Source organism: Lysobacter sp. K5869 (assembly GCF_018847975.1).
Taxonomy (GTDB): domain Bacteria; phylum Pseudomonadota; class Gammaproteobacteria; order Xanthomonadales; family Xanthomonadaceae; genus Lysobacter.
On sequence record NZ_CP072597.1, the window covers coordinates 5,856,720 to 5,914,390 of the forward strand.

Sequence of the window (57,671 nt, forward strand, 5' to 3'; positions counted from 1 at the left end):
CGCGCCGAGGCCGACGCGGCCAAGGCCGTACCGATGCACGCGACGCCGCACGAGCGTCCGGTCGAGGTCTACGCGCCGTACGTGGCCGAAATGGTGCGCCAGGAAATGGTCGCTCGTTACGGCGCCGAGGCGCTGACCAAGGGCTACCACGTCACCACCACCATCGATCCTGAGCTGCAGATCGCGGCCGACAAGGCGATCCGCGACGGCCTGTCGGTGTACGACCGCCGCCACGGCTGGCACGGCGTGGAGCAGCACTTCGAGCTGGCGCCGAGCGAAGACGCCACCGCCGCGCGCGTGCGCCTGCGCGGCATCCCGGCGCAGGCCAATCTGCTGCCGTCGGTGGTGTTGTCGGTGGCCGGCTCGCAGGCCAACGTGGTCCTCGCCGACGGCACCGAGCTGAGCCTGGGCGACAAGCAAGGCTTCCTCGGCCGCAGCCCCGGCAGCCTGCTCAAGCGCGGCGACCTCGCCCGCATCGCCAAGACCGAAACCCTCGCCGCCGAGCCCAAGCCCGGCGAAACGCCGGCGCCGCCGACGGTGAGCTATCGCCTGGATCAGCTGCCGCAAGCGCAGGCCGCGCTGGTCTCGCTGGAACCGAGCAACGGCGCGCTGCGCGCGTTGTCCGGCGGCTACAGCTTCGCCGGCGCCAAGTTCAACCGCGCCACCCAGGCGCGGCGCCAGCCGGGTTCGAGCTTCAAGCCGTTCGTGTACGCGGCCGCGTTCGAACGCGGCTACAACCCGGCCTCGATCGTGCTCGACGCGCCGGTGGTGTTCAAGGACCGCCGCGGCCACATCTGGCGCCCGCAGAACGACAGCGGCAACTTCGCCGGCCCGATGCGCGTGCGCGAGGCGATGGTGCAGTCGCGCAATCTGGTCTCGGTGCGTTTGCTCGACGCGATCGGCGTCGACTTCGCGCGCAAGTACATCAGCCACTTCGGTTTCGACATCGAGCAACTGCCGCCGAACCTGTCGATGTCGCTGGGCACCGCCTCGCTGACGCCGCTGTCGGTCGCGCGCGGCTACGCCACCTTCGCCAACGGCGGTTTCCGCGTCGATCCGTGGTTCATCGACGAGGTCAAGGACCGCGCCGGCGCCGTGGTGTTCAAGGAAAAACCCGCCACCGCCTGCGCGCAGTGCGTCGGCCGCGGCGGCACCGCGAGCGCGGCGCTGCCGGCCAACAACATCGTCGACGGTTTCAATCTCGGCCCCGCGCCGGGCGCGGTCGCCGACGCCAAGAAGCCCGACCCGAAGGCGGCCAAGGACAAGGACAAGAAGAAGGACAAGCCCGAAGAGCCGGCGAAGAAGCTCACGCCGGAAGAGATCGCGCAGATCAAGGTCGCGCCGCGCGCGATCGACGACCGCATCGCTTACCAGATCGTTTCGATGCTGCGCGACGTGGTCAAGCGCGGCACCGGCACCGCGGCCAAGGTGCTCGGCCGCGACGACGTCGGCGGCAAGACCGGTTCGACCAACGATCACCGCGACGCGTGGTTCTCCGGCTTCGGCGGCCCCTACGTCACCACGGTCTGGGTCGGCCGCGACAACTACAAGTCGCTGGGCTACCGCGAGTACGGCGGCAAGGCCGCGCTGCCGATCTGGATCGACTACATGCGCGTCGCGCTCAAGGATCAGCCGATCCACGACAACGAGCCGCCGGAAGGCATGGTCAAGGTGTCGGTCGGCGCCAACGGCTCGCTGATTCCCGACGGCGCCGGCGGCATCGTCGAGTGGGTCAAGGCCGAGGATCTGGAGCGCATGCAGACCTACACCGACTACGGCACCGAGGAGAAGGCGCCGTCGGAAGAGTCGTTCGACATCTTCTGATCGCGCGCCGCGATCGTCGCGAACCCGAAAGCCGCACGCCTCGCGCGTGCGGCTTTTTTCTTGCGCGGCCGCTGCGCGCAGGCGCTTCGCCGTGGGATCGCCGACCGCCCGGACCAAGAGCCACACGGCCTTCGCGCCGCGCTAACGCCCGCCTGAACGCCGCCCGCGTGCCCGTTCTGGCGTCTCGCCGCGCACACCGGTTCAGACATTGCCGGGCCGCACGGACGTGCTAGCTTTGGGCTGCCGGCGCGACCCGGCCGCGGCGAGCGCCCTCGCCGTGACGTGCCCGCCCGGAGGTCGAGATGCACCAGGCCCGACAGCACGCGCACCAGCATGCCCAGACCCGCACCCGCGAACGCCGCCGCAGCGTGGCCCACGAAGCGGCCAGGCTCATGGCCGAAAGCGGATTCCGCGATTACCACCAAGCCAAGCTCAAGGCCGCCGAACGGCTCGGCATCTTCGACGATGCCTCGCTGCCGGCCAACCGAGAAATCGAAGACGCGCTGCGCGAGTACCAGCGCCTGTTCCAGCGCGAGCACGCCGACGGCCTGCGCCAGCGCCGCGAAGCCGCGCTGCGCGCGATGGAGTTCTTCGCCGCGTTCGAGCCGCGTCTGGTCGGCCCGGTGCTCGACGGCACCGCCGACGCGCGCAGCCCGGTCGCGCTGCATTTGTACTGCGACGATTTCGAGGCGGTGCCGCGCTTTCTCGAACAACACCACATCCCCGCCGAAACCCGCGAACGCCGCCTGCGCCTGGATCGCGAGCGCAGCGAGGAGTTTCCGGTGTGGGTGTTCAGCGCCGAGGATCTCGGCTTCGACCTGACCGTGCTGCCGCTGGACGTGCTGCGTCAGGCGCCGCTGTCCAACGTCGACGAGAAGCCGATGAAGCGCGCTTCGGCCGCGCAGCTGCGGCAGTTGCTGACCGAAGAGGACATCGCGCTGTTCGAGCGAGGGTAAGCGCGGAAGGTCAATTTCCCCGTGGTTTTTAGCGATTTCGGCGATGCGCGCAAGGCGCGTCGCCGGATGCGGCGACGGCGTCGAAAGGAATCGAAGCGATCATGCAGGGAGCGCGCGCAGACAGAACTTCCGTGGCGACGTCGATGCGAACCGCGCGGCTCGCCGCTGGTTTCGTTCTCGCCGTGTGCCTGACCGGCGCATCGACGCTCGCGCCCGCCACCACGCGCGCGGCCGCGACGCCGCCGTCCCGCTCCATCGCCGAACCCACCGTCGCCGAGCTGATCGCGCGCTTGCGCCAACGCGCCGCCGCCTCGCAACGCAGCCCCGCGGTGCGCGCCGATTACCTCGCCCTGCTGCGCGCACAGAACCTCGACGAACGGCAAGCGCCCTACGCCGATTTCGCCTGGCTGCGGCTGCTGTTCGAGGCCACCCGCGACGGCGGCTACTGGAATATGCGCTGGGCGATCACCGACCGCGAACCCAACTCCGACGCGATCTGGCGCCAATGGCAGGCCCAGCGCGCGCCCGCGCCCGACCGCGCCAGCGCGGTGGCCGAATGCGACGAGTTGTCGGCGTTCTACGCCGCGCTCGCGCGCCTGGGCGGCGTCGGCGACGTCGGGCTGCTGTGGCCCACCGCCAACCACACCGTCGCGGTCTGGCGCCTGCCCGGGCCGCCGCGCGAGGCGCGCATCGTGGTGCCGACCACGCTGATCTTCCTGAGCCGCTACGACAGCTTCGGCACCCGCGGCTTCGATCCCTGGAAGCAGAAACGCATCTACCCCTACGCCCGTAACGACATCGCGCCTACGCAGCGCCTGCCGCCCGCGCTGACCGCGTTCCTGCTCGCCCAGGCCGACCGCTACGCCGACGCCTCCGCGCTGAGCCTGCAGCGCCTGCGCGAGTTGCGCGAAGGCGTGCTCAAAGGTTCGCTGGGCGCGGCCGAGGCGGCGAGCCGCGCGCGCCAGCAACGCGAGGCGCTGCCGGCCGGCGCGACCGCCGATCTCGCCGCCTACGCGCATTTCATCGAGGCCATGCGCGGGCACGGGCCCGCACTGGATTGACCCGCCGGATCGATGCGCGCGATCCGCGCACCGGGCCGGCGCGCGCAAACCCAAGCGCGCGGCGCGTGGAATACTGCGCCGACACCGCAAAGGACCGCACCATGCCCGCCCGCCCCGGACCGCAGCGCCATCCATCGAACGCGCTGCTTGCGCTGCTCGTCCTGCTCGCTCCCGCCCTGCTCGCCCCCGCCGGCGCCGCCGAGCCCGCCGCGGCGCAGACGCGCTACCTGCAACTCGACCCGCACTGGACCGACGAGCCCTACCAATGGCAGCTCGACGACGGCACCGTGCTCAGCCGCGGCGTGACCGACGCGCAGGCGCGCGCCGCGGTCGCCGCGCGCCCGGGCCACGATCGCTACGCGCTGGAAACCGTGGTGATGCGCTATCCGATGCGGATCGCGGCCGCGTGCTGGAAACGGCCGCAGGCCGAGTTCGCGCACTGCGTCGAGCCGGGCCCGGCCGGCCCCTCGCGCGGCCGCGCGCGGGCCGAGGCCGAGGCCGAACGCGCGCTCGACGAAGCCCAGCAGCGCCGACGCGAACGCGCCGCCTGGACCGGGCTGGACGCGCAAGCCGTGGCCCAGCGCCTGCGCGGCGCGCTCGCCGCGCAGGCGCAATGGGAGAAAACGCTGCCCGCGCGGCGGACGCCGGCGCAGTTCGACTGCGCCCAGTCCAGCGCCCCGCCGCCGCTGGCGCCCGCCGGCCAAGGCCGCTTCCGCGCCGCGCTCGAAGCCGGCGCGCGCACGCCGGCCGGCGAAGCCGAGCTGATCGCCGCCGCGCGCACCGGCCATTGGCGCGCGGCCGCGGCGCTGGCCAATCTGGCGCTGTACGACGACGACTGGGAGTCCGCTCAGACCATCGCCGCCTGGCTGCTCGAACGCGACCTGCCGGCCGGCTACAACGCGCTGGCGCGCAGCCTCGGCGCGGCCGACGCCTACGAACACGGCCGCGCCGCGCCGGCCGAGCGCGAACAGTCCGCAAGACTGCGTTGGCGCGCGGTGCAGGCCGGCGATCCCGGCGCGCAGATGGACCTGGCCGACCAACTCGCCGACAGCGATCCCGACGCCGCCGAGCGCCTGCGCGCCTGCGCCCGCGGCCGCTTTCCCGACATCGACGACTGAGCCGGCGGCGCAAACGAAAACGCCCCGCCGAAGCGGGGCGTTTTCTTCAGCGAAGTCCGCGAGGCGCCGATCCGCCTGCGCGGACCGGCGCTGCGCGCATCAGCGCTTGTCCGGCGACACGTAATCGCGCACGCCGTGGCCGGTGTAGATCTGGCGCGGACGGCCGATCTTGTTTTCCGGATCGTTCTGCTGCTCCAGCCAATGCGACACCCAGCCGGCGGTGCGGGCGATGGCGAACATGACGGTGAACATCTCCACCGGAATGCCGAGCGCCTTGTAAATGATGCCCGAGTAGAAGTCGACGTTCGGGTAGAGCTTGCGCTGGACGAAGTAATCGTCCTTCAGCGCGGCTTCTTCCAGCTTCATCGCCACGTCCAGCAGCGGGTCGTTGATGCCCAGCTCGCCGAGCACGTCGTGGGTCATCTTGCGCACCAGCGCGGCGCGCGGGTCGTAGTTCTTGTAGACGCGGTGGCCGAAGCCCATCAGGCGGAAGCCCGATTCCTTGTCCTTGGCCTTTTCGACCGCCGACTTGACGTTCTCCGGACGGCCGATCTCGTTGAGCATCTTGAGCACGGCTTCGTTGGCGCCGCCGTGCGCCGGCCCCCACAGCGCGGCGACGCCGGAGGCGACGCTCACGTACGGGTTGGCGCCGGTCGAGCCGACCAGACGCACGGTCGAGGTCGAGGCGTTCTGCTCGTGATCGGCGTGCAGGATGAACAACAGGTCCATCGCCTTGGCGGCGACCGGGCTCAGCTCCAGCGGCTCGCTCGGCACTTCGAACAGCATGTGCAGGAAGCGCGTGGTGTAGTCGAGGCTGTTCTTCGGGTAACGGATCGGCCAGCCGATGGAATAGCGGTGGCAGGCGGCGGCGATCGTCGGCACCTTGGCGATCAGACGGATCGCGGCCAGGCGGCGCTGCTCCGGATCTTCCAGGTCGAGTTCGTTGTGGTAGAAGCTCGCCATCGAGCCGAGCATGCCGACCAGCATCGCCATCGGATGCGCGTCGTGGCGGAAGCCGTAGAGGAAGGTGCGGAAGGCCTCGTGCATCATCGTGTGATGCGTGACCTCATGCTCGAACTTGGAGAACTCGCCCGCGGTCGGCAGTTCGCCGTTCATCAGCAGGTAGGCGACTTCCAGGAAGTTCGACTTCTCGGCCAGCTGCTCGATCGGGTAACCGCGGTACAGCAGCACGCCGGCGTCGCCGTCGATGTAGGTGATGGCCGACTTGCAGCTCGCCGTCGCGGTGAAGCCCGGGTCGTAGGTGAACATCCCGGTTTCCTTCGGCAGCTTGCCGATGTCGACGCAGGACGCGCCGAGGGTGGGATGCTGCACCGGCAGGGCAAAGTTCTTATCGCCGGCGGTGACGCTCACCTGGTCCAGGCGTTTGTTGGAATCTTCGGACACGAAACACTCCTCAGTCTGCTGCCGCAGGGATGGCCGCGGCAGGAGGGCAACGGGGGGTCGCAAGCACGTTGCGATAGTGAATTATCGCACAACGCTTTCCGAGCCCAAGCTCGGACTTTGGTCGGCACGGCCGCCCCGGCGCGACGGATCGTTGCGCCGGACGCGGGCCGGCGGCGGCCACCGGTCAGTATTCGACCGCCGGGTTGCCGGGATGTGGCGGCTGGCTGCACGGGCCGCGGCGACAGCGCGCGGGCCGGCCCGGCGTGAATGCGATGAACGCCGCCGCGGTATGGAAAACGCGGCGCGGCGGGCGCGGGCTTGCCGGAACGGCCGGAAGAGTGCGCCCGGCGCAGCGGCAACGGCGGGCGGCTTCGCGCGCGCTGGCCCGACGAGCGCCGCGCGGCGCCCTTAAACGCGCGCGCCGCCGCCCCGCCCTTATCGCGCGCAAACGCAAACGGCCGCCCTTGCGGGCAGCCGTTGTGCGTACAGCAGTTGCGTAGAACGAAGCTCCGCCGGATCGCTCCGGCGCGGTACGCGATTACTTCTGCGCGTAACGCTTGCGGAACTTGTCGACGCGGCCGCTGGTGTCCACGATCTTGTGCTTGCCCGTGTAGAACGGGTGCGAGGCCGACGAGATATCGACCTTGATCAGCGGATACTCAGCGCCATCGAGCTTGATCGTTTCCTTGCTCGACAGGGTCGAACGGGTCAGGATCTGGAAATCGGTGGTGACGTCCTGGAAGACGACGTCGCGGTATTCGGGATGGATGCCTGCCTTCATGGCACTCAACCTTAAGGTGTGCGGGAAAGTCGGGCAGTATAGCCACGCCTATAGGGGTCGCGCAAGTCCATGGACGATAAAGAAATTCATCGCATGGCCCCCTGAGAACCCAGGAGCCGGCGCCCCGCCCCGTTCGGGAGCGAGGCGCGGCCCGCACAGGCTCAGCCGGCCGCCAGCGCCGCGGCGATCAGGCGCTCGAACCGGGCCTGATCGTATTTCATCAAGATCGAGACCTTGTCCGCGCGCCCTTCCTGCCGGCGCCAATCCACCACCGTGGCGCCGCGGCTGTGGGTGCCTTCGAGTTCGATCGACACCGGCCGGTCCTGCACGTCCAGCGCGCCGTCGGGCTCGAGCGCGAACGCCATCGCCAGCGCGTCGGCCGCATGCCATTCGTCGCCGCGGCGGTCGATCGACCACAAGCGGGTCTTCTCGGAAATGCGCTCGTAGAAACGGCCGCGCTCGGAACCGGCGGCGAGCCAGCCGACCACGCGGTCGTGGTGCAGGCCGTGCGCCATCACCGCTTCCCAATCGGCCAGATCGATGCGCTCGAACGCCTCGAACACGATATGCGCGGCTTCCGGATCGAAGTAGATGTTGAACTCCGCCGCCGGCGTGATGTTGCCCTGGCAGGTCACCGCGCCGCCCATCACCACCAGACGCGCGATGCGTTGCGGCAGAGTCGGATCGAGCTTGAGCGCGAGCGCGACGTTGGTCAGCGGACCCAACGCCACCAGCAACAGCTTGCCGGCGTGTTCGTGCGAGAGGCGGATGATCGCCAGCGCCGCGTGTTCGGCTTCTACTTGGCGCTTGGCGGCCTCAAAGCCGACATCGCCGAAACCGTCCTGGCCGTGCACGTAGCCGGCGTCGGGCGAGGGATGCAGCAACGGCGCGTCGGCGCCGGCGAACACCGGAATGTCCTGGCCGGCCACTTCGCACAGTTTCAGCGCGTTGGCCACGGTGTGCTTAAGGCCGACGTTGCCGGCGGCGATGGTCAAACCCACGATGCGGTGACGCGGGTCGTTGAAGGCCATCAGCAGCGCCAGGGCGTCGTCCACGCCGGGATCGGTGTCGATGAGCAAGGGAATGCGATCGGTCATGATTCACTCGTTATGCGGAACATCGCGCAGCGGCATGCGCCGCGCCGGCCGGATCGGCCGAGGAGGCCGTAACGGCCGGGACAGCGTGCAGTGCGCCTTCGTAGCGCAGCAGTTCGCCGAAGGGAAACCAGGAAAACGACACGGCGAAGCGATAGCGCTCTTCGCCGTCGATGCGTTCGATGCGCTTGTAGGCATCGGTGCGCGGAAACAGGAAACGCGGCAGCGGCAGGCCGCGCGCGCTCAGGCCGAGCAGGCGCCAGCGCCAGCCGCCGCCGTCGAGGTCCACGCCCAGGCGCATGCGCACCGGGCCGGTGGCTTCGAGCCAATGGCCGTCGGGGAAGCGTCCGACCGGCTCGAACACCGAACGCAGTTCGCTGCCGTCGTCGAAACGGCGCAGCCACAGCATGCGTTCGGGTTCGTGGACGATGTCGACGCGGAAGCCGCGGCGCGCGCGGTCGCAGGGGATGCCCAGGCGGCGCGCGAGGCGGCGGCCGAGCAGGCCGGCGGGGCCGGTTCCAGTGCGCAGGTCGATCTCGCCGGCCAGGGCGCCGCCGTCGCGGTGCAGCGCCTGCAGCAAGGGGTGCAGCCGCTCGAAGGCGGGGCCGAACCAGTGGGTCGCCGCGTTGTGGGGAACTCCCGGCATCCGGGGCTCTGTCTCCAGCGGGCGGGACACTATATGCCAAAAAAACCGCGCGGGTGGGGCCTGCCGGCGGCCGCGGCGGACGCAGCCGGCAGACCCGGCACAGTCGCCTCGCCCGGGCCGCGCGACCGCAGCGGACGCCTGCGCGCGGCGGAAAATCCGCGAATTCCGAACTGGGTCGCACCCCGGCGGCGGGCGTCCGGCCGAACCGTGCGGAGCTTCCGGCCAACGGACACATCGCCGCCCTACCATGCGGCGAGCACCGGCCGCGCCGCATCGTCGGGGTTCGCGCATCGGAGTTCGCGCATCGACGCACGCGCGGCGCGAGCCGCCATCGACTCGCGCGACTCCATCGACGCGCCCCGACATCCGCGTGGCCCGGACCGCACGCCCCCACGGCGAACCCACGCCGCCGCCGAACGCGCGGCGCGGCGGGCCGCCGTCAATGCAAGGAGTCCGCTTGAACGCCAGCCCATGGTTCGTCCGCCCGCTGCCGCGGCCGTCCGCGAAACTGCGCCTGATCTGCCTGCCCTACGCGGGCGGTTCGGCCGCGACCTACGCCACTTGGGGCGCGCAGTTGCCCACCGACGTCGAAGTGGTCGCCGTGCAGCCGCCGGGACGCGGCCCGCGTCTGGCCGAGCCGGCGCATACGCGCATGAGCGCGCTGGTCGCCGAGCTGATCGCGGCGTTTCAGGAACTGACCGACAAGCCGTACGTGTTGTTCGGCCACAGCCTCGGCAGCCGCGTCGCCTACGAATTCGCCCAACAGTGCCCGCGCGTGCATCTGCCCTCGCCGCGCATGCTGATCGCCTCCGGCAGCCGCGCGCCGCATTTTCCCGCGCCGCGCGCGGGCATTCACGATCTCGACGACGCCGCGTTCATCGCCCGGCTGCGCGAGCTCGACGGCACGCCCGAGGAAGTGCTCAACAACCGGGAATTGATGCAGTTCCTGATCCCGCTGCTGCGCGCGGATTTCAAGATCGCCGACTTGCACCGCGCCACGCCGGTCGAGCTGCATTGCCCGATCCTCGCGCTGACCGGCACCGAAGACCATGAAGTCGGCGACGCCGCGGTCGAAGGCTGGCGCGAACTCACCGACGCAGGCTGCGAGATCCAGCGGATTCCCGGCGGACATTTCTTCGTCGAGCACAATCGCGCGCTGGTGCTGGAGCAAGTCAACGCGGCGCTGGCGCAAGTGGCGCGGCTCGATCGCGTCGCGTAAGCCGCGCGTGGCCGGCGCCGGACGCGCGCCGCCCGCTCAGGCCGAGGCGTAACGCGCCGCGCCGCCGACCCAGCGCGAGACGATGCGGTCGGCCAGTTGCGGCGATTGGGTCAGCAAGCGTTCGCCGAGTTCCTGCACCAGCGGCAGCAGGTCGGCGTCGCGGCCCAGATCGGCGACGCGGAAACCGGCGAGGCCGGTCTGGCGGGTGCCGAGCAGTTCGCCGGGGCCGCGCAATTCCAGATCTTTTTGCGCGATCACGAAACCGTCGTGGGTTTGGCGCATCGTCTCCAGGCGCTGCCGCGCCAAGCCCGACAAGGGCGCGCGGTACAGCAGCACGCAGCTCGACGCCGCGCTGCCGCGGCCGACCCGGCCGCGCAGCTGATGCAGCTGCGCCAAGCCCAGGCGCTCAGCGTTCTCGATGATCATCAGCGAGGCGTTGGGCACGTCCACGCCGACTTCGATCACCGTGGTGGCGACCAGCAGATCGAGCTCGCCGTCCTTGAACGCGCGCATCGTCTCCTGCTTTTCCTTGGCCTTCATGCGCCCGTGCACGAGCCCGACGCGCAGCGGCGCGAGTTGCTTGGACAAATCCTCGAATGTGCTCTGCGCGGCTTGCGCGACCACTTCGTCGGACTCGTCGATCAGCGTGCACACCCAATAGGCCTGTCGCCCTTCGGCGCAGGCGGTGCGGATGCGCTGCACCAGTTCGGGCCGGCGTTCCTCGCTGAGCGCGACGGTCTGCACCGGCGTGCGCCCGGGCGGCAGTTCGTCGATGGCGGAGACGTCGAGATCGGCGTAGGCGGTCATCGCCAAGGTGCGCGGAATCGGCGTGGCGGTCATCACCAACTGGTGCGGCACGATGGCATCCACGCCGACCGCGCCGCCGACGCCCTTGTCGCGCAACGCGAGGCGTTGATGCACGCCGAAGCGATGCTGCTCATCGACGATGGCCAAGGCCAGATCGTGGAAGGCCACGCCTTCCTGCATCAGCGCATGGGTGCCGACCACCATCTGCGCGCTGCCGTCGGCCACTTGCTCCAGCGCCTGCTTGCGCGCCTTGCCGGTGACCTTGCCGGCCAGCCACGCCACGCGGATGTCGAGCGGCTCCAGCCATTTGCGCAGATTGTTGAGGTGCTGCTCGGCCAGCAATTCGGTCGGCGCCATCAGCGCGGCTTGCCGGCCGTGCTGCACCGCCAGCATCGCCGCCAGCGCGGCGACCACGGTCTTGCCGCTGCCGACGTCGCCCTGCACCAGCCGCAGCATCGGCGAGGGCTTGGCCAAGTCCGCGCGGATCTCGTCGAACACCCGCCGCTGCGCGCCGGTGAGCTTGAACGGCAGCGACTTGCGCAGCTTTTCGGCCAGCGGCAATTGCTTGAGCGCGCGCGCCTTGTGCGCCTGCTGGCTGATGCGCTGGCGGCGCAGGCTCAGGTGATGGGCCAGCAGCTCTTCCAGCACCAAACGCCGCTGCGCCGGATGGCGGCCGTCGATCAGCGCGGCCACGTCGGCGTCGGCCGGCGGGCGGTGCACGGTCAGCAGCGCGTCGCGCAGGGTCGGCAGTTGCAGGCGCCGGCGCAGTTCCTCCGGCAGCAGTTCCAGCGAGCCGTCGTCGGGCAGGCGGTCGAGCGCGTAGCCGATCAGCTTGCGCAGCGTCGCCGGGCCGATGCCTTCGATGGCCGGGTAGACCGGGTCCAGCGATTCGCCGAGTTCGGCCTCGGCGTCGTCGCCGAGGATGCGGTAGCTCGGATGCACGATCTCCAGACCGTTTTGGCCGGGCTTGGGCGTGCCGTACAGCCGCACCCGCGCGCCGACCTGGAACTGCGCGACCTGGGCGGCGCGGAAATGGAAGAAGCGCAGCACCACGTTGCCGTGCGATTCGTCGCCGACCGCCACGCGCAGCATCGGCCGGTAGCGGAAGCCGCGCTCGACCGCTTCCACCCGCCCTTCCACCTGCGCCGGCACGCCGGGGCGCAGGCCGCGGATCGGGGTGATCTGGGTGCGGTCCTCGTACTGGCGCGGCAGTTGCAGCCAGAAATCCTGCAAGGTCAGCAGCCCGCGCGCCGCCAGCTTCTCGGCCACGGCCGGGCCGACCCCGGGCATGCGCGGCAGCGGTTGCGTGTGGAGATCGACGGTGGGGCCGTCCTTACGACTCTGCATGCCGGTAAGGATAAAGGCGGGAACAGGGAATGGGGAATTGGGAATGGGGGCAGGCAAGCGCCGTGCGGGCCGCGTTCGATTCGCCAGAAGAGATCAGGGAACCGAGGCCGCCCACGGCAACCGCCAATTCCCTATTCCCTATTCCCGCTTCCCTGCTCCACCTCAATACTTCGCCATGAACTCCACCCCGTACGTGCGCGGCTCGGTCACGCGCGCGCCGACCGTGCCGAGCACGTTCTTGCCGTAGGTGCCGAGCGCGTTGATGTACTGGTTGTCGAACAGGTTGTTGCCGTAGATCGCCAAGCCCCAGCGGTCCTGCGGCGAGGTCCAGGCGATGCGCAGGTCGGTGCGGTTCTGCGCTTCGCCCAGGTCCAGCGCCGGGCTCACGCCGCAGCGGTTCTGCGCGCGCGACTCGGTGCTGCAGCGCACCTTGCCGCGGTAGGAATGGCGCAGCGAGACGTTGATGTCGCCGTTGGCGTCCATCGGGATGCGGTAGTACATCCCGCCCGCCGCCGACCAGTACGGCAGGCCGGTCGGCTCGCCGCTGGCGTCGATGCCGTCGGAGGTGACGTAGGTCTTGTAGGTCGAGTCGATGAAGCTGGCGTTGAAGTCCAGGCCGAAGTTGTCGGTGGCCTGCCAGCGCATGTCGAAGTCCAGGCCGTAGGCTTCCAGGTCCGAGGTGTCGACGACGAAGCGCGGAATGTCGGTGCTGCTGTCCAGCCGCACCGCCTGGCGGTTGTCGTAGACGTAGTAGAACAGCGAGGCGTTGAGCTGCAGGCGGTGCTGCGGGAACGAGGTCTTGATACCGGTCTCGAAGTTCCAGACGTCCTCGTTCTCGAAGCTGCTGCCGATCTGCAGCGAGTTGAAGCCGCCGGCCTTGTAGCCCTTGGCCAGCGAGGCGAACACCATGGTCTCGTCGCTGAGGTGATAATCCACGACGAAGCGCGGGCTCAGGTCGCTCCAGCTGTTGGAGGTGCGGCGCAGCAGGCCCTTGTTGAGCATCGCCGGCGGGTCGATGAAGGCGACGTCGAAGACGAAGGCCTCGCGCGGGATGCCGGCCAGATCGAAGAAACCGATCGCCGCCAGCTGATCCAGCGCGGCGTCCAGTTCCGGCGCGGAGCGGTGGTTGTTGAGCCAGCTGAACTTCTTCTCGTCGCGGGTGTAGCGCAGGCCGACGGTGAGGTTGAGCTTGTCGTTGACGTGCCAGATCACGTCGCCGAACACCGCGTAGGCCTTGGTGTCCAGGGTGTTGCGGAAGGTTTCGTTCCAGCGGTGGCCGAGCAGGCGGATCGGGATGCCCATCGCGCCGAGCGCGGCGTCGACTTCGCCGAACAGATAACCCGACGCGGTCGGCGCCATGCCCAGGTTGTGGACGATGGTGTCGACCGAATCGGTCATCGCGTTGACCTCGCTGGTCTGGCGCGCGCGTTCGTCGAAGTAGCTGGCGCCGGCGACCCAGTCGAGCTTGTCGGTGCTGCCGTTGAACTTGAACTCCTGGTAGAAGCTGCGGTTGCTCTCGGTGTTGGTCGAATCCACGTAGAGGTAACGGCGGTTGGTGCCGTCCTCTTCGACCCGGTTGAGCGAGTCGTAGTCGCGCCACGACGTGGTCGAGGTGAAGCCGCCCCAGTCGGTGCCGTGATCGACGATCAGGGTCACGCCGTCGAAGCGGCGCGATTCCTCGTTGCCTTCGGCGTCGCTGACGGTCGGCACCTTGCGCGGATCGAGATAGGCGCGCTCGTTGACCGGTAACGGCGGCAGGCCAGGCGCTGGCGGCAGCGCGACGATGCCGGTGGTGGCCTGACCGAGCTGGTCCAGGCTCTCGTGATCCCAACTGATCAGCGCGCTGGTGCGTTCGCCGAAGCGGGTCTTGAACGCGGCGCGCGTGGCCCAGTTGTTCTCCGGATTCAGATCGCGGCCGGTTTCGGCGTCCTGGATCCAGCCGTCGGCATGGTTGATCAGCGCGTTGAAGCGGAACGCCGAGTCCTCGCTGACCGGCAGGTTGAGCATGCCGTCGACGTACTGCTTGCCGTAGTTGCCGAGGCGCAGCTTGGCTTTGACTTCGGTGGCCGCGGTGCTGGGCTTGCGGGTGATGATCGAGATCGCGCCGGCCGCGGTGTTGCGGCCGAACAAGGTGCCTTGCGGGCCCTTGAGCACTTCGATCCGCTCCACGTCGGTGAACGGCAGCAGCACGCCGCCGCCGCGTCCAGCGTAGACGCCGTCGACGTACACGCCCACGGCCGGATCGGTGCCGATGCCGAAGTCGTCGGTGCTGATGCCGCGCAGCTCGAAGCCCGGCTGGGTCGGCTGCAGGCTGTCGACCACCAGGCCGGGCACGAAGCTGTCGAGGTCGCCCAAGTCTTGCGCGGCGACATCGTCGATGAGTTTGTCGGTCACCACTTGCAATGCGATGGGCACGTCCTGCAGTTCTTGCTGGCGGCTCTGCGCGGTGACGGTGATCTTGTCCAGTTCCTTGGGCCCGGAATCCTGGGCGAAGGCGGCCGGTGCGGCCAGGGCGAAGGCGCCGCCGCACAGGGCGGACAGCACGGTGTGGGTCGCGATGACCAGGCGGTGTTTGCGCAACGACATCGAAAGCTCTCCCCTCTCGTTCGTTCTTGCGTTCGTCGGTTGATGCCGGCGCGTTCGTCCGACGCGCCTTGTTTTTTGGGTGTTTCCTTATTCTTCGTTACCTCTTGCGTCCGGATCGCCGCTCAGCCGCACTCCCCCCGTTGCGCGGCGATCCAGTCGCGGATCAGTTGCACGCCCTCTTCGTGCACGACGCTGCGGCCGAGCTCGGGCATCATCACCGAGGGATCGTCGCTGCGCATGCGGTAGATCAGGATCGATTCGTCCGGCTTGCCGGGCACCACGCCGAAGCGGTGGTCGCCGGTGCCGTGACCGGCCGCGATCGGCAGCTTGCACCGGCCCAGTCGCAGCGGCTCCTGCGTCGCCGCGTTCAACCACAGGCCCGAGGTGTTGCCCGGGCCCTTGGGACTGTGACAGTGGCCGCAGTTGATATCGAGGTAGGCGCGGGCGCGCGCTTCCACCGGCGCGCCCGGATCGTGCCAGTTCGCTTCGCGCGGCGCTTGCTCCGGCGCCGGCGCGCCCTTGAGGTAGCCGACCTGGCTCCAGCGCGCGATCTGGTTCTGCAAGCCGTCGTCGTAGGCGAAATCGCGGTTGAGGTGGCGCGCCTTCGGGCCGATCGGATGCAGCGCCTTGGATTTCATGTCGGTGCCGTGGCAGCCGGCGCACTGGTTCTGATCGGGCACGGTGTAGTCGGCGGTTTCGTGGCCGCCGTCGGCGGCGACCAGATCCAGCGACACCAACTCGCCGCCGCGCATCAGCTTGGCCTGGGTCTGTTCGCGATTCCACACATACGGCAGCGCCACCCAGCCGGTTTCGCGGCGCAGCAGCAAGCGGGTTTCGACCAGTCGCACCTTGCTCAGCTGCAAGCCGCCGCCGCGCAGGTCCGGGCCGTCGTCGTAGCTGCGCAGCACCGCGTCGCCTTCGCCGCGCGGGTAGTAGAAGGTCTTGCTGAAGACGGTGCCGACCGGGAAATCGAACTCCTGATCGGGGTCGTAGTTCGCCGCCTGCCCCTTCGGCATCCACACCGTGCGCAGCTTGTGCGCGTAATCGGAGAACAGCGCGGTGTTGAGATCGTAGGGCAAGACGTCGCGATTGAGCTGCAAGCGGCCGCCGGCCACGCGCAGCACGTTCCATTCGGCCAGATCCGCGGGCTGGCCGTCGGCGAAGAAACGCACCGGCGCCCACGGCGCGTCGGCGGCCAGCGGTGCGCCGGCGCCGGCCGCGGCCGGGGCGGATTCCTGCGGCTTGCTGCAACCTGCGACCAGCAACGACAACAGCACTGCGAAGGCGTAACGCATCGAAGTTCCGGGCATCGGTCAGCCGCGCTTGAGATCGATGGCCGGCAGCTTCGGCAGCTCGCACGCGTAAGGCTTGGTGTCCTGGCTCGGGCTCTTGTAGCCGTTGGGGCCGTCGGCGTTGACCACGCCGGACACGTCGCGGATGCAGATCTTCGGCCCGTCCTTGAGCTGGGCGTTGGCGTAGCCGTCCCACAGCACATCGGGGAAATGCCCGCTCAAGCCGAACACCGCGGCCTTGAGCGCCTTCAGGTCGAGCCCGTCGGGCGAATCGCCGCCGCCCTTCAAGCGGTTGCCGTAGATGTTGATGCGCTCGGGATACGGGTCGAAATCCTTCGACGCCTTGTCGTCCTTGTAGCCGGTGGAATAGACGCTGGAGACGATGATGTTGGTGGTGGCGTTGTCGCTGATGTCGTTGTCGAACACCTCGACATCGTCGTTGGAGTTGATCACCACGCCGCTGCCGGCCGGCACGCTCGCCACCGGCGTGCCCTTGGCGCCGAAGTTGGCGGTGTTGTTCTTGAACACCTGGTTCTTGAACACCCGGATCGCCCCGCCCTGCTGCGACAGCGCCGGCATGTTGAAGACCAGGATGCCGCCGGTGTTGTTGGTGGCGACGTTGTCGTGCACGTCGGCGTTGACGGTGTTTTCGATCTCGATGCCGGCGACGTTGAACTCGGCGCGGCTGTTGCGCACGATCACGTCGCGCGACTGGCCGACGTAGATGCCGGCGTCCGACGCGCCGATCGCCACCGAATTCTCGATCAGCACGTTGCGGGTCTTGACCGGATACAGCCCGTAGCCGCCGTTCTTGGTGCTCGGCCCGCCGGTCCATTCCACCCGCACATTGCGGATGGTGATGTGCTCGCCTTCGTTGACCTTGAGCCCGTCGCCCTTGCTGTCCTCGATCGCGATGTTCTCGATCAGGAAGTTGTTGGCGTTGACCAGCAAACCCTCGGCGCCGGCTTTCTGGCCCTTGAAGCTCAGCACCGACTTGTCCGGGCCAGCGCCGCGGATGGTCACGCCGTCCACGCGCAAGGTCAGGCTGCGGTCGAAGCTGTAGCGGCCCGCCGGCACTTCGATCACGTCGCCCGGCTTGGCGTCGAGCAGCTTGGTGCGGAAGGTGTCGGCGAAAGCGGCGTCGCCGGCGGCGACTTCGGGCGTCGGCGTGTGCTGGGCCTGCTCGGGGCCGCAGGCGGCGAGCGCGGCGACCGCGACGGCGAGGACGCCGGCGCGCAACGGCAGGGACGGCGGGTTCTTCGGCTGATTCATGAGGCTCCCCGTGGCGATGGCGGCGAGGCGGCGCGCGTGTTGCGGCGCGGCATGCCGGCGATGGCTAAGCCGTGAGTCTCCGCCGCCGCCGCGAGCGCGCGTGAGGGCGATTGCGGCACACTAGGGGGGCATTCGCGGTCAACCGTGCGGCCAAGTATCGTGAGGGGCGATGCGCCAGCCATCCGAACCAAACCACGACCTCGCCGCCGACGACGCCAAGAGCGACGTCGCGCTGATGTCGCCGAATCTGTTGTGGGGTCTGCTGCAAACCGCGGACCGGATCGGCGCGCCCAGCGACGACTGGTTCGCCGGCACCGGGCTGAGCCGCGCCCAGGTCAGCGACCCCGGCGTGCGCCTGCCCGACCGCCCGACCGCGATCGTGATCGAGCGCGCGCTGAAGGTGCTGCCGCCGAGCATCGGGCTCGACGTCGGCCGGGTCCAGCACGTAGGCAATTTCGGCCTGCTCGGTTTGGCCATGACCACCGCGGCGACCTTCGGCGAAGCCTTGCAGATCGGCCTGCGCTTCACCCCTGTGGTCGGCAGCCTGATGCGTTTCGTCGAGAGCGCGTCGGAGTCCGGCACGATGGCGCTGGCCGGGCAGATGACCATCGCGTTTCCGTCGATCCATCGCTTCGTCACCGAGGAATTCTTCAGCAGCTGTCTGGCGCTGGCGCGCGGTTTGGTCGGCGATTCGCTGCGGCCCAAGCGTTTGGAATTCAGCTATCCCGAGCCGGAGTACCGCGAGCAGTACGAGCAGGTGTTCGAGTGCCCGCTCGCGTTCGATCAGCCGCAGGATCGCTTGGTGCTGGACGAACATTGGCTGATGGCGCCGTTGCCGACGCACAACCCCATCGCCTCCAAACAGGTGCTGGCGCTGTGCGAGGCGCAGATGCCCTCCGGCGCGGTGCCCGGGGAGGCGACCGCAACGGTCGAGCGCTTGCTGCGCGCGCAGTTGCCGCAGGATCCCAAGCTCACCGACATCGCCGCGCAGATGCACGTCAGCGAACGCACGCTGCGGCGGCAGTTGACCGGGGAAGGCACGAGCTTCCACGAGATCCACGACCGGCTGCGGATCGATCGCGCGTATGCGCTGTTGCGCGAGCGCGGGCCGAGCATCGCCAGCGTCGGCGCGGCGATCGGCTACAAGGACCCGCGCGATTTCCGGCGCGCGTTCAAGCGCTTAACCGGCGAGACGCCACGGGCGTTGCGCGAGCGGTTGTGGGCGGAGATGGCGCGGGAGCGGCGTTGAGTCTTCGATCCGGGCGTTGGGCCTAAGCGGCGACGCCTCGCCGGATTATCCGCGCCCGAGCGAGCCGTCGCTCCGACGAAATCGAGTCAACCGAAGCGACGGAGCCCCGCCGAACACGCTCGAGGCCGCCCACCTCCCACCCGTCATTCCGGCGAAAGCCGGAATCCATTTTGCCGTTGCCGTTGCCCTTCGCCTTGACGTATCTCCAACCAAAGCCCACGCCCCGCAGCCCCGGAGGGCGTGCGCATGGATGCGCACGCGCGCCATGGGTCAGGATGACCCTTATGGCGCGGCCCCGCGCCGCTTTGAGCCCTAGTGGCTCTTGATTCGAAAACAAGGAAAGCGCCTTTCTTTGGTTACTTTCTTTGGCAAGACAAAGAAAGTGACCCGGCCGCTTGCGGACGGAACGCTTTGGATTGGAGCCTGTCCTCACTCGTTGCTGCGTTGAAGGAAAAACCGACAGCAAAGTCAAAATGGATTCCGGCTTTCGCCGGAATGACGGAGTGCGGGCTGCGTTTCTCGCACGTGACGGAACACTCCACCCACCGTCATTCCGGCGAAAGCCGGAATCCATTTTGATGTTGCTTCTGCTTTGTCTGGCAAGAGCGCACGACTACAAGCGAAGATCAAACGCTTAAAGCTTTCGTCCGCAAGCGGCCGAGTTACTTTCTTTGTCTTGCCAAAGAAAGTAACCAAAGAAAGGCGCTTTCCCTGTTTTCGAATCAAGAGCCACTAGGTCCAGCACCGGGCGCGGGGCTGCGCCGTAAGGGGCATCCATGCCCCTACGGCGCACGCGCGCATCCATGCGCGCGCCCTCCGGGGCTTTGGGGCGTGGGCCTCCGGCGCAGATACGTCCAAGCGAATAGCAACGGCAACAGCAGCGGCAGCAGCGGCAGCAGCGGCAACAGCAACGGCAACGGCAACGGCAAGATCAAAATGGATTCCGGCTTTCGCCGGAATGACGGGCTGGAGTTTCGTGGTTATGGCCGCGACATCATCGACCGCATATCGCCCGCATAAAAGCAAAAGGCCGCTCCGGCGAGGAGCGGCCTTCGAATTTTCGCGCGGCGCTCAACCCCTCAACGCAACACCATCACCGCATCGACCTCGAACGCCACCCCACGCGGCAGCGCCGAAACCTCGACCGTCGACCGCGCCGGATACGGCGGATTGAAGTACTCGCCCATCACCGCATTGACCTTGCCGAACGCGCCGAGGTCGGTGAGGTACAGGCCCAAGCGGGCGATGTCGGCCAGCGAACCGCCGGCGGCTTCGCACACCGCCTTGAGGTTCTGGAACGCGCGGTGCGCCTGCGCTTCGATGTCGCCTTCCACGACCAAGCCGCTGGACGGGTCGAGCGCGATCTGGCCGGAGAGGTAGACCGTGTCGCCGACGCGCACGGCTTGCGAGTACGGGCCGATGGCGGCCGGGGCTTTGTCGGTTTGGATGATTTCGCGGGACATGGGTTGGGAGCCGGGAGTGAGGGGAAAGAGGGGATTGGGGAACGGGAGCATCGTAAAGGCTGGGCGGGATGGCGCAAACCGCGGCGGCGCGCGCCCGGTTCCGGTTTGCGGTTTTCGCACTGAGGCCTTCGCCCCCCCGAGACCTCGATTCCGACCGCGCCCTAAAACCGCACAGTCCCTCAAATCGTCCGCCACGATATCCCATCGCCCACGACACCGCGGCAATCGCGTGCGGCCCAACGCCGCCGCAGCCGCTTCCCCATTCCCTTCTTTCCCCTTATTCCCCGCAGCCGGCCAACGGCCGGCGCACCCTACATCCGCTGCACGCCCAACACCACGGCCAAGCGCCGCACCCGCCGCATCACATCGGCCAAGTGGCGGCGATCGTGCACTTCGATGGCGAAGCGCATCACCGCGATATTGGCGTCGCGTTCCAGGTACTCGACGCGGTCGATGTTGGATTCGGCCTCGGCGATCGCCGCGGCCACCTGGGCCAGCGAGCCGGGGCGGTTGTCGACTTCGATCCGCAGCGCGGCGGCGAAGTCGCCGGAAACCTGGCGGTCCCAGCCGATCGCCACCCAGCGGTCGGGCGACTTGCGGTAGTCGGAGACGTTCGGGCAATCCAGTCGGTGCACCACGATGCCCTTGCCGGCGGTGTGGTAGCCCATGATTTCGTCGCCCGGCAACGGCAGGCAACAGTTGGCGAAGCTGATGACGCCGCGCTCGGCGCCGGTGATGAGGATCTTGTCCTCGGGCAGACGCGGGCGGTCGATGGCGCGGCCGCGGGTCTTGCCCGGCGCCTCGCGCGCCAGCGCCAGCGCGACCTGATTGGGCATGCGGTTGCCCAGCGCGATGTCGGCCAGCAGCGCTTCCAGGCGCGGGTAGCGGTTCTCGCTGAGGTAGGCCTCCAGGCGCAATGCCGGGGTGCGGTCGAGCGAGGTCTCCAGCGATTCCAGCGCGCGGTCGAGCATGCGGTGGCCGAGTTGCACCGCGTCCTCGTGTTCGAGCTGCTTGAGCTGTTGGCGGATCGAGGTGCGCGCCTTGCCCGAGACCACGAACTCCAGCCACTGCGGCTTGGGCGTGGACGACTTGGCGGTGATGATCTCCACGCGCTGGCCGCTGGCGAGCTTGGTGCGCAGCGGCACCAGCTTGCCGTCGACGCGCGCGGCCACCGCGCGGTTGCCGACGTCGGTGTGCACGGCGTAGGCGAAATCCAGCGCGGTGGAATTGCGCGGCAGCGAGAGGATGTCGCCCTTGGGCGTGAACAGGTAGACCTCGTCCGGGAACAGGTCGACCTTGACGTTTTCCAGGAATTCCAGCGACGAACCGGTGGCGCGCTGGGATTCGACCAGATTGGCGATCCAGCTGTGCGCGCGCGATTGCGCGCTGTTCGGGCCTTCGCCGCCGTGCTTGTACGACCAGTGCGCGGCGATGCCGCGCTCGGCGACGAGGTCCATGTCCTCGGTGCGGATCTGCACTTCCACCGGCGAGCCGTAGGGGCCGAACAGCACGGTGTGCAGCGACTGGTAGCCGTTGGCCTTGGGGATCGCGATGAAATCGCGGAAGCGCCCGTCCAGCGGCTTGTACGCCGAATGCACCACGCCGAGCGCGTGGTAGCAGTCCGGCACGGTCTTGACCACGACGCGGAAGCCGAACACGTCCATGACTTGGTTGAAGCTCTTATGCTCGTTGTGCATCTTGGTGTAGATGCTCCACGGCGACTTCACCCGGCTGATCAGCCGATGGGTCAGTTTTTCCTTGGCCAGCCGCTGGGCCAGATGCGCTTCGATCTGCACCAGCGACTCGCGCCGCACCACCGGCTGGGTGCGGATGCGCTTTTCGATCACCGCGTGGCGCCACGGGTGCATGGCGCGGAAGCCCAGGTCCTGCAGTTCGGCCTTGATCAGGTTCATGCCCAGGCGCTGGGCGATCGGCGCGTAGATCTCCAGCGTTTCCAGGGCGATGCGTTGTCGCGCCTCCGCGCTCTGCGCGCCGAGGGTGCGCATGTTGTGCAGGCGGTCGGCGAGCTTGATCAGGATCACGCGCAGGTCGCGCGCCATCGCCAGCAGCATCTTGCGGAAGCTTTCCGCGGCGGCTTCCTGGCGGTCGCGGAACTGAAGTTTGTCGAGCTTGGTGACGCCGTCGACCAGCTCGGCCACGGTCGGGCCGAACTCGGTGGCCAGGCATTCGCGCGTGACCGGGGTGTCTTCGATGGTGTCGTGCAGGATCGCCGCGACCAGGGTCTCGATGTCGAGCCCTTGCTCGGCCAGCACCTTGGCCACCGCGACCGGGTGGGTGATGTAGGGCTCGCCCGACTTGCGCGTCTGCCCGGCGTGCGCGGCCGCGCCGACCGCCCAGGCGCGGCGCAGTTGCAGGCGCTGGGCTTCGGGCAGGTAGTGCGCGGCGAGCTCCAGCTCGCGCACGTAGTCCGGCAGCTCCGTGTCGTCGGGAGCGGCGGGATAGGTGTTCAGCGCGGGCTCGGCAGGGGTCATAACGGAAATTTACGCGTGCGATGCGGCACGTGGCAACGCATCGACCTGCTTGGGATGTGGCGACTGTGCGCTGCGGCGCAAGCGACGGGGCTTGGGATGCGTCCGCGGGCGGCGGTCCGGTTCAGGAAAGCGCGGGGTTTTGCCGGGTTGCGCGCAGGTCGCGGGACGGGATGTTCGCCGACGGCGAGCGCGACGACGCGCGTCGGCCGACGCCGTTCTTCTCGCCGAGGGCCGCGTGTCGCCACTGAAACCGTTCTCCCGCGCGGAGCTGGACTCGTTGGCGTCGAAGCCCTGCGATAAGCGGAGCGTGTCGAAACCGGCGCTCCGCGCGAACGGGCGGAGCGCATCGAAGCCGGCCCCCTCTTACAAGACGGACCCGCGCCGCGGGCGGGCGCCCAAAACAAAAACGGCCCCGCGCAGGCGGAGCCGTTTTTCGCTCGCCGCCCGCTCGCGGCGGGGGCGCAGGCGCGGCCCGCGCGGCGGGCCGGGGAAACTCAGTCGTCGCCCTTGGACAGGTCGTCGTCGGCCACCACTTCGGCCGCGGCCCATTCCAGGGCTTCGCGTTCCTTGCGCTCACGCTCGGCCTTCTCGACCGCGTCGATGTAGTCCGGGTTGACCTGACGCGCGGCGATTTCGCGCAGCGCCAGCACGGTCGGCTTGTCGTTGGCTTCGCTGTTGTCCAGCTGCGGCTCGACGCCGTTGGCCAGCTGGCGGGCGCGCTTGGCGGCCAGCATGACGAGTTCGAAGCGGTTCGGGACCACTTCCAGGCAATCTTCGACGGTGATGCGGGCCATGGGGCTCCTGCGGCCGGGTCGGCCGTCTTGCAAACGGATGGGGGCCGGGAAGTTTAGGCGCGGCGGCCCGGAAACGCAAGGATTTCGCCGATTAAGCCTTGCAAATCAAGCGGATAGCCCCTGTAGGAGCGGCGTAAGCCGCGACCGCGACTTCGCACCTGCGTCGTCAGCCCGATGTCGCGGTCGCGGCTCGCGCCGCTCCTACAGTCGGGCTTCCAGCCGCGTCGCGGCTGGGACGCCTCAGTTCTCGTCGACCAACAGCGCCGTGATCAGCCGCGAATGCCGCGCCACCTGCGGTTCGCGCCGCAACCGGCTGGCGGTGAAGATCGCGCACATCTCGTCGACCGCGGTGTCGAAGACTTCGTTGACGATGACGTAGTCGAACTCGCCGTAATGCGACATCTCCTCGCGCGCGGCGGCCAAGCGCTGCTGGATCACCTCTTCGGTGTCCTGCCCGCGCGAGCGCATGCGCGACTCCAGCGCCTGCCGCGACGGCGGCAGGATGAACACGCTGACCGCGTCGGGCACTTTGTTGCGCACTTGGCGCGCGCCCTGCCAGTCGATCTCCAGCAGCACGTCCTTGCCGGCCGACAGGAACGGCTCCACCGACTGCCGCGCCGAGCCCTTCCAGTCGCCGTGCACGCGCGCGTGCTCGAAGAAATCGCCTTCGGCGACCATCGCCTCGAACTCTTGCTCGCTGACGAAGTGGTAGTGCTCGGCATGGCGCTCGCCCGGCCGCGGCTTGCGCGAGGTGAACGAGATCGACAGGCGGATGTTCGGGTCGCGCGCGAGCACCGCGTTGACGATGCTGGATTTACCGGCTCCGGAGGGAGCGGCGACGATGTAGAGGGTTCCGCGCATGGGGTTCGGGGCCGGATCGAAGTCGGGAAGCGACGAAAGGAAGAGGGAAAGAGGGGAAAGAAGGGAAAGAGGGGAAAGAAGGGAAAAACGGGAATGAAGAGAGGCGAAGAACCGGAACGAGCGCGCCGCGCCCATTCCCTTCTTTCCCCTCTTTCCCTCTTCCCTGCTCCTACTCGATGTTCTGGATCTGCTCGCGCGCCTGATCGATCAGCACCTTCAGCTCGACCGCCGCCGACGAGCTGCGCGCGTCGACCGACTTGGAACCCAGGGTGTTGGCTTCGCGGTTGAATTCCTGCAGCAGGAAATCCAGGCGCCGGCCGACCGCTTCGCGCAGCTTGAGCACGCGCCGGGCCTCGACCACGTGCGAGTCGAGCCGGTCGAGTTCTTCGTCGACGTCGAGCTTTTGCAGCCACAGCACCAGTTCCTGCTCCAGGCGGCCGTTGTCGGCGGGCTGGGCGAGGTCGGCGAGGCGGGTTTCCAGCTTGGCGCGCTGGCCGGCGCGGATCGCCGGCATCATCGTGCGGACTTCGCCGGCGATGCGGGCGATGCCGTCGACGCGTTCGCCGATCGCCGCGGCGAGCTTGGCGCCCTCGCGTTCGCGCGAAGCGACGAATTCGTCGAGCACGCCGTCCAGCAGCGCCAGCGCTTCGGCCTGCAGCGCGGCCGGGTCGGCCGCCTGCGCTTGCAGCACGCCGGGGAATTGCAGCAGTTCGGTGAACTCGGTGCGTAGCGCCGGGAAGCGCGCGGACAGGTCGATGGCCAGATCGCTGAGCTCGCGCAGGCGGGTCGGGTTGAGCTGCAGCGCGTCGCCGCCTTCCGGGGCGCGCAGGCGCAGGGTCAGGTCGAGCTTGCCGCGGCCGACGCGGGCGGCGATGCGTTCGCGCAGGGCCGGCTCGAGCACGCGCAATTCGTCGGCCAGACGCACGCCCAGTTCGAGGAAGCGGTGGTTGACCGAGCGCAGCTCGCAGCCGAGCGTGCCCCAGGGTGTCGTGCGTTCGCCGCTGGCGAAGGCGGTCATGCTGCGGATCATTCGCCGATTTCCGAGCCTTACGGGGGGTGAATGGTAAACTCGCCGGCCCTCAAAACGGTAACGCCGCGCCATGACCGGTCCTATCGCCGCCCCCGCCCAGGCCCCGGCCGGCACGGTTTCCCGCCCCAGCGGCCGCTCCGCCGGCCAGTTGCGCGAGGTGACCATCCAGCGCGGCTACACCCGCCACGCCGAGGGTTCGGTGCTGGTCAGCTTCGGCCAGACCCGGGTGCTGTGCACCGCCAGCGTCGAGAACAAGGTGCCGGCGTTCCTGCGCGGCAAGGGCGAAGGCTGGGTCACCGCCGAGTACGGCATGCTGCCGCGCGCCACCCACACCCGCAGCGACCGCGAGGCCGCGCGCGGCAAGCAAGGCGGGCGGACCCTGGAAATCCAGCGCCTGATCGGCCGCGCCCTGCGCGCCTGCGTCGACCGCAAGGCGCTGGGCGAACGCACCATCACCCTGGACTGCGATGTGCTGCAGGCCGACGGCGGCACCCGCACCGCCGCCATCACCGGCGCCTACGTGGCCCTGGTCGAGGCGGCGCGCTGGCTGCAGGCGCGGCGCGAGATCAACCGCGACCCGATCTTCGGCGCGGTCGCCGCGGTCTCGGTCGGCGTCTACCGCGGCACCCCGGTGCTGGACCTGGACTACGCCGAAGACAGCGATTGCGACACCGACATGAACGTGGTCATGAACGACGGCGGCGGCTTCATCGAGCTGCAAGGCACCGCCGAGGGCCACGCGTTCCGCCGCGACGAACTCGACGCGCTGCTCGGGCTGGCCCAGGCCGGCATTACCGAATTGCTGGAAAAGCAGCGGCAGGCGCTGGCCGGCTGAGCCGCGCCTAGCCCCGCATCGCCACGCACCGCGCGGGCGGTGAGGAGGGAGCGACGAGTAGGGGATCGCGTCCCTTCGCTCGTTATCTCCTTCCTCACCGCCCGCGTCGTTTTTGCGCGGCGCGGGTTTTCTCCGCCGTCGCGCGCACTGCATCGCAGTTCGCGCGCGCGGCGCTGAACTTTCGCGCGCCGCGCGCGTTCAATCGACTCGTTCGATCGGTTCGCCGGCCCGCGCCGGCATCGTTCCCTTCTTCGGTAAGGCATTCGGCATGACTCGCAGCATCGGCAGCATCACCTTGGTCGTGGACGACTACGACCGCGCCATCGACTACTACACCCGCGCGCTCGGCTTCGTCCTGCTCGAAGACGTCGATCAGGGCAGCGGCAAGCGCTGGGTGCGGGTGGCGCCGGCCTCCGGCGCGCAGACCGCGCTGCTGCTGGCGCAGGCGTCGGGCGAAGCGCAGCGCGCGCGCATCGGCGACCAGACCGGCGGCCGGGTCGGCTTCTTCCTGCACACCGACGACTTCCACCGCGACCACGCCGCGATGCTCGCCCAGGGCGTGCGCTTCATGGAATCTCCGCGCGTCGAGACCTACGGCACGGTCGCCGTATTCGAAGATCTGTACGGTAATCGCTGGGATTTGCTGGAATTGAAAGCATGAAACTGGTGCTGGCCAGCAGCAACGCCGGGAAACTGGTGGAACTGCGCGACCTGCTCGGCGACACCGGCATCGAACTGGTGGCGCAAACCGACCTGGGGGTCGAGGACATCGAGGAAACCGGCAGCACGTTCGTCGAGAACGCGCTGCTGAAGGCCCGGCACGCCAGCGCGGTCACCGGGCTGCCGGCGTTGGCCGACGATTCGGGCATCTGCGTGGACGCGCTCGGCGGCGCGCCGGGACTGTATTCGGCACGCTATTCCGGCCGCCACGGCGACAACGAAGCCAATATCGACAAGCTGCTGGGCGCGCTCCAGGGCGTGCCCGACGAGCGCCGCGGCGCGCATTTCTATGCGGTGATCGTGGCCCTGCGGCATGCCGGCGATCCGCGTCCGATCATCGCCGAGGGCATCTGGAACGGGCGCATCCTGCACCAGCGCCAGGGCACCCGCGGGTTCGGCTACCAGCCGGTGTTCCTCGATACCGAACACAATATTTCCGCCGGCGAGATCGACGACGCGCTCAAGAACCGGGTCAGCCACCGCGCCCGCGCCCTGGCCGCGCTGCGCGCGCGCCTGCCGGAGCTGGCCCCATGAACCGCCTGCTGCGCGCCACCGCTGCGCAGCGCCGGGCGTTCCGCACCGGCGGCCACACCGTGGCCACGGTGGCCGTGCTGTATCTGCTGGCCCTGCCGATCGCGGTGTGGATCCGCCAGGACGGCCTGCGCGCCGACGCCAACGGCTTCGGCGAGTTGCAGCTGGCGCTGTGGGCGCTGGCCGGGCTGGTCGGGCTGGTCGCCGCCGCGGCGGTGCAACGGGTCAGCCTGGACGCCGGCAACACCGGCGCGATCCGCTACGCCAACATCACCACCGGCCACCGCACCCGCGCGTTCGAGCCGGGCGAGGTGCAGAGCATGGCCCTGCACCGGGCCAAGGACGGGCGCCTGCGCCTGACCTCGACCCTGGAACTGCGCCTGGCCCCGGCCGCACACCGCCGCTGGACCACGGTGACCCTCTACGACGGCGACATGTCCGGCGACGGCCGCGCCGAACCGCTGGCCTCGATCATCCGCCAGGTCGTGCAGGCCCGGCCCGATGTGGCGCTGGATACGAATTTGCGCGCGCTGCTGGCGGCGCGGCGCTACGGGGCGACGGGGCGGTAAGTAGGGAGCAGGGGAACCAAGGGAATCTAAGGGAACGGGGAATGGCGGTTTCTCGGCTTTCCGGCCAGAAGCCGGAATCGGGAGCGGGCAACTGCGGGCTTTTCGCCTTCCGGCCACGCCTCCCATTCCCCTCGGTCCCGCTCCCAGCGCAAAGACGGGGAATCAGGGGAATCAGGGGAATCAAGGGAACCAAGGGAACAGGGAGCCGCAAGCTTCTCGCCTTCCGACCCTAGCCCCCATTCCCCCCATTCCCCCCATTCCCCTTGTTCCCCTTGTTCCCCTTGCTCCCCTTGCTCCCCTCATTCCCGCTCCTGCCCCACCGCCCCGTGCCCCACCCGCCCCGGCCCGGTAAACTGGCCCGCTCCTCCCCGATCCAGACCGGGCTCCGCCGCCCGGCCGCCGTCCTTTGAGCGCCGCCCTGATTCCCCCGCCGCTGTCGCTGTACGTGCACCTGCCCTGGTGCGTGCGCAAATGCCCGTACTGCGATTTCAATTCGCACGAGGCCCGCGGCGCGCCGCCGTTCGCGGCCTATGTCGATGCGCTGATCGCCGACCTGGAACACGACCTGCCGCTGGTCTGGGGCCGCACCGTGCACAGCGTGTTCTTCGGCGGCGGCACCCCGAGCCTGTTTCCGCCGGACGCCATCGACCAGTTCCTGCAGGCCGCCAGCGCGCGGCTGCGCTTCGCGCCGGGCTGCGAAATCACCCTGGAAACCAACCCGGGCACCGCCGAGCACGGCCGCTTCGAGCTGTACAAGGCGGCCGGGGTGAACCGGCTCAGCTTCGGCATCCAGAGCTTCGACGACGGCTGCCTGCAGCGGCTGGGGCGGATCCACGGCAGCGCCGAGGCCGAGGCGGCGGTCAAGCTGGCCCAGGACGCGGGCTACGACAATTTCAATCTCGACCTGATGTACGCCCTGCCCGGCCAGACCCTGGCCATGGCCGAGCACGACCTGGAGCGGGCGTTCGCGCTCGACCCGGCGCACATCTCGCACTACCAGCTGACCCTGGAACCGAACACGGTGTTCGCCGCGCGCCCGCCGCGCGACCTTCCCGACGAAGACAGCGCCTGGGACATCCAGGACCGCTGTCAGGCGCTGCTGGCGCAGCGCGGCTACGGCCAGTACGAAGTCAGCGCCTACGCGCGGCCGGGGCGGCAGTGCCAGCACAACCTCAATTACTGGCGCTACGGCGATTACCTCGGCATCGGCGCCGGCGCGCACGGCAAGATCACCCTCGGCGCCGAGCAGGCGATCCTGCGGCGCTGGAAGCTCAAGCACCCGACCGCCTACCTCGCCCAGGCCGGCCGGCCCGAGGCGATCGGCGGCGACGACCGCATCGCGGCGGCGCGGCGGCCGTTCGAATACATGCTCAACACGCTGCGGCTGGTCGAGGGGTTCTCGCTGGACTCGTTCGAGGCCTCCACCGGGCTGGCGCGCGCGCAGATCGCGCCGCAACTGGACGCCGCCGTCGCCCAAGGCTGGCTGGAGCGCGACGGCGACCGCGTCCGCCCGACCGAACTGGGCCGGCGCTTCACCAACGATGTGGTGGCCCTGTTCCTGGCCGACGAAGCGGACTCGGCGAGCGAACGCCCGGCCGTCTAAACTGAATGCAGCGACGCCGGCGGCATCACGGTTCGGACACATCCAGGCACAGAGACTGAGCTTGGCCGGCGTTTCGGGGACAAAACGTTAGTGCCAATGGTCGCCTCCTGTCGGCGGTCCGCTGCGTCCGGCCATGCCGGGCTGGGCGGTCGCCGGGGAGGCGTGGTTATATTTCGCGGTCGTCCGCTCCGAATGCACATGCCCGCCACGTTCGATCCCTTGAACGCCTCGCCGCGCGCCACCCTGGCCACCGCCGCGTTGCCGCGCCGCGTGCGCCGGCTGCTGGAACAGCTGTACGCGCTGGTCAGCGACGAAATCGCGCCGCAAATGGAGCGGATGCTGGCCGAATACGAGCAGCAACTGTTCCGGCAGGCCGATCAGGCGCGCAATCCGGGCATCCAATCGGGGTATCTGGAGACGCTGCGGCTGGTGCGGTTGCGGCGGTCGGATTTGATTCCGCGGTATTTGCTGTCGTTGGAGGCGGCGTTGTCGCGGGTTCGGGAGGCGGATCGGGCGTCGCGCTCGGCCACTGCGGTGGCGCCCGAGTTTCGCGAGCTTCGGTTGGTCGACGACAGCGAGATCGACGAAAACACCGTCCTGCGCAGCCTCGCCGCCCGCCACGAATCGCGCGCCGGGCTCGGCCTGATGCTGCTGGGCCAGCGCTTCGGCGTGTTGGCCGGGGCGCCGGCGTTCGATTGCGAGCGCTTGCCGGTCGGCCCGCAATACCTGATCCGCAGCTTCGCCCAGGCCTGCCAGCCGCTGCAGATTCCGCTGGAATCGCGCCTGGACCTGTACCGCGTGTTCGACCAGCAAGTGATGCTCGGCTACGCCGCGCTGGTCGAATCGATGAACGGCTTGCTGGTGCGCGAGAACGTGTTGCCGAGCCTGTCGTTCGTGCCGCTGCGCGCGCGCGCCAGCGCGCAGGACAAGCCCGCGCCCGCGAGCGAGCCGGCGCCGCGCGCCGCCGAACGCGCGCCGGACGCCGCCGCGCCGCGTCCCGCCGGCCCGCGTCCGCACACCGCCTGGACCGCCGCGCCGGCCGCCGCCGACGGCGCGCCCGACTTCGCCACCCTGCAGCGTTGGCTGGCCGAACGCCGCGACCTGCTGGAAAAGCTACGCCCGCGCGGCCTGCTGCCCGACGCGCCGCTGCCGCCGCAGCCGCTGTCCACCGCCGAACTGGTCGACGGCCTGGAGCGCCTGGACGAAACCGCCGCGCGCGGCGCCCAGCCGCTGCGCAAGATCGCCGACCTGCGCCAGGCCCTGCTCGCCCAACGCCGCGCGGCGGCCGGCGGCGAGGCCGCGCTGTCGCGCGAGGACGGCGACGTGTTCGAGTTGCTGGGCCTGCTGTTCGACGAAATCGAGCAGCGCCTGCGCGGCGACGCGATGATCTCCAACCTGCTCACCCGCCTGCAGCCGCCGCTGCTGCACGCCGCGTTGCAGGACCGCTCGCTGCTGGCCGGCGAAAGCCATCCGGCGCTGCAGTTGCTCAACACCGTGGCCGAGGCCGGCGCGCACTGGACGCCGAGCGAGGAAACCGACCCGCAACTGCACGAACCGCTGCGGCAAGCGGTGGATCACGTGGTCGAGCAGCGCGGCTCGGCGCAATCCTTCGATTCGGCCAATCAACGCTTGCAAGAGCACCTGCACGCGCAGGCGCGCAAGGCCGAAGTGGCCGAGCGCCGCTTCGTCGAGGCCGCGCGCGGCAAGGAAAAACTCGAACTGGCCAAGCGCCGCGCGCAGCAGGCGCTGGAAGAGAGCGTCGCCGGCCAGCGTTTGCCGCGCTTCGTGCAAACCCTGCTTAGCCAGGCCTGGACCGACGTGCTGACCCTGACCCAGCTGCGCCACGGCGAGGATTCGCCGGCGTGGCAGCGGCAGGTGCAGATCACCGGCCAGATCGTCGCCGCCAACCAGGGCGGCGGCAGCGACGCGCTGCGCGGCCTGGACGGCGACATCGAACACGCGCTGACCTTGGTCGGCTACCACGGCGACGACGCGCGCGCGATCGCCCGCCAGCTCACCGCCGGCCCGGCGTCCACCGACGAAGCCGCGTCGCGCACCGAACTGGCGATGAAGCTGCGCCAGCGCAGCCGCCTGGGCGAGGACAACCAAGCGGCGACCGCGCCGCGCGCGCCGCTGCCGCCGCGCGACGAGCGCGAGCAGGCCTGCTTCGAGCGGCTGCGCGCGCTGCCGTTCGGCACCTGGTTCGAGTTCGTGCAGAACCAGCAGGGCGACGCGGTGCGGCGCCGGCTGTCGTGGTTCAGCCCGGTCACCGAAAACGCCTTGTTCGTCAATCAACGCGGCCAGCGCGTGGCCGAGCACTCGCTCGACGCGCTGGCGCGGATGATGGCGCGCGATCAGGCGCGCGTGGTCGAACACGAGCGCAGCCGTCTGGTCGACCGCGCCTGGCACGCCGCGCTGGACGCGCTGCGCGGCTTCGGCGGCCGCGGCCGCGACACCCAGGAGCAGCCCGCGTGAGCGCCGGCTCCAGCGAAGAATTCCGCCGCGCGCGCCGGCGCCGCATCGTCGACACGGTGCAGGTGGTCGACACCATGACCGAGCAGGTGATCGGCCATCTCGGCAATCTGTCGGAGACCGGCATGATGCTGATCGCCAGCGTCGCGCTGACCGACGACGCGCTGTACCAACTGCGCTTCGATCTGCGCGACGCGCCGCGGCAGGCGCCGATCGAAGTCGGCGCGCACCTGCTGTGGCAGGACAGCGCGAGCGTGCCGGGGCAGAACTGGACGGGGTTTCGCTTCGTCGCCATGCCTGAGGACGGGATGGTGCATTTGCGGCAGTGGTTGGATTCGCCGGGTGGGAGTTACGAGTAAGCGGCGGGGGGTTGGCGGTTGCGCGGTTCTTCGTGTTTCCTCGGCGATTCATTGGCCGCGTCGCGGCTTGCGCCGCTCCTACAGTCGCCTCCGTCGGGGTCGGCCGCCTCTTGTAGGAGCGGCGTAAGCCGCGACCGCGCCAATTCGAACCACCGCGGCAGCCCCTGAGCCCTCGCCCCCAACCCGCGCCACACAATCGGCAAGCCCCGCCCCGCGCGGATGCGGCAAAATGGCCCTTCCGGCCTCACCGCCAGCACCCAGCCCGCCGCCATGACTGCTTCCGCCTCCCCCGCCGCCCTCTACGCGCAGCATTTCGCCGAACAGCAGCGCCGCGCCGCGGAAGCGCTGGCGCGCGGCGGGTTCGACCATCTGCTCGTCCCCAGCGGCACCCTGCACTACCAAGTCTTCGACGACCGCGACTATCCCTACGCGGCGAACCCGCAGTTCAAGGCCTGGGTGCCGCTGGTGCGCAACCCCGGCAGCTGGCTGGTCTTCACTCCGGGCGCCAAGCCCAAGCTGATCTATCTGCAGCCGTTCGATTACTGGCATGTGGTGCCGCAAGCGCCGAGCGGCGAATGGGTCGAGCACTTCGAGGTGATCGTGATCCGCGAGCCGCAAGACGCGCTGCCGCACCTGCCGAAGAATCCCGCGCGCTGCGCCGTCCTCGGCGAGCCGCAGAGCGCGCTCGGCGACTACGCGCCGAACAATCCGCCCGCGGTGATCGATTACCTGGAATACCACCGCGCGTTCAAGACGCCTTACGAAGTGGCGATGATGCGCGAAGCCACCCGCAAGGGCGTGCGCGCGCACCGCGCCGCCGAGGCCGCGTTCCGCGCCGGCGCCAGCGAGTTCGACATCCATCTGGCCTACTGCGGCGCCGCGCGCCAGGACGCCAACGATCTGCCCTACGGCAACATCGTCGCGCTCAACCAGAACGGCGCGGTGCTGCACTACATGGAACTCGACCGCGAAGCGCCGGCGCAGTCACGCAGCTTCCTGATCGACGCCGGCGCCAGCCACGCCGGTTACGCCTGCGACATCACCCGCACCTACGCGGCCGACACGAGCGGCGAATTCCAGGCGCTGATCGACGCGGTCGACGCCGCGCAGCAGCGCATGTGCGCGCAGGTGCGCGCCGGCTTCGACTACAAGCAGCTGCACCTGGACGCGCATCTGGCCCTGGCCGGCATCCTCAAGGAATTCGGCGTGCTCAAGATTTCGCCGGAATCGGCGGTCGCCGCCGGCGTCAGCAACGTGTTCTTCCCGCACGGCATCGGCCACGGCATCGGCCTGCAGGTGCACGAAGTCGCCGGCTTCGCCGCCAGCGACCGCGGCGGGCGCATCGACAAGCCGGCCGGGCATCCCTACCTGCGTTTGACCCGGGTACTGGAGCCGGGCATGGCGGTGACGATCGAGCCGGGGCTGTACTTCGTCGATCTGCTGCTCGACGGCCTGCAGCACGGCGAACACCGCGACGCCGTGGATTGGGCGCGCATCGACGCGTTCCGCCCGTTCGGCGGCATCCGCATCGAAGACGACGTGGTCTGCACCGACGACGCGCCGATCAACCTGACCCGCGAAGCGTTCGCCGCGGCCTGAAGCACAGCGCACACAACGGAGCGCGACGATGAGCGACACGCACGATCCCTTCCTGGCCGCGCTCGACGCTTACGCCGCAGCGGTCGCGGCCAAGGACGTCGACGCCTTCGCCGCGCTCTACGACGACGACGTGCACGTGTTCGACCTGTGGGGCCGCTGGGAACTGCGCGGCCTCGCGGCGTGGCGGGCGATGGCGCAGGAGTGGTTCGGCTCGCTCGGCGCGGAAACCGTCGCGGTGACCTACGCGCAGGCGCATTCGCACACCGGCGGCGAACTCGCGTACGGCCACGCGTTCCTGACCTACACCGCGCACGCCGCCGACGGCGCGCGGCTGCGTTCGCTCGACAACCGCATCAGTCTGGCGCTGGCGCGGCGCGACGGGCGCTGGAAGATCGTGCACGAGCACACCTCCGCGCCGGTCGATCACGCCAGCGGCAAGGCCGTGCTGAAGCGCGACGGCGCCGGTTGAGGCGGCGCGGCGCGGCATTCGTCGGAGCGCCTTAAGCGCGAGAGGGTTGTGTCGGATCGCCGCCGGCCGAAGCCGGGCGGCGGCGAAGCGACCGTGTCCGAATCCGGCGAGCGCGCCCGCCGCGCCGGCGCGACCATGCCCCGGTCCTCGCCACCGGAAGCCCGCCGATGCACGCCGCCCTCGCCGTTTCCTTGCTCGCCGGCAGCATCGCCGGCGCGCTCGCGCCCTCGCCCGCCGCGGCCTCCGAAGCCGCCGATCGCGCCGCGCTCGAAGCGCTCGACATCCGCTACCAAGCCGCGGTGAAAGCCAACGACGCGGCGACGATGGCCGCGATCCTGCACGAGGATTTCGTCCTCGTCAGCGGCCGCGGCCAAATCAGCGACAAGGCCGCCTTGCTCGAGGAAGCCCGCGCCGGCCGCACCGTCTACGAACGCCAGGACGCCAGCGAACGCAGCGTGCGCGTGTGGGGCGACACCGGCGTGGTCACCGCCAAGCTGTGGCTCAAGGGCCGCACCGACGGCGAACCGTTCGACTACAAGCTCTGGTACAGCGACACCTACGCGCGCACGCCGCGCGGCTGGCGCTACGTGCTCGGGCAGGCCTCGCTGCGCCTGCCCGATCCGCCGTGAGCCTCACCAAACGGTGAAGGTGCGCCCGGTCTGCACGCCCTCGACGCTGCGCTGATAGGCCAGCGCCGCGCGCGCGGCCGGCACCGGCTCGAAGCCGGGGAAGAACGCGCCGTAAGCCTGCATCGATTCGGTCAGCACGTTCGGGCTGACCGCGTTGATGCGCAGGCCGCGCGGCAGTTCGCAGGCGGCGCCGGCGACGAAGCCCTCCAGCGCGCGGTTGACCGCGCTGGCGTTGGCGCCGCCGCGGATCGGCTCGGCCGAGACGATGCCGGTGGTGAGGGTGATCGAGCCGCCGTCGTTGAGGTAATGCTGGCCGAGCAGCGCCAACCGCACTTGGCCGAGCAGCTTGTCGTTGAGGCCGACGGAGAACTGCGCCGCGGTCATCTCGCTCAGCGGGCCGAAGTGCAGCACGCCGGCGGCGGAGACGATGGCGTCGAGCTTGCCGGTCTTGCGCAGCAGCGCTTCGACGCTGGCGTCGTCGGTGATGTCCACCGGGTACTGGGCGCTGCTGCGGCTGGCGAGCAGCAGTTCGTGCTGCGAGAGGGTCTGGGCGATGGCGCCGCCGAGGGTGCCGCTGGCGCCGACGAGAAGGATCTTCATGAGCGGGAGTCCTGTTCGGAGGGGGAAATGGAAAACACCGGGCCAGTCTGCGCCCCGGGCCGCGCGCGGTGAATGCGCTAGCATTTCGCGCACCCCTAACCCTGAGTTAGCCATGGACCTGCTGCGCGCGATGGCGGTGTTCGTCTCGGTCGCCGACACCGGCAGTTTCGCCGCGGCCGCGCAGGCGCAGCGGCTGTCGTCGGTGATGGTCGGCAAGCACATCCGGCAACTGGAAGAGCGCCTGGGCGCGCGGCTGTTGCAGCGCGACACCCGCAAGCAGCGCCTGACCGAAGTCGGCGCCGCGTTCCTGGTCGAGGCGCGGCAGGTGCTGGAACAGGTGCGCCGCGCCGAAACGGTGAGCGAGCGGCTGGGCGACATCGCCCGCCCGCGCGGCCATTTGCGCATCAGCGCGCCGCTGACCCTGGGCACGGTGTCGATCGCGCCGCTGGTCACCGCGTACCTGCGCGCCTATCCCGAAGTGAGCGTGGATCTGGCGCTGGAAGACCGCATGACCGATCTGATCGCCGAAGGCATCGACGCGGCGATCCGGATCGGCCCGCTGGCCGATTCCGATCATCTGGTCGCGCGGCCGCTGCGGCCGTACCGGATGGTCGTGTGCGCGGCGCCGTCGTACCTGCGCGAGCGCGGCACCCCGCGCCGCCCGGCGGAACTGGCCGGGCACAGCTGCCTCAACCACCTGCTGTGGCATCCCAACGCCGGCTGGCGTTTCGCCAGCCTCGGCGGCGAGGCGCTGCAACTGGGCGGACGCTTCGCCTCCAACCACGGCGAAGCGCTGCGCCGCGCGGCGTTGGACGGCTGCGGCATCGTCCTGCAACCCGAGGTCCTGCTGGCCGAAGACATCGCCGCCGGCCGCCTGGTGCCGCTGTTCGAAGACGATCTGCCGCCGCCGCGCCCGGTGCACCTGCTGTACCCGCGCGACCGCCAGCCGGTGCCGAAGCTGAGCCGGTTCGTGGAGTTGGTGATGGAGACGCTGGGCCCGCGCGAGTGACGGGCGCACCCTGTAGGAGCGGCGTAAGCCGCGACCGCGGCACCGCGATTACGACGTAACCTTCGTCGCAAGCGAGATGCCGCGGTCGCGGCTTACGCCGCTCCTACAGTCGCTGCGTTTAAGCCGCGCGCCGCTGCGCCATCAGCGCTTCGATCTCGTCGGCGCTGCGCGCCAAGCGTGCGGTCAGCACTTCGTGGCCGTCCTTGGTGATCGCCACATCGTCCTCGGTGCGGATGCCGATGCCGCGCCACTTGGGCTCGACCGTGCTGTCGTCGGGCGAGACGTACAGCCCGGGCTCGATGGTGAACACCATGCCCGGTTCGAGCAGGCGCGAGTCGCCGTCGATGCGGTATTCGCCGACGTCGTGCACGTCCATGCCCAGCCAATGCCCGGTCTTGTGCCGGTAAAAACGCTTGTAGTGGCCGTCGGCGAGGTTGCGCTCCAGCGTGCCCTTGAGCAGGCCCAGCCGCAGCAAGCCTTCGGTCAGCGTTTCCACCGCCGCGTTGTGGCCGGCTTCGTAAGTCGCGCCCGGCCGCGCCTGCGCCAGCGCCGCGGCCTGGGCGGCGCCGACCAGATCGTGCAGCGCGCGCTGTTCGGCGCTGAAGCGGCCGTTGACCGGAAAGGTGCGGGTGATGTCGGCGGCGTAGCCGCGGTACTCGGCGCCGGCGTCGATCAGGATCAGATCGCCGTCGCGGGCCTGGGCGTTGTTGGCGCGGTAATGCAGCACGCAGGCGTTGGCGCCGGCGCCGACGATGCTGCCGTAGGCGGACTCGGCCTCGTGCCGGCGGAACACGCACTCGATCTCGGCCTGCAGCTCGTACTCGTGCACGCCCGGCCGCGCCGCGCGCATCGCCGCTTCGTGGGCGAGCACGCTGATGTCGGCGGCGCGCTGCATGAAGCGCAGTTCGTCGCGGTCCTTGAACAAGCGCAGTTCGTCGAGCAGATGGCCCAGTTCGAGGAACTCGTGCGGCGGCTGCGCGCCCAGGCGCACCATCGCCCGCACCCGGTTGAGCCAGCCGATCAGCTTGAGGTCGAACTCGGCGTCGCGGCCGAAGTGGTAGTACACCCGCGAGCGGCCTTCCAGCAGCCCGGGCAGGATGTCGTCGAGGTCGGCGATCGGGTACGCGTCGTCGAGGCCGAACGCCTCGACCGCGTCCTCCGGGCCGTAGCGCGGGCCATCCCAGGCTTCGCGTTCGCGGTCGCGCTCGCGGCAGAACAGCAGCACTTCGCCGTGGACGCGGCCGGGCACCAGTACCAGCACCGATTCGGGTTCGGGGAAACCGCTGAGATAGCTCAGGTCGGAGTCCTGGCGGAACGGGTAGTGGGTGTCGCGGCTGCGGATCAGCTCGTGCGCCGAGGGCACGATCACGATCGCGTCCGGCCCGGCCATTTCCATCATCTGCCGGCGCCGGCGCGCGTAGGCTTTGGCCGGCATGGTCAGCGCGGCGAGCATGTCAGTTCAACCGCTGCCGGCGGCGCGCGGCCAGGGCCACGTCGCCGTGCAGGCCGAGCGCGGCGATGCGCACGAATTCTTCCAGTTCGGTCAGCGCTTCTTCGTCTTCCTCGTCGCCTTCTTCCTGCGGCGCGGTGGCGGCGAACTTGGCCAGGTCGGTCAAGGCCTCGCGGCTTTCTTCCGACAGGCTGGGCGCGGCGCCCGCGGCCAGGCCGAAGCCGCCGAGGAAGCCGCGGCACCAGTCGAACAGCGCGCCGCTGCGCTCGCTCAGCGAGGCGTCGGCGCCCGGCAGCAGCAATTCGAAACCGAATTCGTCGTCGCCCATCTGCGCGGCGCTGGCCAGGCGCAGGCGGTCGAGCGCGCCGCCGGCGGCCGGGGTCGCGGTCGCGGCGTCGGCGAGCACCTTGGCCGGCCATTCGCGCACGTCGGCGCCGCCGCCGGCGAGCCAGCCGCACAGCGCGCCGTGCAGTTCGGAAGCGGAGGTGCTCAGGGTCAGGGCCTGGCTCTCGGCCTCGACCTCGGACAACAGGGGAAGTTGATTCGCGGGCACGGGCACGCCAATGAGGGGGGATGCCGGCAGTTTAGCGCGCGCGGCCGGCGCCGCGCCGGCCCTCACGCGGCCTACACGCGAGGCCCGCGAGCCCGCGCCTAGCGCACGGTTTCGCCCGCGCCGCGGCGGCCGCGATGCGATCGCGCCGCGCGGGAGCTTGTTGCCGCCATCAGCGCCTGCCTACACTGCGGCTCTTGTGCGTGATCGCGCCACGGTGTCCGTGCGTCCCTTCTCCCCCGCCGCCCTGTTGTCCGCCGCTCTGATCGCCCTGCTGTGCGCGGCGGCGTGGCCGCAGCGCGTGGCCGCGGCGACCCGCGATTTCTATTTCTCGCGCCTGGGCAGCGAGCTCGGCCTGAGCCAGAACTCGGTGACCGCGTTCGAGCAGGACGCGCACGGCTTCGTCTGGGTCGGCACCCAGGGCGGCCTGCACCGCTACGACGGCCAGCGCTACGTCGCCTACCGCCACGACCCGCGCGACCCGGCCAGCCTGCCCGACAGCTACGTCACCGCGCTGGCCCTGGACGGCCAGCGCGCGCTGTGGGTCGGCACGCATTCGGAGTATCTGGCGCGGCTGGATCTGGCCAGCGGCAGCATCCACCGCTACGGCGCGCCCGAGTCGCAGGCCGGGCGGCAAGTGGTGTCGCTGCTGCCGTGGCGCGATCAGGTCTTGATCGGCACCCTCGCCGGCCTGGAGCGGCTCGACCCGCAGACCGGCGCGCGCGAGCTGCTGCTGGCGCTGCCCGGCGAAGCCACCCGCGCCGCGCCCTGGCAGGGTCTGGCCCAGGGCCGCGACGGCAGCGCCTGGTTCGCCAGCGCCGCCGGCCTGCACCGGATCGCGGCCGACGGCCGGGTCGAACGCATCGGCGCGCCGATCGCGCTGCGCAGCCTGACCATCGACCACCGCGGCGTGCTCTGGGCCGGCGGCGGCGACGGCCTGTACCGGCTCGACGGCCGCACCGGCGTGCTGGTCAAGATCGAGGACGAGGCGTTGGCCGGCCTGCGCGACGCGCGCGCCCTGGTCGAGGCCCACGACCGCCGGCTGTGGATCGCCGGCTTCGGCAGCGGCCTGTACCGCTACGACCCGGAAACCGGGCACAGCCAGCGCATCCACGCCGAACCCGGGGTCGAGGCCAGCCTGCCGGAAGACACCATCGACACGCTGATGATCGACCAGGGCGGCCTGCTCTGGGCCGGCGGCCTGTTCCGCGGCGTGGCCGTGGCGGATCCGCGCGGCACCCGTTTCAGTTATGTGCTCGACCTGGAAGACGCGCGCCCGGACCGCGCCGCCGCCGACGCCAGCATCCGCGCCCTGGCCCAGGACGACAGCGGCGCGATCTGGATCGGCACCGACAACTTCCATCTGCGCCGCTACGACCTGTCCGGCGACCGCTTCCAGGACATGACCCCGTTGCTGCCGGCGGCCTCGCGGCAGGTGCTGGCGATCGCGCGCGAACCCGAGCGCGCGGCCGACGCCGACGCCGCGCCCGCGCGCCGCGCGAGTCCGCCGGGCCGGCTGTGGCTGGCCACCTCCGGCGGCCTGCTGCGCCTGGACCCGGGCACCGGCCGGATCGAACCGGTCGACCTGCGCGGCTACCAAGGCGCGGCCCTGCGCTCGCTGCGCTTCGCCCGCGACGGCAGCCTGTGGCTGGGCGGCGACGAGATCGGCGCGCTGCACTACTTGCCCGACAGCGGCGTGCTGGTGCGCTACGCCTACCGCGAAGGCGATCCCAAGGGCCTGAGCCATCCGCGCGTCAACGCGATCTTGGAAGACCGCAACGGCCGCATCTGGTTCGGCACCGGCGATGGCCTGGACCTGCTCGATCCCAAGACCGGCTACCTGCGCCATTACCGCCACATCACCGATCAGGCCGACAGCCTGCCGGGCAACAACGTGCGCGCGCTGCACCAGTCCGCCGACGGTTCGATCTGGATCGGCACCCAAGCCGGCCTGAGCCGGGTGGTGGAATTCGGCGACGGCCGCATCCGCTTCGAGCATCCGCTGGCCGAAGTGCTGGGCGATCATCCGGTGCCGGTGGCGTTCACCATCGCCGAGCGCCCCGACGGCCGCCTGTGGCTGGGCACCGACAACGGCATCCTGCGCTTCGACCCGGGCGCCTCGCTGGTGCGCCGCTACGGTCTGGCCGACGGTTTGCAGGACCTGGAATTCAACGCCGGCGCGGTCGCCGCGCTGGCCGACGGCCGCCTGGCCTTCGGCGGCGTGCGCGGGCTCAATCTGTTCGACCCGGCGCGCATCGCCGACTCGCGCTACACCCCGCCGGTGCGCCTGCTCGGCGCCTGGATCGGTTCGGACACCAGCGCCGGCGCCAGCGCGCTGTGGCAATCGGCGAAGCTGGAAATCCCCGACGGCGCCGGCATCCTGCGCCTGCGCATCGGCGCGCTCGACTTCGGCCCCAACAGCGGCATCCGCTATCGCTACCGGATGGAGGGCTTCGACCGCGACTGGATCGACAACGGCCCGCGCCAGGACATTACCTACACCCGCCTGCCGCCGGGGCGCTATACGTTCCACGCCCAATCGACCAACCGCGACGGCGTGTGGAACACCCAGGAACTGCGCATCCCGGTCAGCGTCGATCCGCCGCTGTGGCGGCATCCGCTGGCGATCGCCGCCGCGGCCCTGGCCGCGCTCGGCGTGCTGCTGACCTTCGGCTGGCGCTGGCACCGCGCGCGCCAGCGCGAACGCGGCTACTTCACCCAAATCCGCGAACGCGAAGAACGCCTGAAGCTGGCGCTGTGGGCCTCCGGCGAACAGTTCTGGGACTACGACCTCAAGCGCCGCGAACTGCACCGCATGCGCGTGGACGACCACAACGCGCAGTCGCCGGAAATCGGCGTGCAGGCCGACATCGCCGACGACCACGAGATCCATCCCGACGACCTGCCGCGCGTGGCCGAGTTGCTGCGCAAGCACCTCAAGGGCGATGCCGCGCTGTTCCTGTCCGAGCACCGCATGCGCACGCCCAAGGGCGAATGGGGCTGGGTGCGGGCGCGCGGCCGCGTGGTCGAACGCGACGGCGAAGGCCACCCGGTGCGCGTCGCCGGCACCGGCCGCGACGTCACCGCGGTGCGCAGCGCCGAGCGCGAACGCCGCATCGCCAGCGAGGTGCTGCGCTCGATGGCCGAAGCGGTGGCGGTGTTCGACCGCGACTTCGTGTTCGTCTCGATCAACCCCGCGTTCTCGCGCATGACCGGCTACCCGGAGAACGAGGTCATCGGCCAGACCACCGGCCTGCTCGACAGCCGCCAGCACGATCCGGAGTTCTATTCGGACATGCGCGACGAGCTGCAGCGCAGCGGCCGCTGGTCGGGCGAGATCTGGCAGCAGCGCAAGGACGGCAACGAATTCCTGTGCTGGCTGCAGGCGTCCATCGTGCTCGACAGCAGCGGCCAGCGCGGCCACTACGTCGCGGTGCTGACCGACATCACCGACCAGAAGCGCGCCGAACAGGAACTGCGCTACCTCGCCAACTACGACACGCTGACCAGCCTGCCCAACCGCACCCTGCTGTCGGAGCGCCTGTCGCGGGCGATCGTGCGCGCGCGCCGCCACGGCCACCGCATCGCCTTGCTGTTCCTCGACCTGGACCGCTTCAAGGACATCAACGACTCGCTCGGCCACGCCGCCGGCGACCGCATCCTGCGCGCGGCCGCGGTGCGCCTGCAGGAAACCGTCGGCGCCGAACACACCGTCGCCCGCCTGGGCGGCGACGAATTCACCGTGGTGCTGGAAAACCTCGACACGCCCGAGCAGGCCGAGGACGTGGCCCGCCGCATCATCAAGGCGTTCGAGGCGCCGCTGGATTTCGACGAACGCCACGACGTGGCGATCTCGCCGTCGATCGGCATCAGCGTCTACCCCGACCACGCCCAGGTGCCGACCGACCTGCTCAAGCACGCCGACACCGCGATGTATCAGGCCAAGGCCGCCGGCCGGCGCACTTTCATGCGCTACACCGAGGCAATGGACATCGAGATCCGCCAGCGCGCGACGATCTCCGCCGCGCTGCGTAAGGTGCTGGACCGCAACGAACTGCGGCTGGTGTTCCAGCCGCGGCTGTCGTTGCCCGAGGCGCGCATCACCGGCGTGGAAGCGCTGCTGCGCTGGCAGAGCGCGGAGTACGGCAACATCCCGCCGACCCAGTTCATTCCGCTGGCCGAGGAAAGCGGGCTGATCCTGGAAATCGGCGAATGGGCGATGCGCGAAGCCTGCAACCGCCTGCGCCAGTGGCGCCAGCACGGGCTCGATCAGCTCTCGGTGTCGGTCAACGTCTCGGCGATCCAGCTGCTGCGCGGCGACTTGCCGAAGATGGTCGCCCGCGCGCTCAGCGAAAGCGGCATCCCGCCGTGGCGCTTGGAACTGGAGCTGACCGAAAGCGTGGTCATGTCCAACGCCGCGCACACCTCCAACACCATGCAGGCGCTGCGCGAACTCGGCGTGGCGCTGGCGGTGGACGACTTCGGCACGGGCTACTCGTCGCTGGCTTACCTCAAGCGCTTGCCGATCAACACGCTGAAGATCGACAAGGAATTCATCAGCGATCTGACCCGCGATCCCGACGACGAAGCCATCACCACCACCGTCATCACCATGGCCCATTCGCTGGGCTTGAACGTGGTCGCCGAAGGCGTCGAACTCGAAGAGCAGATGGAATTCCTGCGCGCGCACGGCTGCGACGAAATCCAGGGCTACTGGCTGGCCAAGCCGCTGGAAGCCGACGCCTGCCTGGCCTTCATCAAGCAGTGGCAGCCGCCGCAGAGCGTGCGCGCGGCGTTCTGACCGGCGCCGGTGCGCGCCGCCGACCTTCCCTGCGGGTGCATGCGCGAACGCGAACGCCGTCACGGCGCGAACGCGGCGCGTTCCCGCACGAATCGCAACCATTCGCGATTTACAACGGCGGATCGGCCGAACGTTTCGGATTAGCCAAGGCGGTCAATATTCATCCGGACCTGGCGCCTGACTAAAGGCTTGACCCTGGACTATGGTCCAGACCGAACACTGGCCGCACACCGAGCGCCAAGAACACGGAGGTGGAGATGAAGATCGGAGAGTTCGCGCAACGCGTAGGCGTCGGCATCGATACGGTGCGCTACTACGAACGCCAGGGGCTGCTGCCGTTGCCGATGCGCCAGATGTCGGGCTACCGCCGCTTCGAGACCAAGGACGTGGCGCGGCTGCAATTCGTCCGCCGCGCCAAGAACCTCGGCTTCACCCTCGCCGAAATCCGCGAACTGCTGGCCCTGCTCGGCAGCCGCGGCAGCGACATGGCCGGGGTCAACGCGGCGACGACGCAGAAGCTCGCCGACGTCGAGGCCAAGATCGCCGAACTCAGCCACATCCGCGATCTGCTGCAAGTGCTGCTCGATTCGTGTCCCGGCCGCGGCGCGGTCGAATGCTGCCCTATCGTCAATGCACTGGAAGGAGAGAAGAACATGAGCGGTTCGCACCCATTGGACACACCCTCCGATGGCCCCCAAGCCGCGCGCAGTTGCTGCTCGGCCGCGCGCACCTGCGAGACCGACACCGCGGCCGGCGCGGTCGACCCGGTCTGCGGCATGCAGGTGAACATCGAAACCACGCCGCACCACGCCGTGCAGGCGGGCGTGGGCTACTACTTCTGCTCGGCGCAATGCCGCCAGGAATTCCTGGACACCGGCACGGCGGCCGCGCGCTGACGCCGATCCACAGGGGAACGGCCGCTCGCCCATGCCGGGCGGCCGTTGCGCGGGGCTCGCATCGCAGTCCCGCGTCGCGTCGAATCCACGCTTTTCAGATCGGCAGTTCGCAGGTTCGTATTTCGCAAATCCGCACTTCGCAAATGGGCGCCTCATAGATCCGCGCTTCGCAAATCCGCGCTCGGTAAATCGGCGCCTTGTAACTCGGCGCTTGGCAAAGCCGCACGTCCTACACGTCTTAGATCTCACGCTTCAGATCGAACGCTCCGGACCACCCGCACCTTAGCGATCCGCTCGCTCCGGATCCGCCGCTCCAACGACCACCCGCCAGTCGCGACCGCCCGGTCGCGGCGCGTCCGCCTGCGCGCCCGCGACGGCGTGCGCGCGCCATCCATCCGCCAGCCAGAGGGAACCATGAGCACCGCCACCATGATCCTGGACCCGCAACACGCCAGCGCCGCGCCGCCGCGCGCCGCCGCCCGGGCCGCGCATACGCCGGACTATCTCGCCGACGCGCTGCGTCCCGGCGCCAGCAACGCGCAGATCGCGCTCGCCGCCGACGAACTGCTGGCGCTGGTGCGCCAAGGCCTCGCCGGCGACCAGAACGCCTACGCCCAGTACCAATCCATCCTGCTCGATCTGCACCTGCCCGGCGAACCGCACAGCGAACCGACCCGGCGCTGGCTCGCCAGCCAGATCTACACCGTCGAAGACCAATTCGCGCCCGCGCTGCCCGACTTCCAGCCGGTCTCGGTGGACGCGTTCCGCGCCGCGATCGACGCCGAGATCGCTTCGCGCACCCGCGTGCGCCACCCGATGTCGCAGCACCTGTTCCAGGGCACGCCGTCCGAGCAGGACGTGCGCAGCTTCCTGCAGCACCACTGGAACCGCTCGTACAACTTCTACAGCCTGCTGGCCGAGCTCGCGTTCCGCTTCCCCGACATCCGCGACGCCTCGGTGTTCTACCGCAACCTCTACGGCGAAGCCGGCGCGGAAACGCCCGAGCGCTCGCACCCGGCGCTGCTCTCGCACCTGATGGTGCACTTCGAGATCCCGCTGGAGATCGACTTCGCCGCGCTGCATCCGCTGGAGAAGGCCTATCTCAACAACCGCATCCGCTGCGTGCGCCACACCGACGTGGCCTGGGGGCTGTCGCTGCTGTACGCGGTCGAGTCGGTCAGCTGCGTCAACCATCTGCGCATCTACGAACTGCTCCAGCGCATGGGCGTGCCCGAAGGCCCGAGCGAGTTCCACCGCCTGCACGGCACTCAGGACGAGATCGACACCGAGGAGATGTGGGAGTTGATCGCCAAGTACGCGCACAGCGAATCCTTCCAGCGCACCTTCATGCAGTCGCTGGCCCGCCACTTCGACATCAACCGCGCCTACTTCGATCTGCTGTGGCGCCAGATGCAAGGCCCCTCCGTCCACTGAGCCGATGCCATGAACGCCGCCCTGAACGCCATCGCCACCGACCTCCCGACCGCCGAGCGCAACCACTCGTTGCCGCAACTCGACGCCCTGCAAAGCAACCGCGCCCGCATCCTCGCCCGCGCGCTCGATCCCGAAGCGCCGTTCGCGCATCTGCAAACCGCCAGCAAGACCTTGTCGGCGCTGGCCGAGGACGCGCTCAAGGGCGAGTCGGCGGCGAACGAGGAATATCAGAAGCTGCTTTACATCCTCTCGCTGAGCGACGACACCGGCACCGCGCTGACCCGCCGCTGGCTGTCCAACGAAGCGTATCGGATCGAGGAACGCCACATCCCCGCGGCCGAGGTGCCCGAGCCGCTGTCGGAAGCCGAATTCCTCGCCCGCATCGAGCAGGAAGTCGCCTCGCGTTCGCGCGAGAAGCACCCGATGTCGGAATACATCTTCGAAGGCCGCGCCAGCCGCGCGCAGTTGCAGGTGTTCCTGCGCCGGCAGTGGTTCCGCACCTTCCGCCTGTACCGCGACGCCGCCGACCTGCTGGTCAATCTGGTCGACGTCGACGAAGCCGCGGCGCTGGGCCGCTATCTGTACGGCGAACTCGGCGAAGAGAACGAACAAGGTTCGCACCCGCGCCTGCTCGCCAAGCTGCTCAAGGCGATCGATCTGGACGCGGATTTCCAGGCGGTCAGCACCCTGCCCGAAGAGATCGCCTACCTCAACAACCGCGTGCGCAGCTTCCGCAATCCCGACGTGGGCTGGGGGCTGGCGGTGTTCTACATCACCGAGATCGTGGTGCCCGGCAATCACGAGAAGCTCTACAAGGCGCTGCTCAAGGCCGGCCTGAGCGAGGACGAGGCCGAGTACTACCGCATCCACGTCAGCCTGGTGCCGCCGCGGGCCAAGCGCGAGTGGTCGCTGATCGCCAAGCGCCTGCCCGATCACGGCTTCCAGAAGTCGTTCCTGACCTCGCTGGCGCAGCACTTCCGGGTCGAGCGCGCGTACTACGACGCGGTCTGGGAGGAGATGCAGCGCGTGCCGTAAGCCTCCTCGCCAGCAACGCCGCCGCCGTCGCCGCCACCGCCGAGCCCGCCGCCATGCCCAGCCACGCCACCGAATCGCGCCTGTACGCAGGCGTCTACTCCGATCCCGACTTCGCCGAGATCTTCAGCGACCGCAACCAGCTGCAGAAATGGCTGGACGTGGAGCGCGCGCTCGCCGCGACCCAGGCCGAGATGGGCGCGATCCCGCCGCAAGCGGCGCAGGAAATCGCCCGCGCCGCGCGCGCCGAACTATTCGACCTCGACGCGCTCGGCCGGCAAAGCCGCGAAACCGGCCACGTGCTAGTGCCGACGATCCGCGCCCTGGCCGCGCTGTGCCGCGCGCCCTGGGGCGAGTTCGTGCATTACGGCGCGACCACCCAGGACATCCTCGACACCGGCCTGATGCTGCAGGTCGGCGAGGCCTGGGAACGGGTGCTGGCGCGGCTGCATTCGATCCGCGCGCGGCTGCTCGAACTGGCGTTGTCGCACAAGCGCACGCCGATGGTCGCGCGCACCCACGGCCAGCAGGCGCTGCCGACCACGTTCGGCTACAAGGTCGCGGTGTGGGTCGACGAGATCGACCGGCACCTGCAGCGGTTCGAGCAGGCGCGCGCGCGGGTCATGGCCGGCAACCTCACCGGCGCGGTCGGCACCCTGGCCTCGTTCGGCGAGAACGGGTTGGAGCTGCAGCGGCGCGCGCTGGCCAAGCTCGGGCTGGCCGCGCCGCTGACCAGCTGGCACAGCGCGCGCGACCGCATCCTCGACGTGGCCGGTTTGCTGGTGCAGGTCGCGGTGACGATGGGCCGCATCGCCAACGAGGTCTACCACCTGCAGCGCACCGAGATCGACGAGGTCCGCGAAGCGGCGCCGGCCGGCAAGATCGGCTCCAGCACCATGCCGCACAAGCAGAACCCCTCGACCATCGACTTGATCAGCGCCTTGTCGCGGCTGATCCGCGCGCAGATGGTCGCGCTCACCGACGCCGCGTTCCAGCAGCACGAACGCGACGGCACCGCGTGGCGGATCGAGTGGGCGGCGCTGCCGGAAATCTTCGTCTACACCGGCGCGCTGCTGGCGCGCATGGACGAAGTGCTCGCGGCCGGGCTGGACGTGCGCGAGCGGCGCATGCGCGAGAACCTCGATCTGCTCGGCGGCCGGATTCTGTCCGAGCGGGTGATGCTCGCGCTGGGCGAGCGGGTCGGCAAGCAGACCGCGCACGAACTCGTGCACGAGGCCTCGATGCACGCGCGCCGCGAGGAGATCGCGTTCCGCGACGCACTGCTCGCCGACGTCCGCATCCGCGCCGAATTCGCGCCCGGCGCGCTGGAGGCCCTGCTCGATCCGGTCACCTACACCGGCCTGGCCGCGGCGATGGTCGAACGCGTCGCCGCCGGATCGTCCCCGCCCGAACGCGCCGAGCGCACCGCCCGACCGCACGCCGCGAGCGCCTGATGCGCCGCAAAGCAAAGCGTTTCCACCCCGCCCACTCCCGAACGGAAGGAAGGATTGCGATGGAACCCCAAACGCTAGTCGCGATAGCCCCCGTGGCGACGCGCCCGCTGGCCGCGTACGCCGCTCAGGCGCACTGCGCCGCCGGCGCCGACCACACCCTGGCCGATTGCCGCCACGAACACAGCCACGCCCTGGACTCGCCCACCCACGGCGGCGGCTACGCCGGCGCGGCGACGCGGGCGATCTTCTGCAGCCGCTGCCGCCTGCAGCGCTGGCTCGACGTCGAAGCCGCGCTGGCGCTCGCGCAGGCCGAAGTCGGCATCGTGCCGCGTCAGGCCGCGGTGGAGATCCGCCGCTGCGCGCGGCTGGCGGCGATGGACGTCGAGCGCATCGCCGACGGCGTCGCCCGCACCGGCCATTCGCTGATGCCGCTGCTGCGCGCGCTGCAGGACCAATGCAACCCGGAAGCGCGCGAGTTCGTCCATTACGGCGCCACCACCCAGGACATCCAGGACACCGCGCAATCGCTGGAAATGCGCGACGTGCTCGACGCCATGGACGGCGAACTCGACCTGCTGCTGGCCAAGCTGTCGGTGCTGGCCGATCAGCACCGCGGCTCGGTCATGGTCGCGCGCACCCACTCGATTCCGGCGCTGCCGACCACGTTCGGGCTCAAGGTCGCCGGCTGGATCGACGAACTGCTGCGCCACCGCGACCGCTTGCAGCAAGCGCGCCAGCGCATCCTGGTGGTGCAGTTGTTCGGCGGCGTCGGCACCATGGCCGCGTTCGGGCCGCGCGCGCTGCCGCTGCTGGACGCGTTCGCGCGCCGGCTCGGCCTGGACGTGCCGCTCGCCGGCTGGCACGTCGCTCGCGACCGCGTCGCCGAATTCGTCAGCACCTTGGCGATGGCCACCGCCTCGCTGGCGCGCGTCGCCGACGAGATCCGCACGCTCAACCGCTGGGAGATCGGCGAGGTCGAGGTCGGCTGGAGCGCCGAGCAGATCGGCAGCAGCACCATGCCGCACAAGCGCAACCCGGAAGGCTGCGAGCAAGTGGTGGTGATGGCGCGGCTGGCCAAGGCGCAGGTGATGCTGGCGCTGGACGCGATGATCCTGGAGCACGAACGCGATTACCGCGGCACCCGCCTGGAGTGGTGCGCGGTCGCCGACGTCTCGCACTACGCGCTGACCGCGATCCGCCTGCTCACCGAGACCGTCGCCGGCCTGACCGTCAACGACGCCAAGATGGAGCGCAACGCGCGCGACTTCAGCGACTCGATCTGCATGGAAGCGTTCGTGTTCGAGATGGCCGGCAAGCTCGGCAAGAGCAGCGCCTACGAAATCATCTTCGAGCTCACCCAGGCCTGCCAGCGCGATCGCGTGCCGATCCGCGAGGCGGTCGAGGCCGATCCGCGCGTGCTCGCCGCGGTCGGCGAAGGCCGGCTGGCGCGGCTGTTCGAACCCGCGGCGCACCTGGGCATGGCCGAGGCCATCGTCGACAGCGTGCTGACCGAAGCCGGCCACCGCCGCTACTGACATCAATCGCACCCACACACTACGAGACCGGGAGACACGGCAATGGCGGAAGGCAACGCGATGGACCACAGCAAGGTCGAGCAATTCTCGGCCCGGATCATGGAGGATTACGGCAACACCCTGCGCGGCGCCATGCTGTATCTCGGCGACCGCCTGGACCTGTTCAAGGCGCTGGCCCGCCTGGGCGCGGTGACCTTGGAGGAACTGGCCGCCGACACCGGCCTCAACGCGCGCTACCTGCGCGAATGGCTCGGCGCCATGGCCACCGGCCACTACGTCCACTACGACGCGCAAACCCGCCGCTACCGTCTGCCGGCCGAGTACGCGCCGGTGCTGGCCGACGAGGATTCGCCCTACTTCGCCGGCGGCATCCTCCAGCTCAGCGTGCCGTTCGTGAGCATGGCCCCGCGCATCGCCGAAGCCTTCCGCAACGGCGGCGGCGCGCCGGAGGAATCCTATCCGCTGGAAACCTGGCAAGGCATGGAGCGCATGACCATGCCCTGGTACAAGCATTTCCTCGTGCAGCGCTGGATCCCCTCGCTCGACGGAGTCAAGGAAAAGCTCGAAGCCGGCGGCACCGCGCTCGACTTCGGCTGCGGCAGCGGGTTGGCCGCGATCACGATGGCGCAGGCGTTCCCGAAGGCGCGCGTGGTCGGCGTGGACTTCCATCTGCCCTCGATCGAACGCGCCCGCGCCAACGCCGAAGCCGCCGGCGTCGGCGACCGGGTCCGCTTCGAGGTCGCCGATTCCGATGCGGTGGTCGGGCAGAAGTTCGACTTCGTCACCACCTTCGTGGTCATCCACGACGCCGCCGACCCGCAGCAGATGCTGCGCGACCTGCGCGCGACCACGGCCGACGACGGCACCTATCTGATGGTCGAGCTCAATCTGTCGGAAGAACTGCACGAGAACATGAACCTGTTCGGCCGGGTGATGTACCCGCAGAGCACGCTGTACTGCATGACCTGCTCGCTCTCCCACCACGGCGCCGGGCTGGGCGCGTTCATGGGCGAGAAGCGCGCCCGCGAGATGGCCGCGGCCGCCGGTTTCGGCCGTTTCCGCAAAGTGCCCTCCGACCGGCCGCCGCTGCCGGCGCTGTTCGAACTGCGGCCCTGAGCCGCCGCGGGCGCGCCTTGGCCGCCGGCTTCGGCCGGTGGGTGGGTGCGTCCGCCGCGATGGTGGCGTCCCGAGCGGAGCGCCGCCGTCGCACCGCTCCCCGGCGGCTACGTCGCGCGGCCCGGCACGCCACACCGGCCGCGCGGCGTACCGCCTTCCTGCGGGCTCACAGGTCCCGCGAAGTCCCGGCGATTCGGGCGCCCGTCGTCGCGCCACGGCGCACCGCGGCGCGACCGGTTCAGGCCCCGCCTTGACCGCCCCCGCCCGCTCCTGCCATCGTGCCGGGATGGATCGCGCCGAACTCATCGCCGAATTGCAGGCCGTGCTCGCCCGGGTCGACGAACTCGGCGACCGCGTGCGCCGGCTCAGCGACGAGAACCGCAGCCTGCGCCAGCAACAAGAGCAGCTGATCGGCGAACGTTCGGCCCTGCTGGCCAAGAACGAACAAGCCCGCACCCGGGTCGAAGCCATGATCGCCCGGCTCAAGTCCTTGGAACAGCACACCTGAGCCCCTTTGTATCCGCCGTCCCCGACCTCGCCCATGAGCCTGCCCGCATGAGTACGACGAGCGAAGCCGTCAGCATCCGCCTGCTCGACCGCGAGTACACGGTCGGGTGCGAGCCCAACGAGCGCGAAGACCTGCTCGCCGCCGCGCGCATGCTCGACGGCAAGATGCGCGAAATCCGCGGCGGCAACCGCATGGCCGCGCTCGACCGCGTGGCCGTGCTGGCCGCGCTCAACTTCGCCCACGAACTGCAACAGCTGCGCGGCGAAAGCGGCGGCCGCGAGCGCGAACTCGCGCGCACGCTCGACGATCTGCACCGCAAGCTCGACAGCCTGTTCGAGGCGGCCACCGCGCGCTGATCGACGCCGCCGCGCCGCGGAGCGATCCGCCGCGCCGCCCGTCGGCGCGAGCGCGCCATTCGCATCCTTCGCGCTCGCGCCACGCCGCGCCGATACCGGGCGCGCGCGCCAGAAAACCGCGCGACGCGCGTCACGCGAATCCCTGTTCATGCCGCCTAGCATCGAGGCCATGAACCATCGCCGACGAGCGGATTCGCCCGACGGCACTCGCGCGCTATACTGCGCGCACGTCCTCTGCTGTGCGCGACGGCGTGCGCAAACATTCGCCTTGTCCCTTAATGACGACACCGGGGACGCGCCGGAAGCCCGGAGTGCAAGTCCGCCTAGCAGCGGGAAGCCCGAAGGCGTCCAAGCGTTCCCACTTGAACCCCGGGTTCAAGGTCGTTTCGCAAGCATCGCCATTGGCGGAGGACTACTCTTTCCGGAACGGGCGCGACGTCACCCCAGGTGATTTCGCGCCCGTTTCCTTATGTACGCTGGCCGGACTTCGCCCTGCCCCCACCATGCCGAGCCCCCCGATCGCATGACGGACGACCGCACCACCCTGCGCCGCGAACTGCGCGAGCGCCGCCGCACCCAACCCGCCGCCGCCCGCATCGGCGGCGCCGAAGCGCTCGCCGCGCAGTTGCTCGCGCTGCCGTTCGCGCCGCAGTCGGGCTATGTCGCCGGCTACTGGGCCACCGACGGCGAAATCGCCCTGCACGCGTGGCAGCTGCGCTTGCCGAAGGACTGCGTCTATTGCCTGCCGGTGCTGCACGCGGACCAGAGCCTGCGCTTCGCGCCCTGGCGGCCGGGGGACGATCTGGTCGCCAATCGGTTCGGTATACCGGAACCGGCGTTGGCTGACAGTTCGTTGCTTCGGCCCGAGGACATGAGCCTGATTGTCCTACCGTTGGTTGGCTTCGACGCCCGCGGCCACCGGCTCGGCATGGGCGGCGGCTGGTACGATCGCAGCCTCGCTTTCCGTCAACGCCGCCCCGCCCCCCCCTGGCTGGTCGGCGCCGCTTTCGAGTTACAGCGCGTCGAACGACTCGACGCCGCCGACTGGGATGTCGCGCTGGACGCCGTGTGCACCGAAGCAGGCACCGTGGATTGCCGCTCCGCGCTGTACGCCTGATCCCCCAACCGCGATGCAACTGCCCCTGCATCCCGAACCTTGCGAGCCCCCCGCATGACCGCACGACGCCGCTACTGGCTGATGAAGTCCGAACCGGACACTTTCTCCATCGACGATCTAGAACGCGTGCGCACCGAGCCATGGAACGGCGTGCGCAACTACCAGGCCCGCAACTACATGCGCGACGGCATGAAGATCGGCGACGGCGTTCTGTTCTACCACTCCAACACCGCGATCCCCGGCATCGTCGGCCTGGCCACCATCGCCGCCGAAGCCTATCCCGACCCGACCCAGTTCGATCCCAAGTCCGATTACTACGACGCCAAGAGCACGCGCGAAGACCCGCGCTGGCTGCTGGTGGACGTGGCCTTCGAACGCAAGCTCGCCCGCACCATCGCGCTCGACGAGATCAAGGCCCGCGCCGAGGAACTCGGCGAGGACTTCGCCCTCACCCGCCGCGGCAACCGCCTGTCGGTGCTGCCGGTCTCGGCGGCGCAGTGGAAGTTGTTGCTGGCGATGGAGTGATTGCAGCAAGGGAATGAAGGGAACAGGGAAAGAGGGGAATGGCGGGTTTCACCGCGTTCCCACCATTCCCCTCTTCCCTTCTTTCCCCTAATTCCCGCTCCATTCTTTCCCTCCCAACTCTCGAAACCCAATGAGCGAACACAAGCGCCTGGCCGCCGAAAAAGCCATCGACTACATCGAAGACGGCATGATCGTCGGCGTCGGCACGGGCTCCACCGTCGCCTATTTCATCCAGGCCCTGGGCCGCATCAAGGACCGCATCAAGGGCGCGGTGTCGAGCTCGGAACAGAGCACGGCGCTGCTGCGCGAACTCGGCATCGAGGTGCTCGACCTCAACAGCACCGGCCAACTGTCGCTGTACATCGACGGCGCCGACGAGTGCGATCCGAACAAATGCCTGATCAAGGGCGGCGGCGCCGCGCTGACCCGCGAGAAAATCATCGCCGAGGCCAGCGAAAAGTTCGTCTGCATCGTCGACCCGTCCAAGCAGGTCAAAGTGCTGGGCAAGTTCCCGCTGCCGGTGGAAGTGCTGCCGATGGCGCGCAGCCTGGTCGCGCGCCAGATCGTCGCGCTGACCGGCGGCCAGCCGGTGTGGCGCCAGGACGCCGCCGGCAACGGCGTGGTCACCGACAACGGCAACGTCATCCTCGACATCCACAACCTCGCCATCGCCGAACCGGTCAAGCTCGAAGCCGCGCTCAACCAGATCCCCGGCGTGGTCGCCGTGGGCCTGTTCGCGCGCCGCAAGGCCGACGTGGTCATCGTCGGCGGCGAGCCGCCGGTGGTGCTGTAGGTCTTCGCGTCCGGCCGCTCCGTTCGTCGCTTCCGAGCGGCTACCTGTTCCTTCCGGCCGCATGCGGCCGGACAATGCGCCAGCCCGGCCGCTTCCGGCCGGGCACGTTCCAGTCGCGGCAACGGACGCCGCGGCGCCAACCCGGGCGGCCCGCCCACGCCATCATGAGTACCGATACCCAGCCCTACGGGGCGTTTTTCAACCAGCAACTGTGGGATCTGCCTTCGCTGATCCTCAACACCCGCCTCGCCGAGGCGCTCGATCGCGGCATCGCCCGCTACCCGATCCATCGCTCGCTGCGCCTGGCCGCGCGCACCAGCGTCGACGCGATGTTCGACGACCTCGCCTTCAACCTCGGCCTGATTGCGCAACGCCCGAACGGCCGCAATCTGCTGCTCGACGGCGAAGGCGTCTTCATCGACGCGCGCGCCGGCAGCAAGGCCGATTACTGCTCCTTCTACTTCGGCATCTGGGCCGATTCGGTCGAACGCGCCGAGGCGATCCTTCAAGCCGTGCGGGCACGGTTCGAGCCGACCCGCATCCGCGAGCCGATGTTCTCCATCGATTGGCATTTCCTCAGCGGCAACGGCGAACTGCAAAGCGCCAACATCGAGGAACTGGCCGACGACGTGCTGCTCGACGACGCCTACCCCGAGATCGGCGACGTCGCCGGCTTCATCGACCGTTACCTTCGCGCCAAGGAAACCGTGCTGGTGCTGCAGGGCCGTCCCGGCACCGGCAAGACGCGGTTGATCCGCGCCATCCTCGGCGAGATCTCGCGCCGCAACGAAGGCAGCGCGCAGGCCCTGTACACCGGCGACAAGAAGGCGCTGGAGTGCGACGAGATCTACGTCAAGTTCATCACCGGCGACGACCACGCCTTCGTCGTCGAGGACGCCGACCACCTGCTGCGCCCGCGCGCCGAAGGCAACGAGCACCTGCACCGCTTCCTCGCCATCGCCGACGGCGTGGTGCGCGCGCAGGGCCGAAAGATCGTCTTCTCCACCAACCTGCCCAACGTCGGCGATCTCGACGACGCGTTGGTGCGGCCGGGACGTTGCTTCGCCCACGTCAACGTGCGCGAGTTGCGGTTGGACGAAGCCGCCGTGTTGATCCGTCGTCTGGCCGGCGAACGCGGCCTCGATGCCGACGCCGCGATCGCCGCGGTCGCCGCTAGCGGCAACCGCAGCCATTCGCTGGCCGAGATCTATCAGGCCGTCGACCGCTTGAAGTGATCCCGCGACGGGGCGGCCGCACGGCCGCCCCGCTTCGCGCCCACAACGCAGCGGGTGTAGGAGCGGCGCGAGCCGCGGCCACGACATCGCGCTTACGAGGCGAACTGCAGTACACGGTCGCGGCTCACGCCGCTCCTATACCCGCTGCATCCGACCGCGGCTGCCCGCAACCCACTGATTCAAAATGGATATCACCGACTGAGACCACCGCTGACGATCCTGAGCGACGCCCCCCGCTGCAGTCATCGCCGCACAGCGCGATACTGACGCCCCAAGCATGGCCCCACCGCCGTGACCCTGCGCTGCCTGTTCGTCGACTTCAATTCCTACTTCGCCTCGGTCGAGCAATTCGACCGCGAGGAATTGCGCGGGCGGCCGGTCGGCGTGGTGCCGGTGATGGCGGCGACCACGTGCTGCATCGCCGCCAGCCGCGAAGCCAAGCTGCACGGCGTCAAAACCGGAACGCCGGTGCGCGAAGCGGTCGAGCGCTGCCCCGACATCACCTTGGTGCAAGCGCGGCCGGCGCGCTACGTCGAGCTGCACCATCGCTTGATCGCAGCGATCCAGGACTGCATTCCCATCGACGGCAAACCGCTGTCGATCGACGAAGTCGCCTGCCGCCTGATCGGCCGCGAACGCGAGCGCGACAACGCCGTGGCCATCGCCCGCAAGATCAAGCGCACGCTGATCGAACGCGAACTCGATCCGATCCGCTGCTCGGTCGGCATCGCGCCGAACACCTTCCTGGCCAAGACCGCGTCGGACATCGACAAAGTCGACGGCCTCACCGTGGTCGAACTGGCCGATTTGCCGCGCGCCCTGCATGGCCTGCAGTTGCAGGACTTGTGCGGCGTCGGCCCGTCGATGCTGCAACGCCTCAACGACGCCGGCATCGATACGGTCGAACAACTCACCGCCGCGCCGCGCGAGCGGCTTAAGGCGATCTGGGGCGGCATCGAGGGCGAGCGTTTCTGGGCGCAACTGCGCGGCATCGAACTGCCGCCGCGGCAACGCGCCGCGGTCGCCTCGGTCGGCCACTCGCATGTGCTCGACCCGCAGATGCGCAACGCCGACGGCATGCGTTCGGTGCTGTTCAAACTGCTGGCGAAAGCGGCGATGCGCCTGCGCCAGGAACGCTGCAAGGCGCGCGGCCTCAGCCTGCACGTGCGTTTCGTCGGCCGCGATCAACGCTTCAGCCGCGACCTTTCGTTCGCGCCGCTCGACGACTCGCCGACCTTGCTGCACCTGATGGCCAACGCGCTCGAACCGCTGCTGCGTGCCGCCGCCAGCGGCCGTTGGCGGGTGGAGCGCCATCCGCCGTTGTCGGTCGCGGTCTCGTTGATCGATCTGCTGCCCGATGCCGGCGACAGCGCCGCTCTGTTCCCCGAGCGCCAGCGCAACCAAGCGTTGACTCGCGTGCTCGATCAGGTCAACCAGCGCTACGGCAACAACCGCCTGTACTTCGGCGCGATGCAGGACGCGCTGGCGCAAGGCGCCGCGCCGATGCGCATTCCGTTCCAGCACATTCCCGACGAAGCCAGCGAAGCCGATCTCGGCGCCGCGGCGCTGGTCGCCGACCCGAGCATGGACGAGCTGTGGCTGCAGCGCGAGCGGCAGTTCAAGGCGATGGCGGAAAGCGCGCATCGGCAGGAGCGCGAGCGCGGCGCGACGAAAGCGAAGGCGCCCGCGCCGGGTCATAAGCCTTCGGGCGTCGGCGGCTGGGTGCGCAAGCGCCAAGGTTCGTCCGACGACGACGGTCGCGGAACCACGGGATCGCTGTTCTGATTCGTATCTCGTTGTAGGAGCGGCGTGAGCCGCGACCAAACGAAGCGACTGACGTAAGCGCCCGGTCCGAAATTCCGATGTCGGAGATCGTTCCGCTTTTCGTTTCGTGGATATCCGGCTTCGGATTGAGCGCTTCTGTCAGTCGCTTCGTTTGGTCGCGGCTCACGCCGCTCCTACAAAAAAGCCTCTCTTCCCGAAGGAAGAGAGGCTCCAAGGATCAACCGCTAACGTTCCTCTCCCGCAGCGCGGGAGAGGGTCGAGACGAGGGGCGTTACGCCTCGACCGCGACGAACCCACCGGTCTGCCGCTTCCAAAGCCGCGCATACAGCCCATCGCGCGCGATCAATTCCTCGTGCGTCCCGGTCTCGATGATGTGTCCCTTATCCATCACCA

At 69.4% G+C, this 57,671-nt stretch carries 49 protein-coding genes and 1 other RNA gene (2 of these 50 cut by a window edge); 33 read left to right on the top strand and 17 right to left on the bottom strand.

Annotated elements, in window-relative coordinates:
* From J5226_RS24825 to J5226_RS24840, 4 genes are all read left to right on the top strand, one after another.
* Positions 1-1,824 carry the 3' portion of a penicillin-binding protein 1A gene (locus J5226_RS24825; RefSeq protein WP_215837752.1) on the top strand. Its footprint begins 723 nt before the window's first position, so only the last 1,824 of its 2,547 coding nucleotides appear in the window; the start codon falls outside the window, past its left edge; it ends in the stop codon at positions 1,822-1,824.
* Positions 1,825-2,126: 302 nt separating this feature from the next.
* Entirely contained in the window at positions 2,127-2,780 is a 654-nt protein-coding gene (locus J5226_RS24830; protein WP_215837753.1) for a hypothetical protein, read from the top strand.
* Positions 2,781-2,923: 143 nt separating this feature from the next.
* Positions 2,924-3,841: a hypothetical protein gene (locus tag J5226_RS24835; protein ID WP_215837754.1), complete on the top strand. Its 918-nt coding sequence runs from the start codon at positions 2,924-2,926 to the stop codon at positions 3,839-3,841.
* 101 nt (positions 3,842-3,942) lie between these two features.
* Positions 3,943-4,959 carry a hypothetical protein gene (locus J5226_RS24840; RefSeq protein WP_215837755.1) on the top strand — a complete coding sequence of 339 codons (1,017 nt, stop codon included), beginning with the start codon at positions 3,943-3,945 and terminating at the stop codon, positions 4,957-4,959.
* Between the two features lie 99 nt (positions 4,960-5,058).
* Here J5226_RS24840 and J5226_RS24845 read toward each other — a convergent pair whose 3' ends face one another.
* The 4 genes from J5226_RS24845 to J5226_RS24860 form a co-directional block, all read right to left on the bottom strand.
* The gene (locus tag J5226_RS24845; RefSeq protein ID WP_255322936.1) at positions 5,059-6,363 is read right to left on the bottom strand and encodes a citrate synthase; all 1,305 of its coding nucleotides are present in this window, start codon (positions 6,361-6,363) and stop codon (positions 5,059-5,061) included.
* Between the two features lie 538 nt (positions 6,364-6,901).
* The gene (locus J5226_RS24850; protein ID WP_064746595.1) at positions 6,902-7,144 is read right to left on the bottom strand and encodes a type B 50S ribosomal protein L31; all 243 of its coding nucleotides are present in this window, start codon (positions 7,142-7,144) and stop codon (positions 6,902-6,904) included.
* Between the two features lie 161 nt (positions 7,145-7,305).
* Complete coding sequence (locus J5226_RS24855; RefSeq protein WP_215837756.1) at positions 7,306-8,241, bottom strand: nucleoside hydrolase; 936 nt, start codon at positions 8,239-8,241, stop codon at positions 7,306-7,308.
* Positions 8,242-8,251: 10 nt separating this feature from the next.
* On the bottom strand, positions 8,252-8,884 hold the full coding sequence (locus tag J5226_RS24860; protein WP_215837757.1) for a DUF4166 domain-containing protein: 633 nt from the start codon (positions 8,882-8,884) through the stop codon (positions 8,252-8,254).
* Between the two features lie 457 nt (positions 8,885-9,341).
* On the opposite strand from J5226_RS24860, the gene J5226_RS24865 reads away from it, so the two are divergent.
* On the top strand, positions 9,342-10,103 hold the full coding sequence (locus J5226_RS24865) for an alpha/beta fold hydrolase (protein ID WP_215837758.1): 762 nt from the start codon (positions 9,342-9,344) through the stop codon (positions 10,101-10,103).
* A 36-nt stretch (positions 10,104-10,139) separates the two neighbouring features.
* Here J5226_RS24865 and recG read toward each other — a convergent pair whose 3' ends face one another.
* The 4 genes from recG to J5226_RS24885 all read right to left on the bottom strand — a co-directional run bounded on the left by recG (position 10,140) and on the right by J5226_RS24885 (position 17,407).
* A complete protein-coding gene (recG, locus tag J5226_RS24870) occupies positions 10,140-12,257 on the bottom strand; it encodes an ATP-dependent DNA helicase RecG (protein ID WP_215837759.1) in 2,118 nt (705 codons plus the stop codon).
* A 162-nt stretch (positions 12,258-12,419) separates the two neighbouring features.
* Complete coding sequence (locus tag J5226_RS24875) at positions 12,420-14,843, bottom strand: TonB-dependent receptor (RefSeq protein ID WP_215837760.1); 2,424 nt, start codon at positions 14,841-14,843, stop codon at positions 12,420-12,422.
* A gap of 122 nt (positions 14,844-14,965) precedes the next feature.
* Positions 14,966-16,138 carry an SO2930 family diheme c-type cytochrome gene (locus tag J5226_RS24880; RefSeq protein WP_215837761.1) on the bottom strand — a complete coding sequence of 391 codons (1,173 nt, stop codon included), beginning with the start codon at positions 16,136-16,138 and terminating at the stop codon, positions 14,966-14,968.
* An 18-nt stretch (positions 16,139-16,156) separates the two neighbouring features.
* The gene (locus tag J5226_RS24885) at positions 16,157-17,407 is read right to left on the bottom strand and encodes a parallel beta-helix domain-containing protein (RefSeq protein WP_255322937.1); all 1,251 of its coding nucleotides are present in this window, start codon (positions 17,405-17,407) and stop codon (positions 16,157-16,159) included.
* A gap of 169 nt (positions 17,408-17,576) precedes the next feature.
* Here J5226_RS24885 and J5226_RS24890 point away from each other — a divergent pair, with 169 nt between their 5' ends.
* Both J5226_RS24890 and J5226_RS24895 read left to right on the top strand, forming a co-directional pair.
* A complete protein-coding gene (locus J5226_RS24890) occupies positions 17,577-18,656 on the top strand; it encodes an AraC family transcriptional regulator (protein WP_215837762.1) in 1,080 nt (359 codons plus the stop codon).
* 831 nt (positions 18,657-19,487) lie between these two features.
* Positions 19,488-19,676 (top strand): hypothetical protein, encoded by a 189-nt coding sequence (locus J5226_RS24895; RefSeq protein ID WP_215837763.1) that lies wholly within the window; start codon positions 19,488-19,490, stop codon positions 19,674-19,676.
* Positions 19,677-19,735: 59 nt separating this feature from the next.
* Here the strand turns inward: J5226_RS24895 and J5226_RS24900 are convergent, their stop codons facing one another.
* The 5 genes from J5226_RS24900 to J5226_RS24920 form a co-directional block, all read right to left on the bottom strand.
* Entirely contained in the window at positions 19,736-20,119 is a 384-nt protein-coding gene (locus J5226_RS24900; protein ID WP_091806166.1) for a RidA family protein, read from the bottom strand.
* 311 nt (positions 20,120-20,430) lie between these two features.
* The gene (locus J5226_RS24905) at positions 20,431-22,611 is read right to left on the bottom strand and encodes a bifunctional (p)ppGpp synthetase/guanosine-3',5'-bis(diphosphate) 3'-pyrophosphohydrolase (RefSeq protein ID WP_215837764.1); all 2,181 of its coding nucleotides are present in this window, start codon (positions 22,609-22,611) and stop codon (positions 20,431-20,433) included.
* A gap of 494 nt (positions 22,612-23,105) precedes the next feature.
* Positions 23,106-23,405, bottom strand: coding sequence for a DNA-directed RNA polymerase subunit omega (gene rpoZ, locus J5226_RS24910; RefSeq protein ID WP_057946389.1), 300 nt, complete (start codon positions 23,403-23,405; stop codon positions 23,106-23,108).
* 240 nt (positions 23,406-23,645) lie between these two features.
* Positions 23,646-24,266, bottom strand: a complete 621-nt coding sequence (gene gmk, locus J5226_RS24915) for a guanylate kinase (RefSeq protein WP_215837765.1) — start codon at positions 24,264-24,266, stop codon at positions 23,646-23,648.
* 169 nt (positions 24,267-24,435) lie between these two features.
* Positions 24,436-25,296, bottom strand: a complete 861-nt coding sequence (locus J5226_RS24920; RefSeq protein WP_215837766.1) for a YicC/YloC family endoribonuclease — start codon at positions 25,294-25,296, stop codon at positions 24,436-24,438.
* Positions 25,297-25,366: 70 nt separating this feature from the next.
* Between J5226_RS24920 and rph the strand changes: the two genes are divergently transcribed.
* The 10 genes from rph to J5226_RS24970 all read left to right on the top strand — a co-directional run bounded on the left by rph (position 25,367) and on the right by J5226_RS24970 (position 35,082).
* Positions 25,367-26,131, top strand: coding sequence for a ribonuclease PH (rph, locus tag J5226_RS24925; protein WP_215837767.1), 765 nt, complete (start codon positions 25,367-25,369; stop codon positions 26,129-26,131).
* Positions 26,132-26,399: 268 nt separating this feature from the next.
* Positions 26,400-26,792 carry a VOC family protein gene (locus J5226_RS24930; protein ID WP_215837768.1) on the top strand — a complete coding sequence of 131 codons (393 nt, stop codon included), beginning with the start codon at positions 26,400-26,402 and terminating at the stop codon, positions 26,790-26,792.
* On the top strand, positions 26,789-27,385 hold the full coding sequence (gene rdgB, locus J5226_RS24935; RefSeq protein ID WP_215837769.1) for an RdgB/HAM1 family non-canonical purine NTP pyrophosphatase: 597 nt from the start codon (positions 26,789-26,791) through the stop codon (positions 27,383-27,385). Before J5226_RS24930 ends, rdgB begins: the two co-directional genes overlap by 4 nt.
* Complete coding sequence (locus tag J5226_RS24940; protein ID WP_215837770.1) at positions 27,382-27,951, top strand: hypothetical protein; 570 nt, start codon at positions 27,382-27,384, stop codon at positions 27,949-27,951. Before rdgB ends, J5226_RS24940 begins: the two co-directional genes overlap by 4 nt.
* Before the next feature lie 406 nt (positions 27,952-28,357).
* On the top strand, positions 28,358-29,554 hold the full coding sequence (hemW, locus tag J5226_RS24945) for a radical SAM family heme chaperone HemW (protein ID WP_215837771.1): 1,197 nt from the start codon (positions 28,358-28,360) through the stop codon (positions 29,552-29,554).
* A gap of 198 nt (positions 29,555-29,752) precedes the next feature.
* Complete coding sequence (locus tag J5226_RS24950) at positions 29,753-32,029, top strand: DUF1631 family protein (RefSeq protein ID WP_215837772.1); 2,277 nt, start codon at positions 29,753-29,755, stop codon at positions 32,027-32,029.
* Complete coding sequence (locus J5226_RS24955; RefSeq protein ID WP_215837773.1) at positions 32,026-32,385, top strand: PilZ domain-containing protein; 360 nt, start codon at positions 32,026-32,028, stop codon at positions 32,383-32,385. The genes J5226_RS24950 and J5226_RS24955 overlap by 4 nt, the downstream gene beginning before the upstream one ends.
* A gap of 270 nt (positions 32,386-32,655) precedes the next feature.
* Entirely contained in the window at positions 32,656-33,984 is a 1,329-nt protein-coding gene (gene pepQ, locus J5226_RS24960; RefSeq protein ID WP_215837774.1) for a Xaa-Pro dipeptidase, read from the top strand.
* A gap of 28 nt (positions 33,985-34,012) precedes the next feature.
* Complete coding sequence (locus J5226_RS24965; RefSeq protein ID WP_215837775.1) at positions 34,013-34,453, top strand: SgcJ/EcaC family oxidoreductase; 441 nt, start codon at positions 34,013-34,015, stop codon at positions 34,451-34,453.
* A gap of 167 nt (positions 34,454-34,620) precedes the next feature.
* Positions 34,621-35,082, top strand: a complete 462-nt coding sequence (locus J5226_RS24970) for a nuclear transport factor 2 family protein (protein ID WP_215837776.1) — start codon at positions 34,621-34,623, stop codon at positions 35,080-35,082.
* Positions 35,083-35,085: 3 nt separating this feature from the next.
* Here the strand turns inward: J5226_RS24970 and J5226_RS24975 are convergent, their stop codons facing one another.
* On the bottom strand, positions 35,086-35,682 hold the full coding sequence (locus tag J5226_RS24975) for a short chain dehydrogenase (RefSeq protein ID WP_215837777.1): 597 nt from the start codon (positions 35,680-35,682) through the stop codon (positions 35,086-35,088).
* A 112-nt stretch (positions 35,683-35,794) separates the two neighbouring features.
* On the opposite strand from J5226_RS24975, the gene J5226_RS24980 reads away from it, so the two are divergent.
* Entirely contained in the window at positions 35,795-36,691 is an 897-nt protein-coding gene (locus J5226_RS24980) for a LysR family transcriptional regulator (protein ID WP_215837778.1), read from the top strand.
* A 118-nt stretch (positions 36,692-36,809) separates the two neighbouring features.
* Here J5226_RS24980 and J5226_RS24985 read toward each other — a convergent pair whose 3' ends face one another.
* Positions 36,810-38,144, bottom strand: a complete 1,335-nt coding sequence (locus J5226_RS24985; protein WP_215837779.1) for an aminopeptidase P N-terminal domain-containing protein — start codon at positions 38,142-38,144, stop codon at positions 36,810-36,812.
* A gap of 1 nt (position 38,145) precedes the next feature.
* Complete coding sequence (locus J5226_RS24990) at positions 38,146-38,700, bottom strand: UPF0149 family protein (RefSeq protein WP_215837780.1); 555 nt, start codon at positions 38,698-38,700, stop codon at positions 38,146-38,148.
* A 208-nt stretch (positions 38,701-38,908) separates the two neighbouring features.
* Between J5226_RS24990 and J5226_RS24995 the strand changes: the two genes are divergently transcribed.
* From J5226_RS24995 to J5226_RS25065, 15 genes are all read left to right on the top strand, one after another.
* Positions 38,909-43,492 (top strand): EAL domain-containing protein, encoded by a 4,584-nt coding sequence (locus J5226_RS24995; RefSeq protein ID WP_215837781.1) that lies wholly within the window; start codon positions 38,909-38,911, stop codon positions 43,490-43,492.
* 257 nt (positions 43,493-43,749) lie between these two features.
* A complete protein-coding gene (locus J5226_RS25600) occupies positions 43,750-44,388 on the top strand; it encodes a MerR family DNA-binding protein (RefSeq protein ID WP_215837782.1) in 639 nt (212 codons plus the stop codon).
* A gap of 414 nt (positions 44,389-44,802) precedes the next feature.
* Positions 44,803-45,822 (top strand): HOASN domain-containing protein, encoded by a 1,020-nt coding sequence (locus J5226_RS25005; protein ID WP_215837783.1) that lies wholly within the window; start codon positions 44,803-44,805, stop codon positions 45,820-45,822.
* A gap of 9 nt (positions 45,823-45,831) precedes the next feature.
* Positions 45,832-46,857: an HOASN domain-containing protein gene (locus J5226_RS25010; protein ID WP_215837784.1), complete on the top strand. Its 1,026-nt coding sequence runs from the start codon at positions 45,832-45,834 to the stop codon at positions 46,855-46,857.
* Between the two features lie 53 nt (positions 46,858-46,910).
* On the top strand, positions 46,911-48,308 hold the full coding sequence (purB, locus tag J5226_RS25015; protein WP_215837785.1) for an adenylosuccinate lyase: 1,398 nt from the start codon (positions 46,911-46,913) through the stop codon (positions 48,306-48,308).
* A 92-nt stretch (positions 48,309-48,400) separates the two neighbouring features.
* On the top strand, positions 48,401-49,843 hold the full coding sequence (locus J5226_RS25020; protein WP_215837786.1) for an adenylosuccinate lyase family protein: 1,443 nt from the start codon (positions 48,401-48,403) through the stop codon (positions 49,841-49,843).
* Between the two features lie 42 nt (positions 49,844-49,885).
* On the top strand, positions 49,886-50,959 hold the full coding sequence (locus J5226_RS25025; RefSeq protein ID WP_215837787.1) for a class I SAM-dependent methyltransferase: 1,074 nt from the start codon (positions 49,886-49,888) through the stop codon (positions 50,957-50,959).
* Between the two features lie 286 nt (positions 50,960-51,245).
* Complete coding sequence (locus J5226_RS25030) at positions 51,246-51,467, top strand: TIGR02449 family protein (RefSeq protein ID WP_215840569.1); 222 nt, start codon at positions 51,246-51,248, stop codon at positions 51,465-51,467.
* Positions 51,468-51,514: 47 nt separating this feature from the next.
* A complete protein-coding gene (locus J5226_RS25035; RefSeq protein WP_215837788.1) occupies positions 51,515-51,823 on the top strand; it encodes a cell division protein ZapA in 309 nt (102 codons plus the stop codon).
* A 228-nt stretch (positions 51,824-52,051) separates the two neighbouring features.
* A non-coding RNA gene (gene ssrS / locus J5226_RS25040) (6S RNA) lies at positions 52,052-52,238 on the top strand.
* A gap of 108 nt (positions 52,239-52,346) precedes the next feature.
* A complete protein-coding gene (locus tag J5226_RS25045) occupies positions 52,347-52,940 on the top strand; it encodes a 5-formyltetrahydrofolate cyclo-ligase (protein ID WP_215837789.1) in 594 nt (197 codons plus the stop codon).
* A gap of 54 nt (positions 52,941-52,994) precedes the next feature.
* Positions 52,995-53,465: an EVE domain-containing protein gene (locus J5226_RS25050; protein WP_215837790.1), complete on the top strand. Its 471-nt coding sequence runs from the start codon at positions 52,995-52,997 to the stop codon at positions 53,463-53,465.
* Positions 53,466-53,595: 130 nt separating this feature from the next.
* Positions 53,596-54,258, top strand: a complete 663-nt coding sequence (gene rpiA / locus J5226_RS25055) for a ribose-5-phosphate isomerase RpiA (protein WP_215837791.1) — start codon at positions 53,596-53,598, stop codon at positions 54,256-54,258.
* A gap of 164 nt (positions 54,259-54,422) precedes the next feature.
* The gene (locus tag J5226_RS25060) at positions 54,423-55,493 is read left to right on the top strand and encodes an ATP-binding protein (protein WP_215837792.1); all 1,071 of its coding nucleotides are present in this window, start codon (positions 54,423-54,425) and stop codon (positions 55,491-55,493) included.
* Positions 55,494-55,784: 291 nt separating this feature from the next.
* Positions 55,785-57,278: a hypothetical protein gene (locus J5226_RS25065; RefSeq protein ID WP_215837793.1), complete on the top strand. Its 1,494-nt coding sequence runs from the start codon at positions 55,785-55,787 to the stop codon at positions 57,276-57,278.
* A gap of 271 nt (positions 57,279-57,549) precedes the next feature.
* Here J5226_RS25065 and J5226_RS25070 read toward each other — a convergent pair whose 3' ends face one another.
* Positions 57,550-57,671, bottom strand: partial view of an ABC transporter ATP-binding protein gene (locus J5226_RS25070; protein ID WP_215840570.1) — the 3' end only. It continues 1,711 nt past the right edge of the window; the window shows 122 of its 1,833 coding nt (coding positions 1,712-1,833); its start codon lies off the right edge, out of view; it ends in the stop codon at positions 57,550-57,552.

Coding starts and splice junctions, on each gene's coding strand:
- J5226_RS24830 (WP_215837753.1), top strand. CDS start 2,127: ATGCACCAGGCCCGACAGCACGCGCACCAGCATGCCCAGACCCGCACC.
- J5226_RS24835 (WP_215837754.1), top strand. CDS start 2,924: ATGCGAACCGCGCGGCTCGCCGCTGGTTTCGTTCTCGCCGTGTGCCTG.
- J5226_RS24840 (WP_215837755.1), top strand. CDS start 3,943: ATGCCCGCCCGCCCCGGACCGCAGCGCCATCCATCGAACGCGCTGCTT.
- J5226_RS24850 (WP_064746595.1), bottom strand. CDS start 7,144: ATGAAGGCAGGCATCCATCCCGAATACCGCGACGTCGTCTTCCAGGAC.
- J5226_RS24855 (WP_215837756.1), bottom strand. CDS start 8,241: ATGACCGATCGCATTCCCTTGCTCATCGACACCGATCCCGGCGTGGAC.
- J5226_RS24860 (WP_215837757.1), bottom strand. CDS start 8,884: ATGCCGGGAGTTCCCCACAACGCGGCGACCCACTGGTTCGGCCCCGCC.
- recG (WP_215837759.1), bottom strand. CDS start 12,257: ATGCAGAGTCGTAAGGACGGCCCCACCGTCGATCTCCACACGCAACCG.
- J5226_RS24875 (WP_215837760.1), bottom strand. CDS start 14,843: ATGTCGTTGCGCAAACACCGCCTGGTCATCGCGACCCACACCGTGCTG.
- J5226_RS24880 (WP_215837761.1), bottom strand. CDS start 16,138: ATGCGTTACGCCTTCGCAGTGCTGTTGTCGTTGCTGGTCGCAGGTTGC.
- J5226_RS24885 (WP_255322937.1), bottom strand. CDS start 17,407: ATGAATCAGCCGAAGAACCCGCCGTCCCTGCCGTTGCGCGCCGGCGTC.
- J5226_RS24890 (WP_215837762.1), top strand. CDS start 17,577: ATGCGCCAGCCATCCGAACCAAACCACGACCTCGCCGCCGACGACGCC.
- J5226_RS24900 (WP_091806166.1), bottom strand. CDS start 20,119: ATGTCCCGCGAAATCATCCAAACCGACAAAGCCCCGGCCGCCATCGGC.
- J5226_RS24905 (WP_215837764.1), bottom strand. CDS start 22,611: ATGACCCCTGCCGAGCCCGCGCTGAACACCTATCCCGCCGCTCCCGAC.
- rpoZ (WP_057946389.1), bottom strand. CDS start 23,405: ATGGCCCGCATCACCGTCGAAGATTGCCTGGAAGTGGTCCCGAACCGC.
- gmk (WP_215837765.1), bottom strand. CDS start 24,266: ATGCGCGGAACCCTCTACATCGTCGCCGCTCCCTCCGGAGCCGGTAAA.
- J5226_RS24920 (WP_215837766.1), bottom strand. CDS start 25,296: ATGATCCGCAGCATGACCGCCTTCGCCAGCGGCGAACGCACGACACCC.
- rph (WP_215837767.1), top strand. CDS start 25,367: ATGACCGGTCCTATCGCCGCCCCCGCCCAGGCCCCGGCCGGCACGGTT.
- J5226_RS24930 (WP_215837768.1), top strand. CDS start 26,400: ATGACTCGCAGCATCGGCAGCATCACCTTGGTCGTGGACGACTACGAC.
- rdgB (WP_215837769.1), top strand. CDS start 26,789: ATGAAACTGGTGCTGGCCAGCAGCAACGCCGGGAAACTGGTGGAACTG.
- J5226_RS24940 (WP_215837770.1), top strand. CDS start 27,382: ATGAACCGCCTGCTGCGCGCCACCGCTGCGCAGCGCCGGGCGTTCCGC.
- J5226_RS24950 (WP_215837772.1), top strand. CDS start 29,753: ATGCCCGCCACGTTCGATCCCTTGAACGCCTCGCCGCGCGCCACCCTG.
- pepQ (WP_215837774.1), top strand. CDS start 32,656: ATGACTGCTTCCGCCTCCCCCGCCGCCCTCTACGCGCAGCATTTCGCC.
- J5226_RS24965 (WP_215837775.1), top strand. CDS start 34,013: ATGAGCGACACGCACGATCCCTTCCTGGCCGCGCTCGACGCTTACGCC.
- J5226_RS24970 (WP_215837776.1), top strand. CDS start 34,621: ATGCACGCCGCCCTCGCCGTTTCCTTGCTCGCCGGCAGCATCGCCGGC.
- J5226_RS24975 (WP_215837777.1), bottom strand. CDS start 35,682: ATGAAGATCCTTCTCGTCGGCGCCAGCGGCACCCTCGGCGGCGCCATC.
- J5226_RS24980 (WP_215837778.1), top strand. CDS start 35,795: ATGGACCTGCTGCGCGCGATGGCGGTGTTCGTCTCGGTCGCCGACACC.
- J5226_RS24985 (WP_215837779.1), bottom strand. CDS start 38,144: ATGCTCGCCGCGCTGACCATGCCGGCCAAAGCCTACGCGCGCCGGCGC.
- J5226_RS25600 (WP_215837782.1), top strand. CDS start 43,750: ATGAAGATCGGAGAGTTCGCGCAACGCGTAGGCGTCGGCATCGATACG.
- J5226_RS25005 (WP_215837783.1), top strand. CDS start 44,803: ATGAGCACCGCCACCATGATCCTGGACCCGCAACACGCCAGCGCCGCG.
- J5226_RS25010 (WP_215837784.1), top strand. CDS start 45,832: ATGAACGCCGCCCTGAACGCCATCGCCACCGACCTCCCGACCGCCGAG.
- purB (WP_215837785.1), top strand. CDS start 46,911: ATGCCCAGCCACGCCACCGAATCGCGCCTGTACGCAGGCGTCTACTCC.
- J5226_RS25025 (WP_215837787.1), top strand. CDS start 49,886: ATGGCGGAAGGCAACGCGATGGACCACAGCAAGGTCGAGCAATTCTCG.
- J5226_RS25030 (WP_215840569.1), top strand. CDS start 51,246: ATGGATCGCGCCGAACTCATCGCCGAATTGCAGGCCGTGCTCGCCCGG.
- J5226_RS25035 (WP_215837788.1), top strand. CDS start 51,515: ATGAGTACGACGAGCGAAGCCGTCAGCATCCGCCTGCTCGACCGCGAG.
- J5226_RS25045 (WP_215837789.1), top strand. CDS start 52,347: ATGACGGACGACCGCACCACCCTGCGCCGCGAACTGCGCGAGCGCCGC.
- J5226_RS25050 (WP_215837790.1), top strand. CDS start 52,995: ATGACCGCACGACGCCGCTACTGGCTGATGAAGTCCGAACCGGACACT.
- rpiA (WP_215837791.1), top strand. CDS start 53,596: ATGAGCGAACACAAGCGCCTGGCCGCCGAAAAAGCCATCGACTACATC.
- J5226_RS25060 (WP_215837792.1), top strand. CDS start 54,423: ATGAGTACCGATACCCAGCCCTACGGGGCGTTTTTCAACCAGCAACTG.